General features: G+C 73.5%; 52 protein-coding genes, 2 tRNA genes and 1 riboswitch (2 of these 55 running past the window's edge). Of the genes, 35 read left to right on the forward strand and 19 right to left on the reverse strand.

Annotation, left to right across the window (positions count from 1 at the left end):
• Positions 1 to 465 carry the 5' portion of a polysaccharide deacetylase family protein gene (locus tag FB554_RS17625; protein ID WP_142006453.1) on the reverse strand. Its footprint begins 438 nt before the window's first position, so the window shows 465 of its 903 coding nt (coding positions 1-465); its start codon is at positions 463 to 465; its stop codon lies off the left edge, out of view.
• A gap of 182 nt (positions 466 to 647) precedes the next feature.
• On the opposite strand from FB554_RS17625, the gene FB554_RS12225 reads away from it, so the two are divergent.
• From FB554_RS12225 to FB554_RS12265, 9 genes are all read left to right on the forward strand, one after another.
• On the forward strand, positions 648 to 1,250 hold the full coding sequence (locus tag FB554_RS12225; RefSeq protein WP_142006455.1) for a DUF4126 domain-containing protein: 603 nt from the start codon (positions 648 to 650) through the stop codon (positions 1,248 to 1,250).
• An 82-nt stretch (positions 1,251 to 1,332) separates the two neighbouring features.
• On the forward strand, positions 1,333 to 4,218 hold the full coding sequence (locus FB554_RS12230) for a Na+/H+ antiporter subunit A (RefSeq protein ID WP_142006457.1): 2,886 nt from the start codon (positions 1,333 to 1,335) through the stop codon (positions 4,216 to 4,218).
• On the forward strand, positions 4,215 to 4,772 hold the full coding sequence (locus FB554_RS12235) for a Na(+)/H(+) antiporter subunit C (protein WP_142006459.1): 558 nt from the start codon (positions 4,215 to 4,217) through the stop codon (positions 4,770 to 4,772). The genes FB554_RS12230 and FB554_RS12235 overlap by 4 nt, the downstream gene beginning before the upstream one ends.
• Positions 4,769 to 6,319 (forward strand): Na+/H+ antiporter subunit D, encoded by a 1,551-nt coding sequence (locus tag FB554_RS12240; protein ID WP_142006461.1) that lies wholly within the window; start codon positions 4,769 to 4,771, stop codon positions 6,317 to 6,319. Before FB554_RS12235 ends, FB554_RS12240 begins: the two co-directional genes overlap by 4 nt.
• A complete protein-coding gene (locus FB554_RS12245) occupies positions 6,316 to 6,840 on the forward strand; it encodes a Na+/H+ antiporter subunit E (protein WP_142006463.1) in 525 nt (174 codons plus the stop codon). The genes FB554_RS12240 and FB554_RS12245 overlap by 4 nt, the downstream gene beginning before the upstream one ends.
• Positions 6,837 to 7,259: an MrpF/PhaF family protein gene (locus FB554_RS12250; protein ID WP_142006465.1), complete on the forward strand. Its 423-nt coding sequence runs from the start codon at positions 6,837 to 6,839 to the stop codon at positions 7,257 to 7,259. Before FB554_RS12245 ends, FB554_RS12250 begins: the two co-directional genes overlap by 4 nt.
• Entirely contained in the window at positions 7,256 to 7,597 is a 342-nt protein-coding gene (gene mnhG / locus FB554_RS12255) for a monovalent cation/H(+) antiporter subunit G (RefSeq protein WP_142006467.1), read from the forward strand. Before FB554_RS12250 ends, mnhG begins: the two co-directional genes overlap by 4 nt.
• A gap of 271 nt (positions 7,598 to 7,868) precedes the next feature.
• Positions 7,869 to 9,188, forward strand: a complete 1,320-nt coding sequence (locus FB554_RS12260) for a VOC family protein (RefSeq protein ID WP_142006469.1) — start codon at positions 7,869 to 7,871, stop codon at positions 9,186 to 9,188.
• A 1,089-nt stretch (positions 9,189 to 10,277) separates the two neighbouring features.
• Complete coding sequence (locus FB554_RS12265; protein ID WP_142006471.1) at positions 10,278 to 12,509, forward strand: HNH endonuclease signature motif containing protein; 2,232 nt, start codon at positions 10,278 to 10,280, stop codon at positions 12,507 to 12,509.
• A 146-nt stretch (positions 12,510 to 12,655) separates the two neighbouring features.
• On the opposite strand, the gene rsmI is transcribed toward FB554_RS12265, so the two are convergent.
• Positions 12,656 to 13,504: a 16S rRNA (cytidine(1402)-2'-O)-methyltransferase gene (gene rsmI / locus FB554_RS12270; RefSeq protein ID WP_142006473.1), complete on the reverse strand. Its 849-nt coding sequence runs from the start codon at positions 13,502 to 13,504 to the stop codon at positions 12,656 to 12,658.
• Positions 13,505 to 13,609: 105 nt separating this feature from the next.
• Between rsmI and FB554_RS12275 the strand changes: the two genes are divergently transcribed.
• Entirely contained in the window at positions 13,610 to 15,283 is a 1,674-nt protein-coding gene (locus tag FB554_RS12275) for a dolichyl-phosphate-mannose--protein mannosyltransferase (protein WP_142006475.1), read from the forward strand.
• 116 nt (positions 15,284 to 15,399) lie between these two features.
• Here the strand turns inward: FB554_RS12275 and FB554_RS17820 are convergent, their stop codons facing one another.
• The gene (locus FB554_RS17820; protein WP_142006477.1) at positions 15,400 to 17,154 is read right to left on the reverse strand and encodes a PH domain-containing protein; all 1,755 of its coding nucleotides are present in this window, start codon (positions 17,152 to 17,154) and stop codon (positions 15,400 to 15,402) included.
• Positions 17,151 to 17,633 (reverse strand): PH domain-containing protein, encoded by a 483-nt coding sequence (locus FB554_RS12285; protein WP_142006479.1) that lies wholly within the window; start codon positions 17,631 to 17,633, stop codon positions 17,151 to 17,153. Before FB554_RS12285 ends, FB554_RS17820 begins: the two co-directional genes overlap by 4 nt.
• A gap of 64 nt (positions 17,634 to 17,697) precedes the next feature.
• Here FB554_RS12285 and FB554_RS12290 point away from each other — a divergent pair.
• Positions 17,698 to 17,773: transfer RNA gene (locus FB554_RS12290), tRNA-Ala, on the forward strand.
• Positions 17,774 to 17,907: 134 nt separating this feature from the next.
• Positions 17,908 to 18,660, forward strand: coding sequence for a hypothetical protein (locus FB554_RS12295; RefSeq protein WP_142006481.1), 753 nt, complete (start codon positions 17,908 to 17,910; stop codon positions 18,658 to 18,660).
• A gap of 66 nt (positions 18,661 to 18,726) precedes the next feature.
• Here the strand turns inward: FB554_RS12295 and FB554_RS12300 are convergent, their stop codons facing one another.
• On the reverse strand, positions 18,727 to 19,188 hold the full coding sequence (locus tag FB554_RS12300; RefSeq protein ID WP_142006483.1) for a hypothetical protein: 462 nt from the start codon (positions 19,186 to 19,188) through the stop codon (positions 18,727 to 18,729).
• On the reverse strand, positions 19,185 to 20,132 hold the full coding sequence (locus tag FB554_RS12305) for a DMT family transporter (RefSeq protein ID WP_170206871.1): 948 nt from the start codon (positions 20,130 to 20,132) through the stop codon (positions 19,185 to 19,187). Before FB554_RS12305 ends, FB554_RS12300 begins: the two co-directional genes overlap by 4 nt.
• 173 nt (positions 20,133 to 20,305) lie before the next feature.
• Here FB554_RS12305 and FB554_RS12310 point away from each other — a divergent pair, with 173 nt between their 5' ends.
• From FB554_RS12310 to FB554_RS12320, 3 genes are all read left to right on the forward strand, one after another.
• The gene (locus FB554_RS12310) at positions 20,306 to 21,844 is read left to right on the forward strand and encodes a CehA/McbA family metallohydrolase domain-containing protein (protein WP_211344597.1); all 1,539 of its coding nucleotides are present in this window, start codon (positions 20,306 to 20,308) and stop codon (positions 21,842 to 21,844) included.
• 81 nt (positions 21,845 to 21,925) lie between these two features.
• Positions 21,926 to 22,294, forward strand: a complete 369-nt coding sequence (locus tag FB554_RS12315) for a UBP-type zinc finger domain-containing protein (protein ID WP_142006487.1) — start codon at positions 21,926 to 21,928, stop codon at positions 22,292 to 22,294.
• A 5-nt stretch (positions 22,295 to 22,299) separates the two neighbouring features.
• On the forward strand, positions 22,300 to 24,147 hold the full coding sequence (locus FB554_RS12320; protein ID WP_142006489.1) for a GMC family oxidoreductase: 1,848 nt from the start codon (positions 22,300 to 22,302) through the stop codon (positions 24,145 to 24,147).
• Positions 24,148 to 24,237: 90 nt separating this feature from the next.
• Here the strand turns inward: FB554_RS12320 and FB554_RS12325 are convergent, their stop codons facing one another.
• The 7 genes from FB554_RS12325 to galU all read right to left on the reverse strand — a co-directional run bounded on the left by FB554_RS12325 (position 24,238) and on the right by galU (position 29,949).
• Positions 24,238 to 24,924 (reverse strand): hypothetical protein, encoded by a 687-nt coding sequence (locus FB554_RS12325; protein WP_142006491.1) that lies wholly within the window; start codon positions 24,922 to 24,924, stop codon positions 24,238 to 24,240.
• Positions 24,881 to 25,999: a hypothetical protein gene (locus FB554_RS12330; protein ID WP_142006493.1), complete on the reverse strand. Its 1,119-nt coding sequence runs from the start codon at positions 25,997 to 25,999 to the stop codon at positions 24,881 to 24,883. Before FB554_RS12330 ends, FB554_RS12325 begins: the two co-directional genes overlap by 44 nt.
• Before the next feature lie 56 nt (positions 26,000 to 26,055).
• Positions 26,056 to 26,673 (reverse strand): GNAT family N-acetyltransferase, encoded by a 618-nt coding sequence (locus FB554_RS12335; RefSeq protein WP_236022385.1) that lies wholly within the window; start codon positions 26,671 to 26,673, stop codon positions 26,056 to 26,058.
• Between the two features lie 16 nt (positions 26,674 to 26,689).
• Positions 26,690 to 27,163, reverse strand: a complete 474-nt coding sequence (locus tag FB554_RS12340; protein WP_338070567.1) for a MogA/MoaB family molybdenum cofactor biosynthesis protein — start codon at positions 27,161 to 27,163, stop codon at positions 26,690 to 26,692.
• On the reverse strand, positions 27,160 to 27,639 hold the full coding sequence (gene moaC / locus FB554_RS12345) for a cyclic pyranopterin monophosphate synthase MoaC (protein ID WP_142006495.1): 480 nt from the start codon (positions 27,637 to 27,639) through the stop codon (positions 27,160 to 27,162). Before moaC ends, FB554_RS12340 begins: the two co-directional genes overlap by 4 nt.
• Before the next feature lie 73 nt (positions 27,640 to 27,712).
• On the reverse strand, positions 27,713 to 28,987 hold the full coding sequence (locus FB554_RS12350; protein WP_142006497.1) for a molybdopterin molybdotransferase MoeA: 1,275 nt from the start codon (positions 28,985 to 28,987) through the stop codon (positions 27,713 to 27,715).
• Positions 28,988 to 28,992: 5 nt separating this feature from the next.
• On the reverse strand, positions 28,993 to 29,949 hold the full coding sequence (gene galU / locus FB554_RS12355) for a UTP--glucose-1-phosphate uridylyltransferase GalU (RefSeq protein ID WP_142006499.1): 957 nt from the start codon (positions 29,947 to 29,949) through the stop codon (positions 28,993 to 28,995).
• A gap of 57 nt (positions 29,950 to 30,006) precedes the next feature.
• On the opposite strand from galU, the gene FB554_RS12360 reads away from it, so the two are divergent.
• The 6 genes from FB554_RS12360 to mscL all read left to right on the forward strand — a co-directional run bounded on the left by FB554_RS12360 (position 30,007) and on the right by mscL (position 34,766).
• Positions 30,007 to 30,615 (forward strand): 5-formyltetrahydrofolate cyclo-ligase, encoded by a 609-nt coding sequence (locus FB554_RS12360; RefSeq protein WP_211344598.1) that lies wholly within the window; start codon positions 30,007 to 30,009, stop codon positions 30,613 to 30,615.
• A gap of 33 nt (positions 30,616 to 30,648) precedes the next feature.
• Complete coding sequence (locus tag FB554_RS12365; RefSeq protein WP_142006501.1) at positions 30,649 to 32,181, forward strand: potassium/proton antiporter; 1,533 nt, start codon at positions 30,649 to 30,651, stop codon at positions 32,179 to 32,181.
• Positions 32,182 to 32,271: 90 nt separating this feature from the next.
• Positions 32,272 to 32,643 (forward strand): FmdB family zinc ribbon protein, encoded by a 372-nt coding sequence (locus FB554_RS12370; protein ID WP_142006504.1) that lies wholly within the window; start codon positions 32,272 to 32,274, stop codon positions 32,641 to 32,643.
• Between the two features lie 101 nt (positions 32,644 to 32,744).
• The gene (locus FB554_RS12375; protein WP_142006506.1) at positions 32,745 to 33,593 is read left to right on the forward strand and encodes an S-methyl-5'-thioadenosine phosphorylase; all 849 of its coding nucleotides are present in this window, start codon (positions 32,745 to 32,747) and stop codon (positions 33,591 to 33,593) included.
• 95 nt (positions 33,594 to 33,688) lie between these two features.
• Entirely contained in the window at positions 33,689 to 34,267 is a 579-nt protein-coding gene (locus FB554_RS12380; RefSeq protein WP_170206872.1) for an SAF domain-containing protein, read from the forward strand.
• A gap of 115 nt (positions 34,268 to 34,382) precedes the next feature.
• Positions 34,383 to 34,766 (forward strand): large conductance mechanosensitive channel protein MscL, encoded by a 384-nt coding sequence (mscL, locus tag FB554_RS12385; protein WP_142006510.1) that lies wholly within the window; start codon positions 34,383 to 34,385, stop codon positions 34,764 to 34,766.
• A 72-nt stretch (positions 34,767 to 34,838) separates the two neighbouring features.
• On the opposite strand, the gene FB554_RS12390 is transcribed toward mscL, so the two are convergent.
• Positions 34,839 to 35,024 carry a hypothetical protein gene (locus tag FB554_RS12390; protein ID WP_142006512.1) on the reverse strand — a complete coding sequence of 62 codons (186 nt, stop codon included), beginning with the start codon at positions 35,022 to 35,024 and terminating at the stop codon, positions 34,839 to 34,841.
• Positions 35,021 to 38,833 (reverse strand): AAA domain-containing protein, encoded by a 3,813-nt coding sequence (locus FB554_RS12395; protein WP_142006514.1) that lies wholly within the window; start codon positions 38,831 to 38,833, stop codon positions 35,021 to 35,023. The genes FB554_RS12390 and FB554_RS12395 overlap by 4 nt, the downstream gene beginning before the upstream one ends.
• A gap of 161 nt (positions 38,834 to 38,994) precedes the next feature.
• Here FB554_RS12395 and FB554_RS12400 point away from each other — a divergent pair, with 161 nt between their 5' ends.
• Positions 38,995 to 40,185, forward strand: coding sequence for an AI-2E family transporter (locus tag FB554_RS12400; RefSeq protein ID WP_142006516.1), 1,191 nt, complete (start codon positions 38,995 to 38,997; stop codon positions 40,183 to 40,185).
• 258 nt (positions 40,186 to 40,443) lie between these two features.
• Positions 40,444 to 40,519 (forward strand) — tRNA-Arg (locus FB554_RS12405).
• 26 nt (positions 40,520 to 40,545) lie between these two features.
• Here FB554_RS12405 and FB554_RS12410 read toward each other — a convergent pair.
• The gene (locus FB554_RS12410) at positions 40,546 to 41,085 is read right to left on the reverse strand and encodes a hypothetical protein (protein WP_142006518.1); all 540 of its coding nucleotides are present in this window, start codon (positions 41,083 to 41,085) and stop codon (positions 40,546 to 40,548) included.
• 330 nt (positions 41,086 to 41,415) lie between these two features.
• Here FB554_RS12410 and FB554_RS12415 point away from each other — a divergent pair, with 330 nt between their 5' ends.
• The 10 genes from FB554_RS12415 to FB554_RS12455 all read left to right on the forward strand — a co-directional run bounded on the left by FB554_RS12415 (position 41,416) and on the right by FB554_RS12455 (position 52,776).
• Positions 41,416 to 42,792, forward strand: coding sequence for an MFS transporter (locus FB554_RS12415; protein WP_142006520.1), 1,377 nt, complete (start codon positions 41,416 to 41,418; stop codon positions 42,790 to 42,792).
• Complete coding sequence (locus FB554_RS12420; RefSeq protein WP_142006522.1) at positions 42,792 to 44,915, forward strand: molybdopterin oxidoreductase family protein; 2,124 nt, start codon at positions 42,792 to 42,794, stop codon at positions 44,913 to 44,915. Before FB554_RS12415 ends, FB554_RS12420 begins: the two co-directional genes overlap by 1 nt.
• Complete coding sequence (locus FB554_RS17645) at positions 44,912 to 45,508, forward strand: FAD-dependent oxidoreductase (RefSeq protein WP_268885495.1); 597 nt, start codon at positions 44,912 to 44,914, stop codon at positions 45,506 to 45,508. Before FB554_RS12420 ends, FB554_RS17645 begins: the two co-directional genes overlap by 4 nt.
• Positions 45,423 to 46,475: an FAD-dependent oxidoreductase gene (locus FB554_RS17825; RefSeq protein ID WP_268885496.1), complete on the forward strand. Its 1,053-nt coding sequence runs from the start codon at positions 45,423 to 45,425 to the stop codon at positions 46,473 to 46,475. The genes FB554_RS17645 and FB554_RS17825 overlap by 86 nt, the downstream gene beginning before the upstream one ends.
• Positions 46,472 to 49,090 (forward strand): nitrite reductase large subunit NirB, encoded by a 2,619-nt coding sequence (nirB, locus tag FB554_RS12430; protein WP_142006524.1) that lies wholly within the window; start codon positions 46,472 to 46,474, stop codon positions 49,088 to 49,090. The genes FB554_RS17825 and nirB overlap by 4 nt, the downstream gene beginning before the upstream one ends.
• Positions 49,087 to 49,458 carry a nitrite reductase small subunit NirD gene (gene nirD / locus FB554_RS12435; RefSeq protein ID WP_142006526.1) on the forward strand — a complete coding sequence of 124 codons (372 nt, stop codon included), beginning with the start codon at positions 49,087 to 49,089 and terminating at the stop codon, positions 49,456 to 49,458. Before nirB ends, nirD begins: the two co-directional genes overlap by 4 nt.
• A complete protein-coding gene (gene cobA, locus FB554_RS12440; protein WP_236022386.1) occupies positions 49,455 to 50,252 on the forward strand; it encodes a uroporphyrinogen-III C-methyltransferase in 798 nt (265 codons plus the stop codon). Before nirD ends, cobA begins: the two co-directional genes overlap by 4 nt.
• Before the next feature lie 6 nt (positions 50,253 to 50,258).
• The gene (locus tag FB554_RS12445) at positions 50,259 to 51,380 is read left to right on the forward strand and encodes a uroporphyrinogen-III synthase (RefSeq protein WP_142006528.1); all 1,122 of its coding nucleotides are present in this window, start codon (positions 50,259 to 50,261) and stop codon (positions 51,378 to 51,380) included.
• A gap of 28 nt (positions 51,381 to 51,408) precedes the next feature.
• Positions 51,409 to 52,101 (forward strand): sirohydrochlorin chelatase, encoded by a 693-nt coding sequence (locus FB554_RS12450; RefSeq protein WP_142006530.1) that lies wholly within the window; start codon positions 51,409 to 51,411, stop codon positions 52,099 to 52,101.
• Between the two features lie 168 nt (positions 52,102 to 52,269).
• Positions 52,270 to 52,776: a DUF2505 domain-containing protein gene (locus tag FB554_RS12455; RefSeq protein WP_142006532.1), complete on the forward strand. Its 507-nt coding sequence runs from the start codon at positions 52,270 to 52,272 to the stop codon at positions 52,774 to 52,776.
• A gap of 2 nt (positions 52,777 to 52,778) precedes the next feature.
• Here the strand turns inward: FB554_RS12455 and FB554_RS12460 are convergent, their stop codons facing one another.
• The gene (locus tag FB554_RS12460; RefSeq protein ID WP_142006534.1) at positions 52,779 to 53,552 is read right to left on the reverse strand and encodes a DNA alkylation repair protein; all 774 of its coding nucleotides are present in this window, start codon (positions 53,550 to 53,552) and stop codon (positions 52,779 to 52,781) included.
• A 41-nt stretch (positions 53,553 to 53,593) separates the two neighbouring features.
• Between FB554_RS12460 and FB554_RS12465 the strand changes: the two genes are divergently transcribed.
• Positions 53,594 to 54,340: an SDR family NAD(P)-dependent oxidoreductase gene (locus FB554_RS12465; protein WP_142006536.1), complete on the forward strand. Its 747-nt coding sequence runs from the start codon at positions 53,594 to 53,596 to the stop codon at positions 54,338 to 54,340.
• A gap of 122 nt (positions 54,341 to 54,462) precedes the next feature.
• Here the strand turns inward: FB554_RS12465 and FB554_RS12470 are convergent, their stop codons facing one another.
• Both FB554_RS12470 and FB554_RS12475 read right to left on the reverse strand, forming a co-directional pair.
• Positions 54,463 to 55,368, reverse strand: a complete 906-nt coding sequence (locus tag FB554_RS12470) for a C40 family peptidase (protein WP_142006538.1) — start codon at positions 55,366 to 55,368, stop codon at positions 54,463 to 54,465.
• A 3-nt stretch (positions 55,369 to 55,371) separates the two neighbouring features.
• Positions 55,372 to 55,548, reverse strand: a riboswitch (cyclic di-AMP (ydaO/yuaA leader).
• 201 nt (positions 55,549 to 55,749) lie between these two features.
• Positions 55,750 to 56,448 (reverse strand): iron-dependent transcriptional repressor DtxR, encoded by a 699-nt coding sequence (locus FB554_RS12475; protein ID WP_142006540.1) that lies wholly within the window; start codon positions 56,446 to 56,448, stop codon positions 55,750 to 55,752.
• A 123-nt stretch (positions 56,449 to 56,571) separates the two neighbouring features.
• Here FB554_RS12475 and FB554_RS12480 point away from each other — a divergent pair, with 123 nt between their 5' ends.
• Positions 56,572 to 56,709: the 5' portion of a DUF3105 domain-containing protein gene (locus FB554_RS12480; protein ID WP_142006542.1), read on the forward strand. The gene runs 564 nt beyond the window's last position; the window shows 138 of its 702 coding nt (coding positions 1-138); its start codon is at positions 56,572 to 56,574; the stop codon falls past the right edge of the window.

Raw genomic sequence — 56,709 nt, forward strand, 5'->3', positions numbered from 1 at the left:
CTGCCCGAGCATGAAGAACGTCGCCTTCACGTTGTGCTTGCGCAGCACGGACAGCACCTGCGGGGTGTACGTCGGGTTCGGCCCGTCGTCGAACGTCAGGTAGATCGTTCCTGCGGATCCGCCGGTGCCGCCGGGGAACCCGCCGAGCGCCTTCCAGGTCAGCGGGCCGACCAGACCGTCGGGCTGCAGCCCCTTGCGCGACTGGAAGGCCTTCACCGCGGCCAGCGTCTGCTTGCCGAAGCTGCCGTCCTGGGTGATGCCGAGCCGCCGCTGCAACTCCTTCACCAGCGGTCCGGTGCTGCCGTAGCGCAGCACCACCACCGAGGTCGACGACGACAGCGTCTTCTGCCCCATCCCCAGCGCCTGCGCCGGCGCCCCGGTCGCGGTGACCGCGCCGATGCCGATCATCGCGGTCACCGCCGCGGCGACCCCGATCGAACGTCGCGAGAACTTCTTCGTGGCCATGACCACGTCCCCCTTCTGTGCGCATCGTCCCGCCGGTCCCCACCGGCGGGCCCGGCGCTCCCCTCGGCGCCGGATGTACGGGATAGATGCACCAGGACGCACGCGCGTTGCCGGGCGAGAGGATCCTCGCCTGTGGCACGGTGTGTTCCAGCTCGGGCGCTCGGGGCCCGCGAGGAGGTCACATGTTCGCCGCACTGACGGGGGCGGGGCTGTCGGCGGCAGCCGGGCTCAACGCCTACATCCCCTTCCTCATGGTCGCGCTGGTCGCCCGGTTCAGCGACGTCATCGTGCTGCCCTCGCAGTTCGCCTGGATCGAGTCGCCGTGGGCGATCGGCGGCGCGACGTTCCTGCTGCTCGCCGAGATGGTGCTCGACAAGATCCCCGCGATCGACTCGATGAACGACATGATCGGCACGGCCGTGCGCCCCACCGTCGGCGGCGTCGTCTTCGCCGCGACCCAGGCCGCCGACCAGCAGCTGGACCAGGCGAGCTGGATGCAGCAGTACCCCTGGGTCGGGGCCATCGGCGGGGTGATCATCGCCGGGATCGTGCACACCACCAAGGCCGCCACCCGCCCCGCCGTCAACGTCACGACGGCCGGCATGGGGGCGCCCGTGCTCTCCGGGGTGGAGGACGCCACCTCCCTCGGGATGAGCGTGCTCGCGATCTTCACACCCCTTCTGGTGATCATCGGCCTGATCGCGATGGGGGTCGGCATCTTCTGGCTCTGGCGGCGCATCGCGCGCTACCGCAAGCGGCGAAGGGCGACGGGCGCGTACGCCTGAGCCGGACCGTAGAATGTTCCACGAGCCCCCGCACGGCTCTCCCTCTTGACGCCGCCCGACCCCTGATTGGAGCCGAGCTCGCGTGATCGCGTTGCTGGTCGTCCACCTGGTAGCGGCCTGTGGCGCCCCCTGGCTCGTTCGCCGGCTGGGGACGCGAGCGTTCTGGCTCCTCGCGCTGCCACCGGCCGCGACCTTCGCGTGGGCGCTCGCCAAGAGCGGCGAGGTGCACGACGGCGTCAACCCGACCGAGCGCCTCACCTGGGTGCCCTCGCTCGGCATGGACCTCACCTTCCGGCTCGACACGCTCAGCTGGTTGCTCACCCTCGTGGTCGGCGGCGTCGGCGCGCTCGTGCTGGCCTACTGCGCCCGCTACTTCGACGACGCCAGCAAGGGGCTCGGGCGCTTCGCCGGGTCGCTCACCGCGTTCGCCGGGGCGATGCTCGGTCTGGTCACGACCGACAACCTCCTCGTGCTGTACGTGTTCTGGGAGGCCACGACCGTCCTGTCGTTCCTGCTGATCGGGCACCGCACCACCAGCCGCACCAGCCGCGCCGCGGCGATGCAGGCGCTCGTGGTCACCACCGCCGGCGGGCTGGCCATGCTCGTCGGGATCGTGATCATCGGTCAGGCCGCGGGGACGTACGCCATCAGCGGGGTCCTCGCGGCTCCGCCCACCGGCCTCGCGATCGACGTCGCGGTCGTCCTGGTGCTGGTCGGCGCGATCTCGAAGTCGGCGCTCGTGCCGTTCCACTTCTGGCTGCCCGGCGCGATGGCCGCGCCCACCCCGGTCAGCGCCTACCTGCACGCCGCCGCGATGGTCAAGGCCGGGATCTACCTGCTCGCCCGCCTGGCCCCCGCGTTCGCCGAGACCACCATGTGGCGCCCGACCGTGCTGGTCCTCGGCGGCGCCACGATGATCCACGGCGCGCTGCGCGCGCTGCGCCAGACCGACCTGAAGCTGGTGCTGGCGTACGGCACGGTCAGCCAGCTGGGCTTCCTCACCATGCTCGTCGGCACCGGCAGCCGGGCCGCCGCGCTCGCCGGCGTGGGCCTGCTGCTGTCGCACGCGCTGTTCAAGTCCTCGCTGTTCCTCACCGTCGGCACCATCGACCACGCCACCGGCACCCGCGACCTGCGCGAGCTCAGCGGCGTCGGCAAGCAGGCGCCCGTGCTCATGGCCGGCGCGGTGGTCGCCGGGATGAGCATGGCCGGCCTGCCCCCGATGCTCGGCTTCTTCGGCAAGGAGGCCGCGCTCGGCGCGTTCCTGCTCGGGCCGCAGGACGGGCAGGGGCCGCTCGGCTCGACCACCGCCGAGATCGCGGTGCTCGCGGTGATCGTGCTCGGGTCGGCGCTGACCGTCGCCTACACCGCGCGCTTCCTGTGGGGCGCCTTCGCGACCGTGCCCAGCCGCCCGCGCACCGAGGTGAAGCCGCAGGGCGCGGTGCTCGTGGGCATCCCGGCCCTGCTGGGCTTCCTGGGTCTCGCCTTCGGCCTGGTCGCCACCTGGCTCGCGCCCTACCTCCAGCCGTACGTCGACGCCTGGCCGGCGACCCTGACCACCGTCCACCTCGGCGGCTGGCACGGGTTCAGCCTCGCGCTGCTGCTGTCGGTCACCTCGTGGGCGCTCGGTGCCGCGCTGTTCGCGGCGCGCACCTGGGTCGAGGCCACCCAGCAGCGGGCGCCGCACGTGCCCAGCGCGCAGCAGGCGTACCGCTTCGTCATGGGGCAGCTGGACCGCGCGTCGCTGGAGATCACCGGTGCGCTGCAGCGCGGCTCGCTGCCGATGACGCTCGGGCTGATCATCACGATCCTGGTGCTCGTGCCCGGCGGCATCCTGCTGTTCGGCGGGGTCACCTGGCCCGACCAGATCCGCCTGGTCGACACCCCGGCCCAGCTGGCCGTCGCGCTGGTGCTGATCCCCGCGGCGTTCGCCGCCACCCGCGCGCGGCGCCGCATGCGCGCGGTGCTGCTCGTCGGCGTCACCGGCTACGGCACGGCCCTGCTCTTCCTGCTGCACGGCGCGCCCGACCTGGCGCTCACCCAGACGCTCGTCGAGACCGTGTCGCTGGTCGTGTTCATCCTGGTGCTGCGCCGGTTCACCGGGCGCTTCCCCGACGACGCGCCCCGGTTCGTACGTCGGTGGCGGGCGCTGCTCGGCACCCTCGCCGGACTGACCATGGCCGGCCTGGCGCTCACCGCCGCGACCGTGCGCAGCACCGCGCCGGCCGGGCAGGGGCTCTACGAGAGCGCCAAGGAGTTCGGCGGCGGCAACAACATCGTCAACGTGATCCTGGTCGACACCCGCGCCTGGGACACCATGGGCGAGCTGTCGGTCGTGCTCGTCGCGGCCACGGGCGTCGCGTCGCTGATCTTCGTCAACAGCGGCAACGTCGACCAGGCGCTGATGGTCATCCGCGACACGCTGCAGCGCCGCTCGGTGCGCCAGTCGCCGGTGCGCCTCGACGGCTCGCAGCGCTGGCTCAGCTCCAGCGTGCGGCCCGACCGCCGCTCGACGATCTTCGAGGTCGTCACCCGGCTGATCTTCCACGTGATGATGATCTGGTCGCTCTACCTGCTCTTCTCCGGGCACAACCACCCCGGCGGCGGCTTCGCGGCCGGGCTGATGGCCGGCCTCGCCCTGGCCGTGCGCTACCTCGCCGGGTCGCGCCGTGAGCTGATGGCCGCCGCGCCCGTCATGCCCGGTCTGCTGATGGGCGTCGGCCTGTTCCTGTCGGCCGGGTTCGGCCTGGCGTCGATGCTGTTCGGCGGCGCGCCGCTGCAGAGCTGGGTCTTCGACCTCGACGTGCCGCTGCTCGGTGCCGTGCACCTGGTCACCTCGGTGATCTTCGACGTCGGCGTCTACCTCGTCGTCATCGGGCTGATGCTCGACCTGCTGCGCAGCCTCGGGGCGCGCATCGACCTGCAGATCGAGGCCGGCCAGTCGGTCCAGCGGGAGGAGTCACGATGAGCGCCACCTTCCTGCTCGTGATCGTCTGCGGCGTGATGTTCGGCTGCGGCGTCTACCTGCTGCTGGCCCGGTCGGTCGTGCGCGCGCTGCTGGGCTTCCTGCTCATGAGCAACGGCGTGAACCTCATGTTCATGATCGCCAGCGGCCCCGCCGGCCGCGCGCCGATCCTCGGCGACTCCGACCCCGCCGAGCAGTCCGACCCGGTGCCGCAGGCGATGGTGCTGACCGCCATCGTCATCGGCCTGTGCCTCACGGCGTTCATGCTCGCGCTCGCCCACCGCGCCTGGCAGGTCTCGCGCACCGACGTGCTCGCCGACGACGCCGAGACCGCGCGCATCGGCCAGCTGGCGCTGGAGAACGACATGTCCGCCAGCGACTTCCACGACGAGTCCCAGCACGACGAGCTCGAGGACGACGCGCTCGCCCGCACCACCGACGACGACAGCGTCGACGACGCTGACGAGGCGCACGAGGCGCACGACAGCGACGGCGACGGGCCGAGCCACGGCCCGCACGGCCCGGCCGCGCCCACGCCGGGAGGTGACGAGCGATGAACGGGGCGGTGCTCGTACCCCTTCCCGTCCTGCTGCCCCTCGTCGGCGCCGGCGTCACGCTCGCCGCGGCCCGGCACACGCTGGTGCAGCGAGGAGTCAGCCTCACCGTGCTCATCAGCAACCTGGTGATCAGCGCGATGCTGCTCGGCGCGGCCGACCGGGGCGGCCCGCAGGTCGTGCAGTCCGGCGGCTGGGGCCCGACCGAGGGCATCTCGCTGGTCGTCGACCGGCTGTCGGCGCTGATGCTGATCGTCTCGTCGGTCGTGATCCTCGGCGTGCTGCTGTACTCCATCGGCCAGGGCCGGTCCTCGTTCGACACCGAGGACGACGGCGAGGCGCCGCTGCCGATCTTCCACCCGACGCTGCTGGTGCTCGCCGCCGGCGTGAGCACGACGTTCATCTCCGGCGACCTGTTCCACATGTACGTCGGCTTCGAGATGCTCCTCGCCGCGAGCTTCGTGCTGCTCACCCTCGGTGGCACCGCCGAGCGGGTGCGCGCGGGCATCAGCTATGCGTACGTCTCGCTGCTGTCGTCGCTGCTGTTCCTCGCCTCGATCGCGTTCGCGTACGCCGCCACGGGCACGGTCAACCTGGCGCTGCTGTCCGAGCGCATCCCCGACCTGCCCGAGGGCACCCGACTGGCGCTGCACGCGAGCCTGATCCTGGCGTTCTGCATCAAGGCGGCCGTCTTCCCGATGTCGGGCTGGCTGCCGGACTCCTACCCCACCGCGCCCGCGCCGGTCACCGCCGTGTTCGCCGGGCTGCTCACCAAGGTCGGCATCTACGCGATCATCCGCACCAACACGCTGCTGTTCACCGACGGGCGGCTCAACACCGTGCTGCTGTGGGCGGCCCTGCTCACGATGCTCGTCGGCATCCTCGGGGCGATCGCGCAGGACGACATCAAGCGGATGCTCTCCTTCACGCTCGTCAGCCACATCGGCTACATGGTGTTCGGGATCGGCGTCGGCTCGGTCGCGGGATACTCCGCCGCGATCTTCTACGTCATCCACCACATCGCGATCCAGACGACGCTGTTCCTCGTGACCGGTCTGATCGAGCGGTACGGCGGGTCCACCTCGCTGGCCAGGCTCGGCGGGCTCGGCGCGGCGGCCCCGCTGCTCGGCATCCTGTACTTCATCCCCGCCCTCAACCTGGCCGGGATCCCGCCGTTCTCCGGGTTCATCGGCAAGGTCGGGCTGATGCAGGCCGGTGCCGACCTCGGCACCCCGCTGGCCTACCTGCTGATCGCTGGCGCGGCCGCGACGTCGCTGCTCACGCTGTACCCCATGAGCCGGGTCTGGACCCGCGCGTTCTGGCGCAGCGAGCCCGAGGAGGTGGCCGCCCACCACGCCGCCGCCGAGCAGGGCTCGGACAAGCCGCTGTCCATCGGCGTCGTCGCGCCGACCATGGGCCTGGTCATCATCGGGTGCCTGATCACCGTGGTCGCCGGGCCGCTGTTCGCGATCACCGACCGGGCGGCCACCGACCTCGTCTCGACCGTGCCGTACGTCGGTGCCGTGCTCAGTCAGCAGGCGACGCCATGATCCGCGAACGCATCCACCTGGTGCCCCTGGCCACCCTCACGCTGGTGTGGGTGATGCTCTGGGGCAACCTGTCCTGGGCCAACGTGCTGGGCGGGATGGCGCTGGGATCGCTGGTGCTGCTGGCCTTCCCGCTCCCCCGGCTCGTCACCGGCGTGCGGGTACGGCCGTGGCCGCTCGTCGTGCTCGTCGCGCAGTTCACGGTGCACCTGGTGCGCGCCAGCGTGCAGGTCGCCTGGCAGGCCGTCACCCGCGGCCGCTCCACCAGCGGTGTGCTGGTGTCGGTGCAGCTGCGCTGCGCCAACGAGTTCCTGCAGACGCTCACCGCCGAGATGGTGGCGCTCGTGCCCGGCACGGTCGTGATCGACCTCGACACGAGCGAGCGGACCCTGCTGGTGCACGCGCTCGACGTGCACGACGCGGGTGGCGCCGAGGACGTACGTCGGACGATCCTCGCCCAGGAGACGCGGGTGCTGAACGCGCTCGCCGAGGACCCCAGCTGCGGCCAGGAGGTGCGCGCATGAGTGGCTTCGAGGAGGGTGTGCTGTGGGTGATCGGCACGATCCTCGTGCTGTCGGCGCTGCTCACCCTGGTGCGCATCGTGCGCGGGCCGAGCGTGCTCGACCGGGTCGTGGCCTCGGACGTACTGGTCTCGATCATCGTGTGCGTGCTGGCCGTCGAGGCCGCCGCGACCGACCACAGCACGACGCTGCCCATCCTGATCTCGCTGTCGCTGGTCGGGTTCACCGGCTCGGTCGCCGTGGCCCGGTTCGTCGCACGCGACCGGGACGTCCCGATGGGACCTGGGCAGCCGCCCGCCGGGGTGGATGCGTCCGGGCAGGTGGACATGCCGGGGCAGGCTGCGTCGGGCGCGGCGGGCGCGCCGGGGCGAGGTAGGTCGGACGAGCCCGGCGAGGACGTACGGCGGGGAGGGGCGTCATGAGCTGGACCGCGATCTTCGACGGGGTCGGCCTGCTGATGCTGCTCGCCGGGGCGCTGCTGTGCCTGGCCGCGTCGATCGGGCTGCTGACCTTCCCCGACCTGCTCAGTCGGATGCACGCGGGCACGAAGCCGCAGGTGCTCGGCGTCCTGCTGGTGCTGCTCGGGCTCGCGCTGCGGCTGCGGGACCCGCTGAGCATCGGAATGATCATCCTGATCAGCCTGTTCCAGCTGCTCACGATCCCGGTGGGCAGTCACATGGTCGGCCGCGCCGCCTACCGCACCGGTCAGACCGAGCCGCTCGAGATCGACGCGTCGAAGCGGGACGACGAGACCGGTTGACGCGGGCCGCGCAGGCTGGATCACGGTGGTCGAGTAGCCGGAACCACGCTGGTCGAGTAGCGGCGAGGTACGAGCCGCGTATCGAGACCACGCCCCGCGCCGCTGGATCACGCTGGTCGAGTAGCGGCGAGGGACGAGCCGCGTATCGAGACCACGCCCCGCGCCGCTGGATCACGCTGGTCGAGTAGCGGCGAGGTACGAGCCGCGTATCGAGACCCCCTGTTGTCCGATCAGGTCGGACAGGCATCCCGCGACCCATACCGTTCCCGGTATGGCGCACCCCTTGCCGGACTGGCGCGGCGTTGACGGATCACGGTCGGCCTGGTTCGACGCACCGTCGCTGGGCGCGGGCGCCGACCTCGTCGGGCGACTGCTCGACCTGGACGGGCTGGTCTCGGTCGACGTGCGTACGACGGGGGTGCGGGTCCGGTTCGCGGCTGCGGCACCCAACAGGGCGCTGGACGCTGCGTCGGCGGCCGCGCGGGAGCTGGGGCTGGCGTCCCGACCATCCCTGCTGCAGCAGCTGAGCGTCGTGATCGAGAGCGCCGACCCCGAGTCGGTGCGGCCGTTCTGGCAGCGCGCGCTCGACTACGCGCCGGCCGCGGGCGGTGACCTGGCGGACCCGCTGAGCCGCGACCCCGCGGTGCGGATCAGGCCGTCGCCCGAGCTGCGGCCGTTGCGGAACCGCGTCCACCTCGACGTGGTCCGCCCGCCCGACCAGATCGACCGAGCAGGACTCGGGGAGGCGACGGGGGCGTACGGCGTGCGGCACAGCGACCGCGACGGCAACGAGGTCGATCTGGTGCCGGGCGAGCAGCTCGGTGACCTGGGCGCGGCGGACGGGCCGGAGCGCGCGGACGGGTCGGACGGTTCGGGCGGGTCGGGCGAGGCGGCCGAGCCAGGCGACCCGGGCGGGCCGGACGACATAGGTGGGCCGGACGACGTGGCCAGGGTGAGCGGGACCACCGACTGGCAGGTCGTGTTCAGCGCGATGGCGTGCTACCGCGTGCGGTCCACCGCGCAGCAGCGTGACCTGATGACCGCCGCGGCCGCGCTGGCCGGCGAGGCGGGATTCCCGCTGCTGATCGACGTACGCCACTGCCTGGTCGTCCTCGACAGCGGCAAGGACCAGTGGCTCGGCGACGCGCACGGGCTCGCCGTCGACTTCACCGCGCTGGCCGGAGCGCTGCAACGGGCCGCCCGTGCGATCGGCGCCACGCCGGAGCCGGGGTTGGCGCGGTTCGTCCAGGTGTTCTTCGACGCCGCGGACGTGGGGGCGGTGCGCGGCTTCTGGGCGGCGGCGCTGGGGTACGTCCCCGACCGCCGGCCCGAGGTCACCGATATCCACGACCCGCGGCGGCTGACGCCGGAGCTGGTGTTCCAGCAGCTCGACGTGTCGGACGCAGCCCGGCGGCGGCAGCGCAACCGCCTCCACCTCGAGCTCGCCCTGCCGTCAGACGTCGCCGCGCGGCGGGTGGACGAGACGCAGACCGCCGGTGGCCGGCTGCTGGAGACGTCGCAGGAGCGTTGGCGCCTCTGTGACCCGGAGGGCAACGAGCTCGTGGTCCGGGCGGACTCGCCGGTCGAGTAGCTATGCGCATGAGTTGTGTATCGAGACCCCTCGCTCCGCGCAGCAGATCCATGATGGTCGAGTAGCGGCGAGGTACGAGCCGCGTATCGAGACCCCTCGCTCGCCCAGTGTCCGGTCTCTGCGGAGCCCGCCCCTGCCGCCGCACGATCGGGTGTCTGATCCATTCGGACACATCCTGGGGCTGAGCCTCATGAGGACGATTCCCCGTGCGCCAGGTGCAGCTCGTGGTCCGCCTGAGACGGACACCCCTAACCGCCGAGCCTGGGTCGCTGGTCGTTGATCGGGGTGACTTGGGCCCGCCCGCCTACCGACGCTGTCCGCCCTGTCCGGGCACGGCCGCTGACCCTGCAACGGTCCGCTCCCTGGGTACCCGCGCACTGAGCGCTGTCTGCTCCGCCCGGACAGCCACCGCCGGCCAACCGTCCACAGCGGCGCCGGGCACCCTGGCGCCGGGCGTCCCGACTTGTCCGATCCAGGCGGACACGCCGTGACCGGTGCCCAGCAGCTCATAAGCCATCTCGGCACCCACGCACCGACGTTGTCTGCCCTATGCGGACAAGCCGGGTAGTCAGCGGCCGCCGGGTTGCCCCTGCGCACCCTGTCCGATCTATCCGGACAAGACCCGCCAACCCTCCTGTCGGCGCCGAGCCCCTGACGCCGGCAGTCCCACGCGGTCCGATCTACACGGACAAGCCCCCGGTCGCCGGGCCGCCCCACGCGCCCCGGTCTCCAGGCCCCCTGGCGCCCGCGCATCGACGTCGCCCGCCCCGTTCGGACAGGCCGGCTGGTCGCTGTCCGCCGCGCCCGTGGCCCTGTGTCCGATCTATCCGGACAAGCCCCACCTCCCTATGCGACGCCGCGCACCGTGTCCGACCTACCCGGACAAACGCCGACCGGCGGCCCATGTCGACTGGGGTCGGCGCGACGAGGTGCGGAGGGCGTACTCCGGACTGGCTCGACCGGTCCGAGCCGACAGCCGCGCCAGCACTGGGATCGAGAGGCCTGTCAGTGGCGACCCCTATGGTTCGAACAAACGTCGGAACGAGCCGCAGTCAGGCGGATCGGACCGCGACCAGGGGGAGGATCCAGATGACAGCTCGAACCAGCGCACGGCACGGGCCGGACGAAGACGGTCGGAGTGACGAGGAGCGGCACGACACCCCCGCGTCTGGCGAGGGGTGCGACCTCGTCTCGCTGCTCGCCACCTTGCCGGAGCACGTCGCCGACTGGCTGATCGAGACGATCGAGGCGGTCGCCGTCGACCCGGCCGGTCCGGCGTCGGTCGGCACCAGCCGGCTCACCGGTCCGACGACCGTCGTGGCCGGCGGGCCCGACCCGGTCGACGACCCAGCCCTCGCACGCGCGGTGGCGGGCGACCTGATCCGGGCGGCGCGGGGCATCCAGGCATGGGCCGAGTCGGCCGAGATCGAGGGCGTACGGCGGCTGCTGGCGGCAGTCGAGGCCGACCACAACCTCGACCTTGGCCAGCACGATCCCCCGTCAAGACGCACGACCCGCTGCGGCCTGGCGCGCACCGCCGTGGCCACCGAGCTGCAGGTGCTCACCGGACTGCCCCTGACACAGTGCCGTGACCGCGTCGCGCTCGCGTCCGCGCCGGAGTCCCGAGCCGGCTACCTCCGCGCGCGGATCGCGAGCGGCACGACGTCGATCTACCGCGCGACCACGGTCCTGAAGGAGACCGAGCATCTCGACCCGTTCACCGCCGACGAGATCGCGCGGCGCGCGCTGCGGCCGATCGACGGGAAGGCCACCAAGTCCTCCGACCCGCAGGCCGGTGGTCACCGCAGCTTCCCGCGGTACGCCCCCGCCCCCGCCGCGGACCAGTCACCGCCGGGCGGGGTCGGCTCGGACGGCGCCCAGCCTGTCCCCCGATCGCCCGGTGCTGGGCCTCCGGCTGAGGTGCCCGCGGACGGCGCTACCAGGAGCCGGTCGTCTGGCGCAGCCCCGGAGGCCGGCGCGGCGGGAACGGCGACGGATGCCGACGTGGCGGGTCAGTGCCTGGCAGGAGACGGTCGGGCGGGCGACGTTGCTCCCCCTGCTATCGACGAACCCGGCCTTGCCGCCACGTCCGGCCTGGGCTCCGGGACGGGGCCTCTCGGTCAGTTCCCGGGCGCCGAGCCCGACGGCCAGCCCGTCGCAACCGAGCCCGTCGCGACCGAGCCCGACGGTCAGCACCCCGCGACCGAGCCCAGCGGTCAGCTCCCCGGGATGGCGTCGGACAGCCTGCTCGCCGGCACCGGGCCGCTCCTGCATTGCGGTCCGCAGCCCGACAGCCACGAGATCGCCCGCGTGCCAGACGGATTCGCGTCCGAGACCGCTGCCCTGATCGAGCTGGGCAACGTCTCGCAGCAGACGTTCCGACGTCGGCTCGCCCGCGACATCGGGTCGGCGGCGTCTCCCGAGGTCGACGCCGAACGGGTCCGCGCCCGGGCGCGCGCCGGACGTGAGCTGCATGCCGAACCCGCCGACCACGGCATGGCCCGCCTCGATCTCTCCGCCGAGGCTGATCGCGTGTTCGCCGCGCACGAGCGCATCGACCGGCTGGCCCGCAAGGCTCGTGCCGAGGGTGATCCGCGCAACCTGGCCCAGCTGCGCAGCGACGTCGCGACCGACCTGCTCGTCCACGGCACCGTGCCCGACGACCAGCTGCTCGGCGACGCGCCGCCGGGTCGGGTCCATGTGGTGGTGTGCCTCTCCACGCTGCTCGGTCTGGACCAGCTCCCCGCCGAGATCCCCGGGTCCGGGCTGCTGACGGCCGCCCAGGCGCGGCGGGTCGCCCTGCGAGCGGGATCGACCTGGCGGCGGATCGTCACCGACTCGACGACCGGGGCCGCGATCGACAGCAGCCGCACCTACCGGCCGACCCAGGCGATGCGCGAGCACGTGCTGGCCCGTGACCGCACGTGCCGGGCGCCCGGCTGCGAGATCGTCGGGACCGGGGTCGACCTCGACCACGTGCGTGAGTGGTGCCGCGACGCGCGACGTCCCGCGGACGGGGCCACCCATCCGGACAACCTCGTCCTCCTGCACCGCGGCCACCACAACCCCAAGACCCGCCGCTGGTGGAAGGTCCAGCCCGGCGCGTCCGGGACGCTCCGTTGGAAGACGCTCACCGGGCGGGAGATCACGACCCGTCCCGGGAGCTACCGAGACCTCACCGAACGTGCTGCCGGGGAGGACGTGTCCTTCCTGGAGGCGCGCGGCGCGCGGCGCCTGGAGGAACTCGGTAACCCCCGACCCCTCACCCCTGAGGAAGCCGCGCTGCACGATCACCTGGCCGAAGGCCGGAGGCCGAGGTGATGCGCGGCCGGGGTCTGGATGCGCGCTCCGCACCACTCGACCAGCCTGAGCGCGGCGCGGGTCTCGACACGCGCTGCGCACGCTCCGCACCACCCGGCCCGCCCGAGCGCGCGACCGCGCGGCTGAACCAGCGCGAGCGCAGCGGCCTAGTCCGAGGGGTTCGGGGCCGAGCGGGCCTCGAGGGCGGCGGCATAGAGCTGCTTCGCGGGTACGCCCGTCGCGGCCGAGACCTCGCGCGTCGCGTCCTTGAGCCGGGTGCCGTCCGCGACACGGCCCAGCACCTGCTGCAGCGCGGCGTCCGGGTCGGCCGCGCGGCGCGTGGCACCCGAGACCACGACGGTGATCTCTCCGCGGACCCCCTCACCCGCCCAGTCGGCGAGCTCGGCGAGGCCGCCCCGGCGTACCTCCTCGTAGGTCTTGGTCAGCTCGCGGCAGACCGCCGCAGGCCGCTCCGGCCCGAACGCCTCGGCCATCGCGGCAAGAGTGTCGGCGAGACGGTGCGGCGACTCGAAGAAGACCATCGTCCGGCGCTCGTCGGCGAGCTCGGCCAGCGCGCGGGTCCGCTCCCCGGCCTTGCGCGGCGGGAAGCCCTCGAAGCAGAACCGGTCGACCGGCAGCCCGGAGACCGCGAGCGCCGCCAGCACCGCGCTCGGCCCGGGGATGCAGGTGAGCGGCTGGTCGGCCTCGACGCACGCGGCGACCAACCGATAACCGGGGTCGCTGACCGACGGCATGCCGGCGTCGGTGACGAGCAGCACCTGTTCGCCTGACGCGATCCGCCGCACGAGATCCGCCGTGCGCGACGCCTCGTTGTGCTCGTGATAACTCAGCACCTGACCGCGCGGGACGACCCCGAGCGCGTCGCACAACCGACGCAGCCGGCGGGTGTCCTCGGCGGCCACCACGTCCGCGTCGGCGAGCGCACGCACCAGCCGGGGCGGGGCGTCGTGACTGTCGCCGATGGGGGTCGCGGCGAGGATGAGCTGTCCGGCCATGCGGGACAGCGTACGAATGTCGCCGCCGGAGGCTCAGCACCCTCGACTACCCTCCGACGAGGCAGCGCCGACGACCGATGCGAGACGACCAAGGGGGACCCATCCGTGCCAGCCACGCTCGACCGGTCCGACGCGCAGCCGTCGCCGACCTCGCCCGCGGGTGAGAGCGACACCGAGACCCGGCTGCTCCGCCGACTCCTCGGACGACCCCGCTCGGCCAAGGAGAAGCTGTGGGCCTGGCTCGGCCCGGCGATCATCACGGTCATCGGCGGCGTGCTGCGGCTGTGGGACGTCGGCCGGCCGCACCAGCTGATCTTCGACGAGACCTACTACGTCAAGCAGGGCTGGTCGACCGTCCAGAACGGCTACGAGCTGCGCATCCCCGAGGGGTACGAAGGCGCCGACGCCGACAAGCTGTTCACGAACAACGCCTGGCCACAGGCGTACGGCACCGACGCCGACATGGTCGTGCACCCGCCGGTCGGCAAGTGGCTGATCGGCTGGGGCGAGCAGCTGTTCGGCATCAATGACTCGTTCGGCTGGCGGTTCGCCGTCGCAATCTGCGGCACGCTGACGATCTTCCTGGTCGGCCGCGCCGCCTGGCACCTGTTCCGCTCGGCGCTGCTCGCCAACGTCGCGGCGCTGCTGATCGCGGTCGAGGGGATGTCGTTCGTCCACTCCCGCGTCGGCATCCTCGACGGGATCCTCGCCTTCTGGGTCGTGGCGGCGTTCGTCGCGCTGCTCGCCGACCGCGACTGGGCCCGGCGACGGCTCGCCGCCAAGGTCGCCGCCGCCAAGGACTCCGGTCAGTTCGTCGGCGCGATGCAGCTCGGTGGTCCCTGGCTCGGGCTGCGGCCGTGGCGCTGGGTCGCCGGCATCTGCCTCGGCCTCGCGATCGGCACCAAGTGGTCCGGCGGCTTCTTCCTCGTCGCGTTCGGGCTGATGTCGGTCTGGTGGGACCTCGGCGCGCGGCGCGCGGTGGGCGTACGCCGGTACTACTCCGCCACGTTCGTCAAGGACGCCCTCCCCGCCCTGGTGTCGATGGTCGTGACCTCCGTCGTCGTCTACGTCGCCAGCTGGTGGGGCTGGTTCCGCAGCACCGCCGGGTACCAGCGCGACTGGGGCGCGCAGAACCCGGCCGTCAAGGACACCGGTCTGCAACCGGACAGCTCGCTGTTCGCGTGGCTGCCCGACTCGCTGCGGTCGCTGTGGAAATACCACCTCGACATGTTCAACTCGGCGGCCAGCATCACCTCGCCGCACACGTACGAGTCGAACCCCTGGTCGTGGATGATCCAGGCCCGCCCGGTGCTGTTCTTCGCCGAGTACCCCAAGCGGGGCGAGGAGGGCTGCGGCAGCAACGAGTGCGCCAAGATCATCACCTCGCTCGGCAACGTCTCGATCTGGTGGGTCGCCACCGTCGGCATCGCGGTGCTGCTGTTCATGTGGCTGCTGCGGCGCGACTGGCGGGCCGGCGCGATCCTTGCGGGCCTGGCGGCGGGGTGGCTGCCCTGGTTCGCCTACCAGGAGCGCACGATCTTCACGTTCTACGCCGTCGTCATGGCGCCGTTCGCCGTGCTGATCGTGACCTACCTGTGCGGCATGGCCCTCGGCTCCGAACGAGCATCGGCCGTCCGCAGACGCGTGGGCGCGATCGCCGTCGGCGCCTACGTGACCGTCGCCGTGGCGTTCTTCATCTTCTGGTGGCCGATCTACACCGCCCAGGTGGTCCCGCGCGGCTTCTGGGCGATGCACAACTGGTTCCCCAGCTGGATCTAGGTCTTTCTGCTCCGGCTCCTCCTCCGGCAGCCCGTCGCAAGCTCCGGCCTGCCGGCATCGTCGCCGAAGCGTGCCTGCCGGCGCGGTCGCGGTTGGCACGCCTCACTGGCGGAACCCTAGGCAGACACGGATTCCGTGAGGAGCGGCTGCACGTGCGGGGGCAGCAGCTCCGCGGCCAGCTCGACGGCGCGAGGCTCGGCGACGTCGTAGACGTCGTAGACCTCGTCGCCCGCCGCGGTCGCGACGACGAGCGTGGCGAGGCCCGCGCGCCGCTGGAAGAACGACTCGCGCACGGTCACCGCGACCACCCCGCGCCGCTCGACGACCTCGGTGTCGCGGCTGACGCTGCCGTTGCGAGTGACCAGGAACCGCTCGGTGAGCGCGTGGCCGAGGCTGCGCGCCCGGTCGTATGCCAACCACGGCGTGGCGAGCAGCGGCACCAGCCCGACGAGCCCCAGCCACGGCGCCCACCAGAACGTCAGCGCCACCGCCACCGCCGCGATGAGCACCCCGCTGCTCAGCGCCCGGGTCCAGCGGCGGCGGGTCGCGGCGGGGCCGTGCGGCTGCAACGGGTGGTCGAGCACGCCCGGCGTCTGCAGTACGTCGTCGGTCACCCGCCGCACGACCGCCACCGGGGCGGGCGGCACGAGCATCCCGCCGGACTCGCTGTCGCTGGCGAGCCCGGTCGTGATCGCCGCGAGCGTGGCGCCGCGCGCGGGCCGCATCGGCAGCGTCTCCTTCATGGTGACGCCGCGCAGCCGCTCCTCCTCGATCGTCGTCGCGCGGGTGGTGAACAGGCCGCGCGAGACGTGCAGCGTGCCGCCGCGCACGCTGCGGGTGACGCGGAAGTTCCAGAACATCAGGACGTACCCGAGCACGCTCAGCAGCAGCACGCCGAGCAGTGCCACCAGCACGAGGCTCGCGACCAGCCCGACGATGCCGATCTGGGCGGCGATGTCCTCAGCGCGCTGCTCTGCGCTGCCGCTGACCTCCTCGAACCCGGCCCGCTCGAGGATCTGCCACCCGACGCCGAGGATCGCGGCAGCGCTGATCAGCCCCGTCGAGGTGAGCATGGCGTAGCGGATCCAGCCCGGCTCGAGGCGGACGATCTCCTGCTCCGGCTCGTCGAGGTCGAGCTCGACCCCGGCCCCCGGGCCGATCCCGGCCTCAACCCCAGAACCCACCCGGACCCCAGCCCCAGCGCCGGAAGCCGTTGCGCCGTCGAAGGATTCGACGCCCCCTGAACCTCCCGCACCCGCCGCGCGACCCGCACCCGCCGCGCGCCGCCGGTGGATCAGCTCCTCGCGCAGCGCGGTCGCGCGATGGGCGGACAGCCCGTCGAGCGTGAGGTCGCTGGAGTCGGCGCCCGTGCCGATCTTCACCTCCGCCAGGCCGAGCAGCCGGTGCATCGGTGACGCGGTGACGTCGACGGTGCGCACCCGCGCCGTGGGCGAGGTGATGACCTTGCGGCTGATCAGGCCGGTGCGCAGCTGCACCTGGTCGGGGGTGAAGCGGTACCGCGTCGTGAACCAGCGCAGCACGCCCAGCAGCACGGCACCGACGACCGCGACGAGCCCGAACCACCACGGCTCGCCGTCGCCGGAGGTCGTCCCCGCGATCGCGATGCCGAGGAACGCCGGCAGGAACCGGATCAGCTCGCGCACCGGGTGGATGAGCAGCATCCGGGTGTCGAGCCGGCGCCACCCGTCCGCATCGGCCCCGGGAGAGCCGGCGTCGACCGGCGAGCCGCCACCGGCGTACGTCGGGGGCGGGCTGTCGTCCGTCGCACCACCGGCCGACGTACGCCCACCCTCCCGTGGCGCACGCGTCGACCCGTGCGGCGTGGGCCAGGGGCCGGGCTGCTCGCTCACGTCGCGTCGTCCCGGGACTGCTCGGTGACCACGGTGAGGTGCTCGACCAGCTCGTCGGCGACGGAGGCGTCGAGGCAGTCGATCGTCATCGTGCCGGCCGACGACGCGGTGGTGACCGACACGCTGGACAGGCCGAAGACGCGCTGCAGCCCGCTGCGCGAGGTGTCGACGGTCTGCACCCGCGAGATCGGCGCGACGCGCCGCGCGGTGGAGATCCAGCCGGACTGGGTGTAGACCGCCGTGGGCGTGACCTCCCAGCGGTGGATGCGATAGCGGATCGGCGGCTGCACCAGCACCCCGACGACCAGCCCGACGACCGACAGACCGAGCGCCGTCCACCGCCACCAGGGCGTGTCGTCGATGAAGATCACGAGCGCCAGCTGGATCGCGATGACCGTCAACCAGCCGAGCCCCGACGACAGCGCCCAGTACGGCTTCGCCCGCGGGGACACACGATTCGCGGGTTCGCGCAGCTGCATGCGCCGACCCTCTCACGTCGATTCGGACGCGGCGCGGCCCGGTGTTATGGTTGCTCTCGCTTCTGGGGCTGTGGCGCAGTTGGTAGCGCGTCTCGTTCGCAATGAGAAGGTCAGGGGTTCGAATCCCCTCAGCTCCACCACCGGACCCGCCGGGTGATCGCCGACCGCGACACCCGGCGGGTCTTTTGTCGTCATGCTGGTGGCACGCCCGCCGGGCGGCCGCCACGCGGGAAGCCGCCCGCCCAGCAGCCGCGGGCCCGATCGAGAGGCGCCGATGAGCGACTGGCTTCCCGACACGCCGCCACCCCGGGGTTCGGAGCCCTGCACTCCCGCCGACGTGGGCGCCACCCCCGAGCTCGACGGCATGCGCTGGTCGCGGCGGGTGCTGCTGCTCGCCCTGACCCTCCTGTCGTACGTCCTGCTCGCCTTCGTCATGCTGCGCTCCGACTGGCTGAACTGGCTGTGGAGCCCCGGGTTCCTGCTCGCGCCCGTCGGCATCGTCTGGCTCGGGCTGATGCTCGTGAGCCTGCTGCAGGTGAGTCACCGGTGGAAGGCGTGGGTCCCCGGAGCGCTCCTGATCCTGACCCCGCTGACGCCGGGGCTCTTTGCCTTCTCCGCCCTGGGGCTGTACGCCGACGCCGGCATGAAGCAGGTCAGCGCCCGGGTGACCGAGAACCTGCCGTCGTCCTCGCGCATCGCCGACGATCCGGTGCGGGTCGACTACGGCGACGAGACCGGCGTCGCCTACTGGCGGTCGTACGACACCGGGCGGACATGGAATCCGCGGAGTGGTGTCCCCGGCCCTGGCGCAGACGTCACCGTGCTGCGCGACCCGCGCGGCCTGCTGCCGCCGCTGGCCGGCGCCGAGCGCTGGACCATGTCGGTTCCGGCGAGTCTCGTGGGCCTCGCGGTCAGCCTGGCGCCACTGGCGGTGATCGGCGTCTCCGCCCTGACCCGCAAGAAGTCGGTCATCACGGCCGTCGGCGAGGACCGCTGGCCGCCCCGGCGCGGCACCGACGACGGCTGACCGGCGCCGGCCATCGCTGACCGCCGCCGCGGCGGCCACCGCACCTCGCTCGCGCCGCCTCCCCGCTCACAGCACGAAGACCCCCGCGACCGCGAGCAGCACCGCGAACAACCCGACGAACGACGGGACCCCCGCCCACCACGCGATGCGCCGCCCCAGCTGCTTGTCGGCGCCGGCCTGCTCGAGGTCGGCGCGCCAGTAGGTGTAGGCGCTGAACTGCATCGGTGCCGTGGCCAGCATGAACGGCGCGTACGCCAGCAGCGCCGGGACGTGCACCAGCAGCCCCCACCGTTCGTCGCCGAGCTGCGCGCCCAGCTCCTGGCTCACCGCCACGAGCAGGACGTACGCCAGCAGCACCCCGGCCGACACGAGCAGCGAGCGCGGGCCGGCCGACCGGCCCCACCGCCGCGCGCGTCGCACCCACCACGCCGCTAGCCGGTCGTCGAAGTCGTACCGGGCCCCGACGAAGACCGACCAGGCGAACGCGACGCCGAGCACGAGGGCGGCGCCCCACCATCCGCTGATCACCGGCCCCTCCGGCGCGGCCGTCGACGCGTCACGGTCGCCAACGCCACGGCGACCACCGTGATCACGATGCCCGCCCACTGCGCCGGTGTCGGTCGCTCGTGCAGCGCGACCATGCCGAGCGCCACCGCGCCGAGCGGCTGCAGCAGCATCACCGCCGCCGCGCGCCCGGCGGGAAGCCGGACCAGGCCGTACCCGATCAGCACGAACGACACCGCCTGCCCCAGCACCGCGACCATCGTGAGCAGCACCCACGCCCGCGCGGACAGCGCCAGGTCGATGCCCCCGGCCACGTCGCCCAGGCCGGCGACGGCGCCGATGCCGAGCGCGGCCACGCAGGTCGTCGTGCCGACGGGGGTGAACAGCATCCGGCGGTCGAGGGCGCTCGCGGGCCGGTTGAGGAAGAGGAACGCGGCGTAGCAGACCCCGGCCGCGACCCCGAGCAGCGCTCCGCGCACCGGGTTCGAGGCAGCGGCGTCGGCGTCGACCACCCCGCCGGTGAGCGCGAGCCCGACGAACATCAGCGGCAGCACCACGAGGAACCGCGTCGGCACCGGCTCCTTCTGGAAGAGCCACGCGAGGAACGGGAAGACCACCACCTGCACGCCGATCAGCACCGTCGCGATGCCGGCGCCGATGTCGACGATGCTCTGGGTCCACATCAGGTAGTCCGCCCCGAGGAACACCCCGCCGCCCGCGCTGAGCACGAGCATCCGCCGCGGCGGCAGCCCGAACCGTCGCCACTCCACCGCGAGCAGCGGCGCGAAGACCACCAGCGCGAGCGCGCACCGCAGGAACGCCGCGGTGCCGGCGGTCGCCCCGGACAGCTTGATCAGTGCCGAGGAGGACCCCACGAAGAGGCACCCGAGGATCAGCGCCGCCATGGCGTACGACGGCTCGGGCGCCGGCGACGGCGTGCCGGTGAGCGGTCGGGCGCGTGCGGTCATGCCCTCCATGCTGGGGGTGACCACCGACGAGGCGGCGACCGGGCCCAGCTGCGACACGGTCGCAGTAGGCGCCTGCTGTTCGACCGATCGCCGCCTCGCCGACGCCGCGGTCGCAGGGTTGGCTCCGTTGGATGGTGGCGCCCCCAGCCAGCCACGCGTCAGGAGCCGCAGCCATGGGCCACCACCACGACCACGAGCACGACCACCCGCACGACAGCTGGGACGCGATGGACCCGGCCGACCCGGAAGCCGTCGTGCCCTCGCGCCGCCAGCTGCTGAAGTACGGCGGGGTCGGCGCCACCCTCGCCGCGGCCCCCGCGGTGCTCGCCACACCCGCCGCGTCCGCGAAGGGCAACGGCAAGGGCCCGTCTGGTCGCACCGGCGGTCGCTCCTGGCGCGCCGGCGACCACCACATCCACTCGGAGTACTCCGGCCGGTTCGACACCAGCACCAACCCGCCGACGTTCGCCAAGGGCGCCGACGCGGTCTACCCGATCGTCACCAACGCGATCATGGCCAAGAGCTTCGGCCTGCAGTGGGTGATGTGCACCGACCACGGCGGCCCGACCCACTCCAAGGTCAACCTCGAGCTGGCCTACCCCGACCTGCTGAAGTCGCGCGACCTGGTGCCGGAGGTCCTGCAGTTCTGGGGCATGGAGTTCGACGCGCCCCAGATGGACCACCACACGCTGATGATCCCGCGCCGGTCCGACGAGGCCCAGCTGCTGTACGACCTGGAGTCGCGCTACGCGAAGTACGACGCCTTCCCGACCGACCCGAGCCGCGACACCGAGGCCAAGATGGTCGAGTTCCTGCGCTACACCCAGGGCATGTCCGCCAAGCCGCTGGTGATCGCCCACCACGCGTCGCGCTCGGCGAAGGGCCTCGGCGTGTGGGGCCAGGACACCCCGGGCGAGTTCCGCAACAACCAGGACGCCGCCCCCGACGTCTACATCGGTTTCGAGGGCGCCCCGGGCCACCAGGCCGGGCCGCTGGTCAACGAGGCGCGCGGGTCGTACGGCAACTACCCCACGCACGGCGGCTACGACCAGATGACCGCGGTCGTCGGCGGCCTGTGGGACAGCCTTCTCGGCGAGGGCCGCAAGTGGTGGATCACCGCGACGTCGGACTCGCACGTGCACTGGACCCGCGGCGGCTCCGACTTCTGGCCGGGCGAGTACTCCAAGACCTACGTCAACGCCCGCCAGGACTACGCCGACATCATGGACGGGCTGCGCAACGGCCGGATCTTCGTCACGACCGGTGACCTGATCGACGGCCTCGACTTCTCGGCCGCCAGCGCCGGGCGCGCCGCCACCGTGGGCCAGACGGTCCAGGTCAAGCGCGGCCGCGGCGGCGACGTGACCGTCGAGGTGCGCTTCACCCCGCGCACGACGCCCAACGGCAACGGCGACCGCCCCGTGGTCAACCGCGTCGACATCATCACCGGCGAGGTCACCGGCCCGGTGTCCGACCGCGAGGCCGCGAAGAACCCGACCACCAAGGTCGTCGCGCGCTACGGCAAGAGCGACTTCCGCCGCCAGGGCAAGCAGTACGTCATCCGCCACACCCTGCGCGACGTCACCACCAAGGGCTACATCCGGGTGCGTGGCACGAGCACCGACGAGATGGAGCCGGCCGCCGACGGGCAGGAGTCGCCCTGGGGCGACCTGTGGTTCTACTCCAACCCGATCTTCGTCGACGTGTCCTGACGAGCGTTCGGGTCACGATGCTGGGCGGCGCCTCGCGCCGCCCAGCATCTTTGTCCTCCGACCGCGGGTAGCGTCGAGCCCATGACCTCCACCGGCAACGACGCCACCCCCGAGATCGACCCCGCCGCCGCCCCGAGCGGCGAGGGGTGCCAGGAGTGCCTCGCCACCGCCGACGGCTGGTGGGTGCACCTGCGCCGCTGCGCCGCCTGCGGCCACGTCGGCTGCTGCGACACCTCCCCGAGTCAGCACGCGACGCACCACTACGAGGCGACCGGCCACCCGATCATCGCCAGCTTCGAGCCGGGCGAGGACTGGTTCTTCGACTTCCGCGATGGTGCCGTCGGCACCGGCCCGGAGCTCGCGCCGCCCACGAGTCACCCTGAGGCGCAAGGGGTTCCGGCCCCGGCCGATCGCGTCCCCCGGGACTGGATGAGCAAGATCCACGGCTGAGCGCGATGACCACCGACACCCAGGAGTTCGACTTCGTCGTGGTCGGGTCGGGCGCCGGCGGCGGTCCGCTCGCCGCGAACCTCGCCCTCGCCGGCCACTCGGTGCTGCTGCTCGAGGCCGGAGGCGACCACGGCTGCCCGTACTACTCGATCCCGATCATGCAGGCGTACGCCAGCGAGGACCCCGCGCTGCGGTGGGACTTCTTCGTCCAGCACTACGACGACGAGCGCCAGCAGCGCCGCGACCCCAAGGACGTCCCCGACCGCGGCGGGGTGCTCTATCCGCGCGGCTCGACCCTCGGCGGCAGCACCGCGGTCAGCGCGCTGGTCACCATCTATCCGCACCCGAGCGACTGGGACCGGCTCGCCGAGCTCACCGGTGACCCGAGCTGGGGCGCGGACCCGATGCGCGAGCTGTTCCACCGGCTCGAGGCCTGGCGCGGGGTCGACGCCGAGCCGCTGCCCAGCGACGACGAGGCCGCCCGCGACCGCAAGGCGGCGCACGGCACCGACGGCTGGCTCGGGACCACCCGCGCCAACCCGCAGGTCGGCGGCCGCGAGCCGATGTTCCTCGACATCATCGGCGCGATGGAGCGCACCGCGCGCGACCGCTTCGGCATCCCCGAGGAGGTCCCGCTCCCCCGCGACGCCAACGCCCGCGACACCCCGCAGGACTTCGAGGGCATGTCGTTCATCCCCGTCGCCGTGCGCGACGGCCACCGCAACGGCAGCCGCGAGCGGGTGCAGCAGGCCCAGCGCGAGGCGGGCGACCGGCTGCAGGTGCGTCTCGGCGCGCTGGCGACCCGGGTGGTCTTCGAGGGCGACCGGGCCGTGGGCGTGGAGGTCCTCACCGGCCCGGACCTGTACGCCGCCGCCCCCGGCTCCTCCGACGCACCCGCCGAGCCGGCCCGGTCGGTCGTGCGCGCCCGCAAGGAGGTCGTGCTGGCGGGCGGGGCGTACAACACCCCGCAGCTGCTCATGCTCTCCGGCATAGGGCCCCGCGAGCAGCTGGAGCAGCACGGCATCGACGTGCGCCTGGACGCCCCCGGCGTCGGCGCGAACCTGCACGACCGCTACGAGGTGTCGGTGAACTACGAGCTGGCACAGGACTATCCGCTGTTCGCCGGCTCCGCGCTGGACGTGCCGGCGGACGGCGAGCAGGGCGACGCGCTCTTCCAGGAGTGGGCCGACGACGCGGGCGGGCCCTACTCCACCAACGGGTCGCTGGCCGCGATCATCGCGCGCTCGTCGGTGGCGGGCGAGGCCTCCGACCTCATCGTGTTCTCCCTGCCGATCGACTTCCACGGCTACTACCCCGGCTACGCCCGCGACGCCGTCGCCGCGCACGACCGGCTGTCGCTGCTCGTGCTCAAGGGGCACACGACCAACCGCGCGGGCACGGTCACGCTGCGCTCGGCCGACCCGCGCGAGGTGCCCGACATCCGGTTCCGCTACTTCGAGGAGGGCTCGCCCGGCTGGGAGGCCGACCTCGACGGCGTGGTCGACGGCATCGAGCTGGCCCGCGACGTGGTGCGCCACCTGGAGCAGGTCGAGGTGAGCCGCGAGCTGCTGCCCGGCGACGACGTGCGCGATCGCCGGGCGCTGGGCGAGTTCGTGCGCGACCACGCGTGGGGCCACCACGCGTGCGGCACCGCCAAGATCGGCCGCGACGACGACCCCGGGGCGGTGCTCGACGGCGACTTCCGGGTGCGCGGGGTCGAGGGGCTGCGGGTGGTCGACGCGTCGGTCTTCCCCGACATCCCGGGCTTCTTCATCGCCTCGGCGGTCTACCTGGTCAGCGAGAAGGCCAGCGACGTGCTGCTCGCCGAGCACGGCACCGAGCCGGTCGAGTAGCGCACTCCAAGCCGGTCGAGTAGCGCGAGGAACGAGCGCGTATCGAGACCACCCGCCAGGTCTCGATACGGCCTCCGCCAGCGCTCCGGCCTACTCGACCGGCTTGGCGTCGGCCTGCTCGTCGATGGTCGTCACGACCCGCACGCAGGCGGGCGTCGCCGGGGTGGAGCTGAACCCGAACCGCACCGGTGGCTCGACCGGCGTCAGCACGCCGAGGCTGCGGCCGCGCCAGCTGCCGCGCAGGTCGACGACGCGGTGCAGGTCGAGCGCGCCGTACGCCTCGTGCCGGCCGGCGAGGGCCGTGCCGTAGGTGCGCACGCCGGGGAGCACGAGCCGCGCGACCGGGTCGACGGCGCGGCAGCAGACGGGTGAGGCGGCGGCCGCGAGCGGCAGGAGCCGCAGCGCCTGCCCGAGCAGCGGGCGGCCGGCGACCTGCAGGTCGAGCGCGAGGTCGGGGGTGCGCACCGACCAGCGGCCGGGGCCGGTGACGACCCCGTCGCGGCCGGGTGCGTCGACCTCGACCGGCGCGATCACGACCTCGTCGAACTCATAGGTGCCGCAGACGAACTCGGCGATCTCGTCGGTCGGCGCGAGCAGGGTGCGCCAGCCCTCGTCGTCCTCGACCATCACGTCGGCGAACGGGCCGAACGGGGTCGTCACCCAGTGACCGACGACGCAGCGCACGCCGGACGTGGAACCGGCCCCCAGGATGTGGCCGAAGAAGCGTCGCCGCTCAGCCGGCGCGGTGGACCGGCGGAAGGTCCTCGAGGTCCTCATCCAGCGCCATGCCGTCGAACGGCAGGTCCTCGACCGGGGTGTCGGCGTAGCGCTGGGCAGCCGACTGCTGCGCCGGCGGCTCGGCGTCGACGGTGGCGGCGGGCTCGGGCAGCGGGCGGTCGACCCGCGCCTTGAGCGTGTACGTCGGCGGCGGCACCGCGACCGGCGCCCAGCCACCCGGCTCGACGACCTGCTGGGACTGGTCGGCCTGCTCGGCCACCGGCTGGTCGGCCTGCGTCGCCTGGTCGGCCTGCGTCGCCACGGGCTGCGGGTCGAACGCGGTCACGTCGTAGACGGTCTCCTCGGCGGCCACGGCACCCACGGCGGTCGAGGAGCCCGGAGCGCCGGCGGAGGGCGTCTCGAGGCCAGCCGCAGCAGGCGCCTCGCGACGCGGCTGCGGGCGGTGCTCCTGCGGGCGGCGCTCCTGCGACCGCTGCGCCTGGGGCCGCTGCACGCGACCCGCGGTCGCGGCCTCGCTGCGGCGCACGGCGGCGCGCGGGGCGGCCGGGGCCGGGGCGCCCGCGGCCTGCGCGTCGCGGATCACCGAGCTGCGCAGCCACGCCACGACACCGGCGACGGCGACCAGCGCCAGCAGCGGGGTCCACCAGGGCGTGACGCCGAACGGGGTGAGCAGCACCGAGGCCACGAAGAACACCCCGGCCGCGAGCAGCGCGCCGGCCTTCAGCCGGGCGGGGGTCATCGCACCGGCGGCGCGGAAGAATCGGTTGCCCACCGACACCTTCTGGTCGGAGGCGTGCTCCGAACCACGGCGCCCCGCAAGGGAACTGGGCTCGTCGTACTTCATGGTTGCTCCTGCCCGGAGAGAGGTGCGCGGCGGCTTGACGCTCACCGTCGGCGTGGTCGGACGGTCGTCGCGGTCGTCGGTCATCGCCCGCACGGGGGCGGGAACCGGCCGGGGCTCGGTGCGGCGGCGCTCCAGCACCCGCATCGCCTCGGAGAACCGGTCGACCGAGCGGGCCGTGGCGAGGTTCTCGCGACGGCGCACCCAGTGCTGAAGGAGATAGACAGCCCAGATCGCCACGATCACCAGCAGGATCAGGCCGTTCGACATCACGCGCCCGACGGTAGGCGGAGGCCCTCAGGTGACCGGGGAGGCGTGCCGCGTGTCGCTCAAAGTGGCGCCTGTGAAAGGCGTTTCAGCCGATCGACCACCCGCTCGCCGGCGAGGTCCTCGACGGTCAGCGCGAACGACCGGTGGTCGTGCCAGGCGCCGGCGATGTGCAGGTATCCCCGGCGGGTGCCCTCGTCGCGCATCCCCAGCTTGCTGACCACGCGCAGGCTCGCGGCGTTGTCGGGGCGGATGTTGACCTCGACCCGGTGCAGCTGCATCGGCCCCAGCGCGTGGTCGAGCAGCAGGGCGAGGGCGTACGGCGTGATCCCGTGGCCGGCGAGCGGCCGCGCGATCCAGTACCCCGCCGCCGCGCTCTGCAGCGCGCCCCGGGTGATGCCGAACAGGTGCATCTGACCGGCAAGGCGTCCGTCGACCTCGACCGCGAACGGCAGCAGCCGCTCGGCGCGCGCCTCGCGCTCCTGGTCGCGCACCATCCGGGCGAACGACACCGGCCGCGAGCCGGGGGTCGGCGAGGTGGAGTCCCACGGGCCGGTCCAGGCGGCGTTGTCGCGGCGCAGCCGCAGCCACTCCTCGCGGTCGGCGTACGGCCGCAGCCGGCGCAGCCGCACCGCTCGCCCGCCCACGGCGCCGGCGAGCAGCACCGGCCACTCGGTCACCAGGGGTCGCCGCCCGTCAGTGGTCGCCGCCGGCGACCTGGTCGAGCGCGTGGCCCATGATCGGCTTGAGCACCGACAGCCCGTCGCGCACCCCGGCGGGCGAGCCGGGCAGGTTGACGACGAGGGTGCGCCCGGCGAGTCCGGCGATCCCACGGGAGAGCATCGCGGTGTCGACGCCCTGCGACGCGCCGGCCTGGCGCATCGCGTCGGGGATGCCGGGCACCTCGCGGTCGACCACCGCGCGGGTGGCCTCGGGAGTGAGGTCGGTGGGGCTCAGCCCGGTGCCGCCGGTGGTGATCACCAGGTCGGCCCCGTCGGCCACCGCCGCGCGCAGCGCCTGCTCGACCGGGTCGCCGTCGGGGACGACGACCGGCTCGCCGCAGTCCATGCCCCAGGCGCGCAGGGCCTCGACGATGATCGGACCGCCCCGGTCGGGGTAGGTGCCGGCCGCGGCCCGGTTGGACGCGGTGATCACCACGGCATGCTTCACGATTCGCTCCAATCCCCAGAGCGCCCACCGGATTTCGCGGTGACGCGGATGTCGGTGATGCGCGCGTGCTTGTCGACGGCCTTGATCATGTCGACCAGGGCCAGGGCCGCGACGGAGACACACGTGAGCGCCTCCATCTCGATGCCGGTGCGGTCGGCGGTGCGCACCTGCGCGGTGATGTCGACACCGTCGTCGGCGACCGCCAGGTCGACGGTGACCGCGTGCACCGCGACCGGGTGCGCCAGCGGCACCAGGTCGGGGGTGCGCTTGGCCGCCTGGATGCCGGCGATGCGCGCGACCGCGAGCGCGTCGCCCTTGGGCACGGTGCCGTCGCGCAGCGCGGCGACCGCGGCCGGGGCCAGCAGCACCCGCCCGGCCGCGGAGGCCGCGCGGGCGGTGACCGCCTTGGCGCTGACGTCGACCATCTGGGCCGTGCCGTCCTCGCGCACGTGGGTCAGCCGGGGGACCTCACTCATCACGCCTCACCGCCCATGTGGCGCCGGCCCACGTCTCGCGCACGCCCTCGCCGCACGTCGTCACCGGTCGCCCTCACTCGTCCGGCACGATCTCGCCGGGCAGCATGCGCACCGCCAGCACCTCGCCGGGCTCGACCCGGGTCTGCTCGGCGGGGACGTACGCGATCGCCTGGGCCGACGCGAGCCCGCCGAGGATGTGGCTGCCCGCGCCGCCGCTCGCCGACACCTGCAGCTCGCCGTCGCGGCGCGCGAGGCGCACCCGCGCCAGCTGCAGCCGCCCCGCGGGCGAGCGCCAGCCGTCGACCACCCGGGCGTGCAGCACCGGCAGCTCGGGCGAGCGCCCGGCCAGCTTGCGCAGCGCCGGCAGCACGAACTCCTGGAAGCTCACCAGCGAGGACACCGGGTTGCCCGGCAGCGCGAACAGCGGCACCCCGCGCCCCCCGACCAGGCCGAAGCCCTGCGGCTTGCCCGGCTGCATCGCGACCGACACGAACCGCACGGCGTCGCCCCCGGCGTAGGCGTCCTTGACCGGCTCGTACGCCCCGGCGCTCACCCCGCCCGAGGTCACCACCGCGTCGGCGCTCTCGGCGAGCCGGTCGACGACCGCCCCCAGGTCGTCGTCGTCGCGCACGTGCTCGACCGCCACGACCTCGACGTCGGCGCACAGCGCGAGCGCACGCAGCATCGGGCCGTTGCTGTCGACGATCTGACCCGGGGCGAGCGGCTGCCCGGGCGGGACGAGCTCGTCGCCCGTGGTCAGCACGGCCAGCCGCGGCCGCGGCACCGCCTGCACGGTCTCGACGCCCGCGGCGACGATGGCCGACAGGTGGTGGGCCAGCAGCAGCGACCCGGCCGGCACGAGCGGGTCGCCGACGCGCAGGTCTTCCCCCTGATGGCGTACGGCGTTGCCGGGCTCGACCTGCTCGCGCACCTGGACCTGGGTGGTGCCGCCGTCGGTCAGCTCGACCGGGACGATCGCGTCGGCGCCCGCGGGCACCGGCGCGCCGGTCATGATCCGCCAGCACTCCCCCGCCGCCATCCGCTGCTCGCCGGTCGCGCCCGCGCGGATGTCACCGCGCACCGGCAGGCTGGCGGGCACCTCGGCGAGGTCGGCGGCGACCACGGCATAGCCGTCCATCGCCGAGTTGGTGAACGAGGGGAGGTCGAGCCGGCTCGCCACCGGCTCGGCCAGCACGAGACCGAGCGCGTCGACGGCCGCGACCTCGCGCGCGGGCAGCGGCCGCACCGCGCGCAGGATCGCCGCGCGGTGCTCCTCGAGGGGGACGAGTCCCGAGCCGCCGCGCTCGTCGCTCGCGCGGCTGCTCGACCCGGGTGCTGGCGAGGCCATCTCGATCAGTGCGGGGTGACCGACCAGTCGGTGTCGTCCCCGGGGTGCTTGCCCTCCTCGGTGTCGACCCAGTCGCGCACCCACTGGCGGAAGTCCTCACCGAGGTCGGGGTGGCGCACGGCCAGGCGCACCATGGCCTTGAGGTAGTCGAGCCGGTCACCGGTGTCGTAGCGGCGGCCGCGGAAGATCACGCCGGTGACGCCCTGGCCCGGCTTGTCGAGGCGGGCCGCCTCGGCGAGCGCGTCGGTCAGCTGGATCTCGTTGCCGCGACCGGGCTCGGTCTTCTCGAGCAGGTCGAACATCGAGGGGTCCAGGACGTAGCGGCCGATGATCGCGAGGTTGCTCGGGGCGTCCTCGGCCTTGGGCTTCTCGACCAGACCGGTCACCCGCACCACGTGGTCGACGCCGTCGATCGGCTCGACCGCGGCCGCGCCGTAGAGGTGGATCTGCTCCGGCGGCACCTCCATCAGCGCCACGACGCTGCCGCCGTAGGTCTGCTGCGCGTCCAGCATCTCCTCGAGCAGGTGGTCGCGGTCGTCGATCACGTCGTCGCCGAGCAGCACCGCGAACGGCTCGTTGCCGACGTGCGGGCGGGCGCACAGCACGGCGTGGCCGAGACCGCGCGGCTCGCCCTGGCGCACGAAGTGCACCTCGCCGAGGCCCTGCGACTTCTGCACGCGGCGCAGGCGCAGGTCGTCGCCCTTCTTCTCCAGGGCCTGCTCCAGCTCCCAGTGCCGGTCGAAGTGGTCCTCGAGGGCGGCCTTGTTGCGGCCGGTGATGGTGAGCACGTTGGTGAGACCGGCGCGCGCGGCTTCCTCGACGACGTACTGGATCGCCGGCTTGTCGACGACCGGCAGCATCTCCTTGGGGATGGCCTTGGTCGCCGGGAGGAAACGGGTGCCGAGGCCGGCGGCCGGAATCACGGCCTTGCGGGCTCGGGTTCGCTGCTGCGGTGCGGTCATGGCGGTCAGGCTATCGGCAGCACCCGGGGGCTGGACCGGCACCGGCAGACTGGCAGCGTGCCGCCCACCCCGCACCTGCCCGACGACAAGCCCGCGGCCCGCCGCGAGCTGCGCGCCCGCCGTGCCGCGCGCCGTGCGGCGACCGGCCCCGACGAGCGGGCGGCCCAGGCGGCGGCGATCACCGGCCACCTGGCGCCCGTGCTGGACCGGCTGCCGGCCGGCGCGCGGGTCACGTCGTTCGCGTCGCTGCCGAGCGAGCCGCCGACCGACCACCTCAACCCCGACGTACGCCGTCGCGGGCTCGACCTGCTCCTGCCCCTCCTCCTGCCGGACAAGGACCTGGACTGGCAGCGAGCGCCGGGCGGCGAGCCCGGCGCCGCCGAGCCTCTCGGCGTCGACGCGGTCGCCGCCGCGGCGCTGGTGGTCCTGCCCGCCCTGGCGGTCGACCGCACCGGCATGCGCCTCGGCCAGGGCGGCGGGAGCTACGACCGGGCGCTGGCCCGGGTGCCCGCCGGGACCCCGCTGGTCGCGGTGGTGCACGACGACGAGCTGGTCGGGTCGGTGCCGGCCGACCCGCACGACCGGGCGGTCGACGCGGTGGTGACGCCGGCGTACGGCCTGATCGTGCTGCGCCCCGGACCCGGCGCGGACGTGCTGCGAAGATAGGCCGCACCGCCCGCACGCGAGAGGAGACCGGCCATGCCCACGCTCGCCGCGGCCACCTCCGTGGGCATCACCGACCGGCTCACCACGCTGCTGCTCATCGGTTCGGTGGTGCTGCTGCTCGGCGTGGCGGCGGTGCGGCTGGCCAACCGGTCGGGGCTGCCGACGCTGCTGCTCTACCTCGGCATCGGCATGGCGCTCGGCAGCAGCGGCCTGGGCATCTCCTTCGACGACGAGGCGATGGCGCAGGCGCTCGGCTACGCCGCGCTCGTGCTGATCCTCGCCGAGGGCGGGCTCACCACCGACTGGTCGGCGATCCGCGGGTCGGTGGGGGCCGCGGCGATGCTCTCGACCGTCGGCGTCGTGGTGTCGGTGCTGGTCGTCGGCGTCGCGGCGAACCTGCTGCTCGGGGTGCCGTGGAACGTCGCGCTGCTCGTCGGCGCGGTGCTCAGCTCGACCGACGCCGCCGCGGTGTTCTCGGTGCTGCGCCGGGTGCCGCTGCCGGCCCGGCTGAGCGGCGTGCTCGAGGCCGAGTCGGGCTTCAACGACGCGCCCGTCGTGCTGCTGGTCGTGGCGCTCGCGGCGCAGGCGACCCCCGGGTTCGAGCAGCACAGCTGGGCCTTCGTCGCCGGCGAGGCGATCCTGGAGCTGGCCGGCGGCGCGCTCATCGGGTTCGTGCTCGGCCAGCTCATCGGCCGGCTGCTGCGCTGGGGCGCCCCGGGCTCCTCCGGCCTGTTCTCGATCGCCGTGGTGGGCGTGACCGTGCTGGCGTACGCCGTCGCGGACCTGGTCTCCACCAGCGGCTTCATCGCGACCTACGTCTGTGCGCTGGTGCTCGGCAACCTGCGCCTGCCGCACCGGCAGGCCGTGCGCGGCATCGCCCAGGCGTTCGGCTGGCTGGCCCAGATCGGGCTGTTCGTCATGCTCGGCCTGCTCGCCTTCCCCGAGCGGCTGCTCGCCCAGGTGGTGCCGGCGCTGGTGCTCGGCACGGTGCTGCTGCTGGTCGCGCGGCCGCTGTCGGTCGTCGCGAGCGTCGCGGCCTTCGGCTACTCCTGGCGCGAGCAGGTGTTCCTGTCCTGGGCCGGCCTGCGCGGCGCCGTGCCCATCGTGCTCGCGACCGTCCCGCTGATGCTCGGCACGCCCGGCACCGAGTGGATCTTCGACATGATCTTCGTGCTGGTCATCGTCTTCACGATCGTGCAGGCACCGACGCTGCCGTGGATCACCCGGCGGCTCGGGCTCGCGCAGGCGGCACCGACGTACGACGTCGAGGTCGAGGCCACCCCGCTGGAAGACCTCGACGCCAACCTGCTGCAGGTCACGATCGGGCAGGAGTCGCGGCTGCACGGGGTCGAGGTGTTCGAGCTGCGGCTGCCGCCCGGCGCCGACATGACCCTCGTGGTGCGCGACGGCACCTCGTTCGTGCCGCACCGGCGCACCGTGCTGCGGCACGGCGACCAGGTGCTCGTCGTCGCGACCGCCGAGGCGCGCGGCGCGGTGGTGGAGCGCATCCAGGCGGTCAGTCGCGCGGGGCGCCTGGCCGGCTGGAACGCCGCCGACGCGGGCTGAGCCGCGGGGTAACCTGGGCCCGCGCCGGTGCCGTCGCCCCGGCACCGTTGCTCCTCGAGCGCCTCGCGCGCACGTCCCACGAAGGTCGAGATGCCCACCTACCCCTACGCCTGCACCGAGTGCGGCCACCAGTTCGAGAAGTACCAGTCGTTCCACGACGACCCGCTCACCGAGTGCCCCGAGTGCGGCGGCAAGCTGCGCAAGGTCTGGGGTTCGGTCGGCGTGGTGTTCAAGGGGTCGGGGTTCTACCGCAACGACAGCCGGTCGGGGTCGGGATCCTCGGGCTCGTCGTCGGGGTCGGGGTCGTCGTCCGACGGTGGCTCGGGGTCGGGCGAGAAGTCCGGGTCTGGCGAGAAGTCCGGGTCCGGCGAGAAGTCCGGCGCCAAGAAGACGGAGGGCAAGAGCGACTCCGGGTCGAGCTCGACCACCTCGTCGGGGTCGTCCGGCTCCGGGGCTGCCTGAGCGGGGCCGTCCTTTCCACAGGGCTGCGCGCGCGGCGCGCGGGATGCACAGGGGCGGGGCGCGGCCTGCTGGGCGCGGTGCCGCCTCGGTAGTTTCGCCGCATGAGCGCTGCTGCAGCCCCGACGCGTGAGCCGCTCGCCGACATCGGCGTGATCGGCGGCTCCGGTTTCTACTCCTTCCTGTCCTCCCCCGAGCGGCACCGGGTCGAGACGCCGTTCGGCGACCCCAGCGACGAGATCGCGGTGGGCGAGGTCGACGGGCGGCGGGTGGCCTTCCTCGCGCGGCACGGGCAGGGGCACGTGTTCCCGCCGCACCGGGTCAACTACCGGGCGAACCTGTGGGCGCTGCGCAGCCTCGGGGTGCGCCAGGTGCTCGCGCCGTGCGCGGTGGGGTCGCTGCGGCCCGAGCACGGCCCGGGCACGCTCGTCGTGCCCGACCAGGTCGTCGACCGCACGTGGGGGCGGGCGCACACGGTCTACGACGAGCCGGGGCCGGTGGTGCACGTCGCGTTCGCCGACCCCTACTGCCCGCGCGGGCGCGCGGCGGTGCTGCGGGCGAGCGCGGGGTCGCGGCTCGACGCGGTCGACGGCGGCACCCTGGTCGTGATCAACGGGCCGCGCTTCTCCAGCCGCGCCGAGTCGCAGTGGCACCGGGCCGCCGGCTGGTCGGTCGTCGGCATGACCGCGATGCCCGAGGCGAGCGTCGCCCGCGAGCTGGCGATGTGCTACTCCAACGCCTGCCTGGTCACCGATCACGACGCCGGCGTCGAGGGGCAGGAGGCGGTCACGCACGAGGCGGTGCTGCAGCAGTTCGCGCGCTCGATCGACGACCTGAAGGGCCTGCTGCGCGTGGCGATCGCGCGGCTGCCCGAGCCGGAGCCCGACGACACCGCCCGCTGCGCCTGCCGCCGCTCGCTCGACGGCTTGACCCTGCCGTTCGAGCTGCCATGAGCGCTCGAAGCAGGTCGAGTAGGCCCGCGAGGGACGAGCGGGCCGTATCGAGACCCTCCCGCCGCGAGGCCACCCGCCGCCTCCGGCTGCGCCGCGTGCTCACCGCCGCCCTGGCAGCGCTGGCCGTCACGGCGGGGCTGACGGCGATGCGGCCGGCCCCCGAGCCGACCCGTCCGGTGCCGGTGGCGGCGCGCGACCTCCCGGCCGGTCACCTGCTGCGGGCCGACGACGTCGAGACGGTGCAGTGGCCGGCGCGGCTGGTCGAGCAGGTGGCGGGCGAGGGGCAGCCGACCGCGGCCTCGCTCGCCGGTCGCCGCGTGGTGGGTCCGGTCCGCGACGGCGAGCCGGTCACCACCGCCCGGCTGCTGACACCGGCCACCCTGCCCGGGACGTCCGCCGGCGACGTGGTGCTGAGCCTGCCGTCCGACGACGCCGCCCTCACCGAGATGCTGCGCCCCGGCGACCGGGTCGACGTCTTCGACCAGCAGGGCACCCCGGCCGCGCGCGGCGTGCGGGTGCTGGCCGTGGTGCCCGCCGGCGACGAGGCCGGACCACGGGCCGCGGCGTCGGTGCTGGTGGCGGTGCCGCGGACGTACGTCGGGGCGGTGGCGAGCGCCCGCAGCGGCGGGCCGGGCGGCACCGCGCCGGTCGTCCTGGCGCTGGACGCCGGATGATTGGCCCGCCAATAGCACAGACACGCCGCAGATGCGCAGGGTTTGGTCATACCCGGGGGGCTGAAATATCGCTACAGTCGCGGGCGATCACCCCCTAGACCAAAGGAATCACCCCATGAAGGGCTTCAAGGAGTTCCTCTTCCGCGGCAACGTGGTCGAGCTCGCCGTCGCGGTCGTCATCGGCTCCGCGTTCGCGAACGTCGTCGACAAGTTCGTCAGCTCCATCATCACCCCGCTGCTGAACTCGTTCGGCGGCGCGAACACCCAGGGCTGGGGGTTCGAGATCAAGTCGGGTCAGGCCAACACGCTGGTCAACCTGTCCGCGATCGTCAACGCCCTCATCGTCTTCCTGATGACCGCCGCGGTCGTCTACTTCCTGCTGATCCTGCCGATGAACAAGCTGCAGGAGCGCCGCAAGGCCGGCGTCGAGGACCCGATCGAGCCGACCGAGCTCGAGCTGCTCGCCGAGATCCGCGACGAGCTGCGCGCCCGCCGCTGACCGACCTGCTGCACCGCTGACGAACGGCGGCTCCCTCACCGAGGGGGCCGCCGTTTCGTGGTTGCGGAGGGCCTACCGCCCCCAGTGCGGCGGACGCTGCTCGCGCAGCCAGCGGGTGCGCTCGTCGTCGCGCTCGCCACCCCGCTCGGGCTCCACGTCGTCGCTGGTCTGGTCGGGCCGGCCGCCGCGCTGCTCGACGCCGCCGGTGGCCTCGCGGGTCGCGCGGCGGTGGCGACGTGCGGGGCGCTCGCCGCTCACGACGTACGCCGTCGTCGCCGGGCCTGGGCCCGCTCCAGCGACACCCGCTGCACCGTGTTCTGGATGCGGGCGACGTCGCGGGCCGGGTCGCGGAAGACGTCGACGGTCCAGACCCGCTCGTAGGCCCATCCGAAGCGGCGCAGCAGGTCGGGGCGCAGCCGGTCGCGGTCGCGCACGCCGGAGATCGAGGCATAACCGGGCCCGTCGGTCTCGACGGCCACGATCGGCTCGTCCGGGTGCGCGGGGTCGTGCACGACCAGGTCGATGGGCAGGATCGACCGGCCGTAGCCGGTGCTGACGACGAGTCCCTTGTCGCGCAGGCGTTTCGCGAGGTCGGAGACGACCGGTGACACCGGCCGCTGCGCGGGTCGCGGCGCCACCTGCTGGTCGACCACGCTGCCGGTCGAGGCGACCCGGCGGCGGCGACCGCCGATGCGCGCGACGCCGCGCGGCACCTCCTGGTCCTGCGGCTGCTGGTCGCCGCCGACCGAGGCGAGCAGGCTGCGCAGCAGCTGGGCTCCCTTGGAGCGCAACCGGTTCGGGGCGAGGTCACCGGCCGTCACGGCCGACACGACGGTGAGCCGGCGGCGGGCGCGGGTGGTCGCCACGGCGAGCAACCGTTCGCCGCCGGGCGCACCCAGCCCGGCGACGTCGTACGTCACGGCGCCGTCGGCGCCCCGGCCGAAGCCGACGGTGAGGATCACCGCGTCCCACTCCTCGCCCTGGGCGTCGGTGACGTCGCGCACCGACACCGCGGCGGCGACGGCCGGATCGAGCGCCGCCCGCAGCGCCGCGTCGACCTGCTCGGCGTGCGGGGCGCTGAGCGAGACGACGCCGACCGACTCCTCGGGGTGCTCGCGCAGCTGGGCGAGCACCAGGTCGACGACGCGCTGCACCTCGGCGGGGCTGGTCGTGCCGTCGCCGTGCGCGCCGTCGACGCGCTCGAAGGCTACGACCTCTTCGGCCCCGGGCGAGGGCAGCGTGACGAGGGTGCCGCCGTAGACCTCGGCGTTCGCGAACGAGACCAGCCGCTCGTCGGCGGAGCGGTAGTGCCAGGTCAGCGGCTGCTGCGGCAGCAGCGGGCCGAGCACGTCGATGACCGAGTCGCCGGTGCCGACCGCGGCGGGGCGCTGGTCGTCGGCGGTGACCGTGAACGGCTGCGGCCGCAGCTGCTGCGGGTCGCCGCTGAGCACGACCTGCTCGCCGCGGGCGATGGCCGACACGGCCTGGGCGGGACTCACGAGCGAGGCCTCGTCGATCACGACCACGTCGAACCACAGGCCCGGCGGCACGTGCTCGGCGACGGTCAGCGGGCTCATCGCCCAGCACGGCCGGACCGAGGTCATCAGCTCCGGCGCGGCCGCCAGCAGCTCGCGCCACGGCATCGCCTGGTCGCCGCGCGCCGCCTGCTCGCGCAGCAGCTGCACCTGGTCGGGGAAGTCCTGGGCGACCCGGCGCACCTGGCGGTCGAAGTCGGCGCGCGCCCGCCGCCGCGACCGCTCCAGCTGGGCCTGGTCGTCGTCGGCGAACTGCTCGGCGGCGCGGCGCAGCTCCTCGCCGTCGTGCCGGGCGTACGCCTCGTCGCGGGTCTTGATCTCGTCCAGCACCGAGCTCCACCAGACGAAGTCGAGCTCTTCGGGCACCCGCTCGACCGGCAGGTGGCGCGCCGCGAAGTCGTCGACGAGCGGGCCGAGGTGCTCGCGGCGCAGCTCGTCGACGCGGGTGACGGTCGCGGCCGTGGCGGTCAGCCGGTCGTCGTGGGCGGCCAGGTCGTCGAGCCGGGCCTGCAGGTCGTCCAGGTCGAGCCGGACCAGGTCGCCGCCGTCGCGCGTCGGCTCCAGCCGGGCGCCGAGCCACTCCAGCTCCTCGCGGAAGGTCTCCTGCTCGCGCTCGACCTCGGGCACCTCGACCGGTGCGCTGGGGCGCGAGCCCGGGCCGCTCTGCTCGTTCCACTGCGCCTTCTGCGCGGCGGCGAGCACGAGCACGCCGTGCAGGTCCTTGGGCGGCGGGCCGGGCCGCAGCAGGTCGCGGGCCTGGGTGCGCAGCCGGCGACGCTCGAGCAGACCGACGTCGTCGCCGCGCTCCTGCTCGGCCCGCTCGCGGCGGGAGGCGGTGGCGCGCACGAGCTGGTCGAGCGGCGCCTCGAAGATCTCGGGGCGGAAGATCTCCAGCGTCGAGAAGACCCGGCCCATGAGGTCCAGCTGCTCGTCGGCCTCGAGCACCGTGCGCGGGCGGCGCAGGCCCACCTGGGCGGCGAGATCACCCACGCGAGAGCGATATTCGGCCAGTCCCCCACCCGACAGGCGCTGCACCAGCTCACGCGTGCGCCGGGTCTGGTCCTCGCCGACGACGCGGGCGGCGTACCACGGGTCGGGGCCGGGCTCGCTGGACCAGGCGCCGGCGCGGGCCAGCTCGACCAGCCGCTCCGACACCTCGCCGCGACGCTCGTCGGGGATGCGGTGCAACCGGCTGCCCACGAGGCGTACGCGCGAGTGCGGCGGGTGCTCCAGCGCGGCCAGCTCGGCGATGCGGGTCTGCGCCTCGTCGGCCGACACGCCCCACGGCTCGCGGGCCTCGTGCATGGCGCGGCGGTGCTCGGCCAGGCGGTCGCGGGCGGCGCTCAGCGTGGAGCCGGAGCTCTCCGCGCCCGAGGCGGCGTCGGACGGGGCGGTGTCCGACTCAGCGTCCGCAGCGTCCGGGGCGGTCTCCGGCTGGGCGAGCGCCCGGTCGATGGTGGCGACCAGGTCGGCAGGCGTCGCGCGGTCCACGTCGAGCACGAGCTCGGCGAGGCCGTGCTCCCCCAGGCGGGTCCGGACGTCCTGCAGCGCGATGCGCTTGGGCGAGGTGAGCAGCACGCGGCGGCCGCGCGAGGACAGCGTGGCGATGAGGTCGACGATCGTCTGGGTCTTGCCCGTGCCGGGCGGACCGTTCAGCAGCAGGTGCGAGCCGGCCTCGACGGCGTCGATCGCGGCGCGCTGGCTGGCGTCGGCGTCGACGACGATGCGCTCCTGCTCCAGGTCGGGGTCGGCCTCGGCCGGCGGCGCCGTGGCGCCGACGTGGGCGACGGCCTCGGGGTCGCCGATCATCGCCGCGACGGCCGGGTGCGCCGCGAGGGTCATGCCGTTGTTCGCCAGGTCGCCGATCATCGGGGCCTTGGCGGTGGAGAAGGTCGACAGCACCAGGCTCGGGCGCACGTCGAACCCGGGCAGCCCGGCGCACTGCGAGCGCAGCCAGGCGTAGGCGCCCTCGGGCGAACCGTGTCCTCGACCGGCGGCGGCGACCAACCAGTCGGCGGTGATGTCGACGCCGCGCTCGCTGCGCAGGTAGTCCAGCAGCACCGGGTTGGCGACCAGGGAGGAGGCGACGTCGAGCAGCACGTCGCCGCCGCGGGTGTCGGTGGGGCGCAGCGTGACCCGGCGCAGCAGCACGGGGGCGACCGGCCGGCGGGGATAGCTCGGGGGCACGTCCCACGACGCGAGTCCCATGGCGACGTACGTCGTGCGCAGCCCGTGCTCGCGCTCCAGCCGGTCGGCGTGCCGCCAGATCGCCCGGACCCGGCGCAGCGACTCGGCGAAGGCGTCGGGCGAGCGCACCAGCTCGGAGAGCCGGACGGGGTTGCCGGCGAGCAGCTTGGCGACGCCGGCGGGGTGGGCGGTGGTCAGGTCGAGCGAGCCCGACGGGGTCGGCTCGAACCACAGCAGCGGGTTGCGCCCGCCGAGCTCGACCAGCTCGCGGCGCCAACCGTCGAGGACGGCGGCGAACCCGTCCTGGGTCTGCGGGCGCATGCCGTCGCTCGAGGGGCTGGTCACGCCGCCGAGGTTAGTCGGCCGGGGTCGGCGGGCGGTGCAGGACCGGTTCCCACCCGATCGCAGGTGTGCCGCGAAGGCGACACGGGGTGAACGAGCACCTCCTCGAGCGCGCGGAGGGCGTACTCCTGGAAGATGGGCGCAACCTGATCGGGAGGTCCCGCATGCCACGCCGCACCGTCGCGCAGCAGACCGACTCGCCGCCCACCCGCGCCGCCGTCATCGGCGACGGCGTGAAGTGGACTGCGAGCTGGGCGCTGCGCATCGCCGTCATCCTGCTCTCGCTGTGGGTGCTCATGAAGGCGCTCGCCCCGCTGTGGATCGCGATCCTGCCGATCCTGCTCGGACTGGTGATCGCCACCGTGCTGTGGCCGCCGGTGCGCTGGCTACGCAGCAAGGGGGTGCCCCCGGCGCTCGCCGCGGCGCTGTCGCTGCTGCTGGGCTTCCTCATCATCTTCACGACCGGCGCCATGATCGGCCGCTCGGTCGCCTCGCAGGCCCCGGAGCTGGCGAGCCAGGCGAGCGCCGGTGTGACGCGCGTGCAGGACTGGCTTGAGGGCCCCCCGCTGAACATCCGCCCGCAGGACATCGACTCCGGCGTGCAGGCCGTCACCGGCAAGCTGACCGAGAGCGGCAGCCAGATCGCGAGCGGCGTGCTCGGCGGGGTCTCCTCGACCGTGTCGGTGCTGGTGAGCCTGGTGCTGGCGCTGATCCTGGCGTTCTTCATGGTCAAGGACGGCCCGAAGTTCCTGCCGTGGACCCGCCGGGTGTGCGGCGAGCGCGCCGGCGGCCACCTCACCGAGCTGCTGTCGCGCATGTGGAAGACCCTCGGTGGCTTCATCCGCGCGCAGGCGCTGGTGTCTCTGGTCGACGCGGTCTTCATCGGCCTGGGGCTGTTCTTCCTCGGCATCCCGCTGTGGCTGCCGCTGGCCGTGATCACCTTCTTCGGCGGGTTCATCCCGATCGTCGGTGCCACGGTCGCCGGCGCCCTGGCCGTGCTGGTGGCACTGGTCTCGACCTCGCTGACCAAGGCGCTGCTGGTGCTGCTGCTGGTGCTCGCGGTGCAGCAGATCGAGGGCAACGTGCTGCAGCCGATCCTGCAGTCGCGCACCATGTCGCTGCACCCCGGCCTGGTGATCCTCAGCGTGACCGTCGGCTCGAGCATGCGCGGCGTCATCGGCGCCTTCCTCGCGGTGCCGGCCGCGGCGCTGCTGGTCGTGCTGCTGCGCTACCTGCAGGAGCAGATCGACCTGCGCAGCGGCGAGAAACGCGCCGACGAGCTGGACTACCTGACCGAGGAGGGCCAACAGGTCGCCCAGGTGCAGCAGTCGAACGCGGTGGCGTCGCAGGGTTGAGGCCACGGCGCCCGCGCGGGCGGTCGAGCGCACGGGCGGTCGAGCGCGCTGCCGGTCCTCGGCGGCGGCTTTACTCTGGGGCGCCTGGTGCGCCACCGCCCGCCCGGCCAGGCGACGGGCTGCATCGGTGACTCGGATCGGTGACGAACCGTGCGCTCTGCCGCACGTTTCCTCACCGATGCAGGTCACCGATCCGGCCGGCGAGGGCGTACGTCGGCGCAGCCACTCCCCCGCCCTCACCTAGACTCGTGCCGCCCCGCCCTCGTAGCTCAGGGGATAGAGCACCGCTCTCCTAAAGCGGGTGTCGCGCGTTCGAATCGCGCCGAGGGCACCACCAGGACTCCCCCGGCCCACGGACCCTCAACCAGCCTCGGACGGCGCCCCGTTCCTGCGCTGCCACCAGTGACGAACGGCGTCGGGGACGAACCAGAACATCAGCGCCGCGGCGGCCGTGATCGCCCCCACCATGACGGCGAAGGGGAGGAGGTCACCGCCGCTCGGAGGGTCCACCGCCACGTCTGTCCCGCCATCTCCCTGCCGCGCCAGGAGCACCGACTCCCCGCGGACGTAGTTGTCAGGACAGCTGCGGACCTCCACGGTCGATGGCAGACCGGGGCGAGGAGATTCCACCCGCAGCGTGGCGACCTCCTCGTCAGTGCTGTCGAACAGATCGCGCCCGCATGACGTTTGCCTACCGCTGAGCTCCACCGCGACGACCTCGGCGCGTTCCCGCGGGACGTCCCGCGCGGCGGCGTAGTCGATCCCGATGAGGACCAGACCGAGCAACGCCCCGAAGACGAAGAAACCGGCGCTCTTGAGCAGGCCACTGAACCACCAGGGTTCTTCGTCGTCCGAGTTCGGCTCCGCGTCGCGCGGGACCCAGCGTTGCGCCTCCTCCACGCGCTGACTGTATGCGTGTGTCGACGGGAGAGCGCTGAGCAGACCTCGGAACTGCTGCACTAGGTGTCGACAGTTCGAATCTGCCCGAGGGCACCACTTCCCCATCGCCCCATCACGCACGCGGTGTGACGCACGCCTCACGAGCCGGCGAGGGGCCACCACGGACCACGAACCCGCAGGTCAGAGGCCCTTCTCACCGCCCGCCCACACCGCCTGTGAGCACCCCGTCACCTCGGTGAAACACGAGGCGGCGGCGGGCGAAACACGGCGTTCCTAACGTCCCCGCATCCGCTCACCGCACGGGTGGGCCGAAGCGGAAGGCGCCACGCCATGACCTCTGAGCTGGCAGCGCGCAGCGCGATCACGCTCGACCACCCCGTCGAGACCCCGACCGGCATCGCCGAACGACCGGGCCGCTGGATCGACGGGTGGAACCCCGAGGACCGCGAGCAGTGGACGACGTACGGCTCGCGGGTCGCCCGGCGCAACCTCGTCGTCTCCGTCTTCGCCGAGTTCCTCGGCTTCGGCGTCTTCGCGCTGTGGAGCATCGTGGTGCCGCAGCTCAATGCGGCCGGGTTCTCCCTCACCCTGAACCAGCAGTTCTGGCTCGTCTCGATCCCGGTGCTGGTGGGCGCGACGCTGCGCGTGCCGTACAGCCTGGCCGTGCCGCGCTTCGGCGGGCGCAACTTCACCATCGCCTCGGCCCTGCTCCTCCTGCTCCCCGCGCTCGGTCTCGCATGGGCGGTCTCCGACCCGCAGACACCCTTCGGCGTGCTGCTGCTGGTCGCCTCGCTCGCCGGGCTCGGCGGGGGCAACTTCGCCTCGTCGATGACCAACATCTCCTTCTTCTACCCCAACGCGGAGAAGGGAAAAGCGTTGGGGCTCAACGCTGCTGGCGGCAACCTCGGCACCGCCGCCGTGCAGCTCGCCGTGCCGCTGGTCATCACCGCAGGTGCCGGCCTCGCCCTCGACCGCGCCGGTCTGATGTTCGTCCCGCTCGTCGTCCTCGCCGCCGTGCTGGCCTGGCGGCTGATGGACAACCTGTCGGCCGCAACCAGCAACCGCGAGAGCTTCACCGCCGCTCTGCGGATGCGCCACACGTGGGTGCTCTCGTTCGTCTACCTCGGCACGTTCGGCTCGTTCATCGGATTCAGCGGCGCCTTCCCGACCCTGCTGAAGTCGCAGTTTCCCGACGTCTCGCTGTCCCTGGCCTTCCTCGGCGCCCTGGTCGGCTCGCTCAGTCGTCCCGCCGGCGGCTGGTTCGCCGACCGCGTCGGCGGCGCCCGCGTCACGGTCGTGGCGCTCGGCGCGATGGCGGCCGGCGCGCTCGGGGCGATCGCCGGGCTGCAGCAGGGCAGCCTGCCGATCTTCTTCGGCTCGTTCCTGCTGCTGTTCGTGTTCACCGGCGTCGGCAACGGCTCGGTCTATCGGATGATCCCCGTCGTCTTCCACCTCACGGCCGCTGACCGCAGCCCCGCCGGCATCGCAGCGGCGCGTGCCGTCGCGGGTGGCGCCATCGGCATCGTCGGCGCGATCGGGGCGTACGGCGGCTTCCTCATCCCCCGCGGTTTTGCCGTCTCGCAGAGCGCGACCGGCGGGCTGGCCGCCGCCCTGCTCGTCATCGTGGGTGCGTACGTCGTCATGGCCGGCGTCACCTGGCTCGCCTACGGCCGCAGCAGCACCGAGCTCGGACGGGCCCGGGTCTGATGAGCGAGCGCACCGAGACGCACTGCCCCTACTGCGCGCTGCAGTGCGGCATGCAGCTCACCCCTGCCGACGGCACCGTCTCGGCGGAGCCCCGCGACTTCCCGACCAACCGGGGCGGCCTCTGCCAGAAGGGATGGACCTCCCCCGCGCTGCTGCGCGCGACCGACCGGATCACCACCCCGTTGGTGCGCGACGCGTCCGGTGAGCTGCGCCCCACGAGCTGGGAGCAGGCGTACGGCCGGATCGTCGACGGGGTCCGGGCCGCCCAGGCCCGGCGTGGTCCGGACGCTGTTGCGGTGTTCGGAGGCGGCGGCCTGACCAACGAAAAGGCTTACAGCTTGGGCAAGTTCGCTCGCATCGCGCTCGGCACCCGGCTCATCGACTACAACGGCAGATTCTGTATGTCGTCGGCGGCTGCAGCCGGCAACCGCGCCTTCGGGCTCGACCGCGGTCTGCCGTTCCCGCTCACCGACCTCGACGGGGCCGACGCCGTGCTGCTCGTCGGGAGCAACCTCGCCGAGACGATGCCGCCGTCCGTGCAGCACCTGTCCGGGCCGCGCTCCCGCGGCGGTCTCGTCGTCATCGACCCGCGGCACACACCCACCGCCGCGCTGACCGACGACGGCGCCGGGCTGCACCTGCAGGCCCTCCCCGGCACCGACCTGGTCGTGCTCCTGGGCCTGCTGCACCTGGCGATCCAGCGCGAGGCCGTCGACGCCCGCTATCTCCGGGATCGCGTCACCGGCTGGGACGGGGTCGCCCGGGCCGCCGTGCAGTGGTGGCCCGAGCGCGTCGAGCGGGCCACCGGCGTGCCGGTCGAGCGGCTTCGGCGGGCCGCCGAGATCCTTTGCGCCGCAACGCCGTCAGCCGGAGGACGCGGTGCCTACGTGCTGACGGGACGCGGCGCCGAGCAGCACGCCCACGGGACCGACACGGTCACCGCTGCCATCAACCTCTCGCTGGCGCTCGGCCTCTGCGGACGCGAGGGCAGCGGATACGGCTGCATCACCGGGCAGGGCAACGGCCAGGGCGGTCGCGAGCACGGGCAGAAGGCCGACCAGCTTCCGGGGTACCGCCGCATCGACGACCCCGCCGCGCGGGAGCACGTCGCGCAGGTGTGGGGCGTCGACGCCGGCTCGATCCCCGGCCCCGGCGTCCCCGCCGTCGAGCTGCTGCGCAGCCTCGGCACCACGAGCGGGCCCAGCGTCCTGCTCGTCCACGGCGCCAACCCCGCCGTGAGCGCACCCGACCTCACCGCGGTGCAGGAGCGGCTGCGGTCGCTCGACCTGCTCGTCGTCTGCGACTTCGTCCCGTCGGAGACCGCACAGCTCGCGGACGTGGTGCTCCCCACCACCCAGTGGGCCGAGGAGAGCGGCACGATGACCAACCTCGAGGGCCGGATCCTGATGCGGCGCAAAGCAGTTCGACCACCTGACGGTGCCCGCGACGAGCTGCGCATCTGGCACGACCTGGCGGCCCTGCTCGGCTGCGCGGCCACCTTCGCGACCGACCCGGCTCAGGTGCTCGACGAGCTCGCCCGCGCCAGCGCCGGCGGCATCGCGGACTACGGCGGCGTCAGCTGGGAGCGGCTGCAGTCCGGCGAGGCGATCCACTGGCCCTGCCCCCGCCCGGACCACCCCGGCACCCCGCGCCTGTTCCTCGACTCCTTCGCCACGGCGGACGGCCGCGCCCGGATGGTCCCGGTCGACGCCGCGCCCGTCGATGACGACCTGCGCCCCGGGGCCCCGCTCTACCTGATCACCGGCCGGCTGCTGCAGCACTACCAGTCCGGCGCCCAGACTCGCAGGATCGGCGGGCTCACCCGTGGCGCGCCCCAGGCGTTCGTCCAGCTCCACCCGATCACCGCCCAACGGCTCGGTGTCGAGGAAGGCACCGACGTCACCGTGACGTCCGCCCGCGGCTCGGCCACCGCGCCGGCGCGGCTGTCGCGGACCCTGCGACCCGAGGTGGTGTTCATGCCGTTCCACTTCGCCGGGACCCAGGCGGCCAACAACCTGACCAACCCGGCCACCGACCCGATCAGCGGCATGCCCGAGTTCAAGGTGTGCGCCGTGGATGTCGTTGCCGCTCGGTCGATCCCGCTGACGGAGGAGGCGTCGTGACCGCCGCGCACCGCGTCGTCGTCGTCGGCCACGGGATGGTCGCCGCGCGGTTCGTCGACCTGCTCCTGACGTACGCCGACCGCACCGGCACTGCCGTCTGCGCCACCGTGCTCGGGGACGAACCGCACGAGCCCTACAACCGCCTGATGCTGTCCGAGGTGATCGCCGGGCGGGCCTCGCTCGGCGGGCTCGCCCTCCCCCGTCACGACGAGCGGGTCACCGTGCTCACCGGTGTGACAGGCACCGTGCTGCACCGCGCCCGGCGTCGCCTCACGACCGACCAGGGTCACGAGATCCCTTACGACACAGTGGTGCTCGCCACGGGCGCCGAGCCGGCCTTCCCCGGTCCGGCACTGACTCCCGGTGGTGGTGTCCGCTCGCTGCGCACGCTCGACGACTGCCGCGACCTGCTGGCCGTCGTCAGCCGACGGGCGCACGTGACGGTGGTCGGCGGGGGGGCTGCTGGGCCTGGAGCTCGCGTGCGGCCTGCGCACGCGAAGGGCCGAGGTGGCGCTGGTGCACCTGGCCCCCACCGTCCTCGAGCGCCAGCTCGACACGAACGCCGGCCACACCGCCGGGCAGGTCGTGCGTGACCTCGGCATCGCGCTGCACACCGGCACCCAGGTCGAGCAGGTGCACCACCGCGACGGGCACGTCGCCGGCCTCACGCTCGCCGACGGCACGACGCTGGCGACCGACCTGGTCGTCGTCTGCGCGGGCGTACGCCCTCGTGCCGGGATCGCCGCCGCCGCAGGCCTTCTCGTCGACAGAGGGGTCGTGGTGGGCGACGACCTGCGCAGCCCGTCCGACGCGACCGTGGCCGCGATCGGCGACTGCGCGCAGCCCCCCGAGGGCTGGACCGGCCTGCTCGCCCCCGGTTGGGCGCAGGCGGACCGCCTCGCCCGCGACCTCGCCGGCCTGCCGGCCGCCGAAGCACCGACGGCCGGCGAGGTCGTCAAGCTCAAGGCCGTCGGGCTCGAGGTCACCACCATGGGTCAGGCAGCGCCGGCGGATCCCTACGCCGACCCGGCGCTGCGTGTGCTGACCCTCCACGATCCCGCCCGGCGTCGACACGTCCAGGCAGTGCTCCGCGAGGGTCGGGTCGTCGGGGCCTCCTGCGTCGGCGCCGGGCGGACCGCCGCAGACCTGACCCAGGCCTTCGAGCGCGAGACCCCGGTGCCGGCCGACCCGGCGGCACTGCTCCTGCCCTATCCCGACCACACCCCCGCGGCCGGCGCCGACGACCCGACCAGGCTGCCCGACGCGACCACGGTCTGCCGCTGCAACGGGGTGACGAAACGCGACGTCGTGCAGGCCCATCTGGACGGCGACCGCACGGTCGAGCAGGTCGCCGCTCGCACCCGCGCGACCACCGGCTGCGGCGGCTGCCGCGGCCAGGTCCTGGGGCTCCTGGAGTGGATGTCGCGGTCCGAGCCTGCCGCCGACGACACCGCCCCCGCAGAGCGCAGAAGTTTTCACGCCCGAAACACGGCGGCGCAGCCGGAGAAACACGCGCTGCCTAGCGTCACGTCCACCGAAGCCCGAGGAGCAGTGTCATGAGCGAGCCCCAGCACGTCGTCGTCGTGGGAGGCGGCATGGTCGCGCACCGCTTCGTGGAGGCCCTGCGCGAGCGCGACACCGACGGCCGGTGGCGGGTCACCGTGCTCGCCGAGGAGCCGCGCCCGCCGTACGACCGGGTCGCCCTGACGACGTACTTCACCGGCCGCGACCCCGAGGACCTCAACCTCGGCGAGGCCCACCTGTGGGCCGACCCGCTGGTGCGGCTGCGCAAGGGCGTGGCCGCGACGTCGATCAACAAGGACAGCAAGCAGATTCGGCTGTCCACCGGCGAGACGCTCGACTACGACCACCTGGTGCTCGCAACCGGTTCGTTCGCCGCCGTGCCGCCCGTGCGCGGCACCGACCACCGCGGCTGCTTCGTCTATCGCACCATCGACGACGTCGCCGACCTGCGCGGCTACGTCGAGCAGCTGCGCGCGGACCGGCCCGACCGCGTCGTCCGCGGCCTCGTCGTCGGGGGCGGACTGCTCGGGCTCGAGGCCGCTGGCGCCCTTCAGGCGCTCGGTGCCGAGTCGACCGTCGTGGAGTTCGCGCCGCGCCTCATGCCGCTGCAGGTCGACCCGGCCGGCGGCGAGGCGCTCGCCCGGCTCATCGGACGGCTCGGGGTGGACGTGCGCGTCGGCGCCGCCACCGAGGCCGTGCTGGCCAAGCAGGGGGCCGTCAGCGGCGTACGGCTGGCCGGCGGGGAGCGGATCGCGACCGACGTGGTCGTCTTCGCCACCGGCGTACGCCCTCGCGACGAGCTCGCGAGGGAGGCCGGTCTGCCGGTGGGCGAGCGCGGCGGTGTCGTCGTCGACGGCGCCTGTGCCACAGACGATCCCGCGATCTCGGCCATCGGTGAGGTCGCCTGCGTCGAGGGTGCGGTCTGGGGGCTCGTCGCACCCGGTTATGCCATGGCCGAGGTCACCGTCGACCGGCTGCTGGGCGGGTCGGGCACCTTCCCCGGCGCCGACGCCTCGACCAAGCTCAAGCTGCTCGGGGTCGACGTCGCGAGCTTCGGCGACGCCTTCGCCACGGCTCCGGGGGCGCTGGAGGTCGTGTGGTCCGACTCTGTCGCCGGCGTCTACAAGAAGCTCGTCGTGTCCGACGACGCCCAGACCCTGCTCGGCGGCATCCTCGTCGGCGACGCGGCGGCGTATGCGGCCCTGCGCCCGAGGGTGGGGCGCCTCCTGCCGGGCGACCCGTCGTCGTACATCGCTCCGGAAAGCACCGGCGCACAGGTCGATTCGGCCGACCTGCCCGACGACGTCGGCGTGTGCTCGTGCAACAACGTCACCGCCGGTGCCGTGCGCGCCGCGGTCGCCGAGCAGGGCTGCTGCAGCCTCACGGAGGTCAAGGCGTGCACGAAGGCCGGCACCAGCTGCGGCTCGTGCCTGCCCCTGGTCAAGAAGCTCGTCGAGACCGAGCAGCGCAGGGCCGGCATCGAGGTCAGCACCGCGCTCTGCGAGCACTTCGCGCTGAGCCGCGCCGAGCTGTTCGACGCCGTACGGGTGACCGGCCTGACCTCGTTCACCGACATCGTGGATCGGCACGGCGTCGGCGGAAACGGTTGCGACATCTGCAAACCCGTCGTCGCCTCGATCCTCGCGAGCCTCGGCTCGGGGCACATCCTCGCCGGCGAGCAGGCTGCGCTGCAGGACACCAACGACCACCTGCTCGCCAACCTGCAGAAGGACGGCACCTACTCCGTCGTGCCACGGGTGCCCGGCGGGGAAATCACCCCCGACGGGCTCATCGTCATCGGCGAGGTCGCGCGCGACTTCGGCCTCTACACCAAGATCACCGGCGGCCAGCGCATCGACATGTTCGGTGCCCGCGTCGACCAGCTCCCGCTGATCTGGCGCCGCCTCGTCGACGCCGGCTTCGAGTCCGGCCACGCCTACGGCAAGTCGCTGCGCACCGTGAAGTCGTGCGTCGGCCAGACCTGGTGCCGTTACGGCGTGCAGGACTCGGTCGCCATGGCGGTGCTGCTGGAGCTGCGCTATCGCGGTCTGCGCTCGCCGCACAAGCTCAAGCTCGGCGTCTCCGGCTGTGCCCGCGAGTGCGCCGAGGCGCGCGGCAAGGACGTCGGGGTGATCGCGACCGAGAACGGCTGGAACCTGTACGTCGGTGGCAACGGCGGATTCACCCCTCGTCACGCCGACCTGCTGGCCGAGGACCTCGACGACGAGACCTTGGTGCGCACGATCGACCGGTTCTTCATGTACTACGTGCGCACCGCCGACCGCCTGCAGCGCACCGCGGCCTGGCTGGCCGACCTCGACGGCGGTGTCGAGCAGCTGCGCCGGGTGGTGCTCGACGACGCGCTCGGCATCGCGGCCGACCTCGACGCGGCGATGGAGGCCCACGTGTCCACCTATTCCGACGAGTGGCGCGACGTGCTCGAGGACCCCGAGAAGCTCGCTCGCTTCAGCTCGTTCGTCAACGCGCAGGAGACGAGCGACCCCTCGTTGCAGTACGTCCTCGAGCGCGGTCAGGCGCGCCCGGCCACGGCCGACGAGCGGGTCGCGGCTGCCCGCGGCGAGGTCGAGCTGGTCGACTCCGAGCGACGGCCCGTGGTCATCGCCGGCGACCGGATCCCGGTGCGGTCATGAGCTTCTCGCGCGTCTGCGCGCTGACGCAGCTGACCCCCGGCCGGGCCGTCGCAGCGCTCGTGCACGGCGCCCAGGTGGCGGTCGTGCGGGTGGCGGCCGACGAGGTCTACGCCGTCGGCCACCACGACCCGTTCAGCGGCGCCAACGTGATGGCCCGCGGGATCGTCGGCAGCACCACCGTCGACGGCGAGCCCGTGCCGACCATCACCTCCCCGATGTTCAAGCAGGCCTTCGACCTGCGCACCGGGGTCTGCCTCAGCGACCCCACGGTCTCGCTCGGCTCCTGGCCGGTGCGCGTCGTCGACGGGCAGGTCGAGATCGGGCCGGCGCACGAGGTCCCCAGGACCACCGACGAGGAGGCATCGTGAGCCACCCGACGTCCACCACCCCACCGCGCCCCCGCGGCGAAGGCGCCTCCACCGGCCGGGTCGTCCTGGTCGGCGGCGGCCCCGGGGCCGAGGACCTGCTCACCGTCCGCGCCCACCGCCACCTCGCGCGGGCCACCGTCGTCGTCACCGACCGGCTGGCCCCGCGCGGCGTGCTGCGCGACCTCGGCCCCCACGTCGAGATCGTCGACGTGGGCAAGACGCCCTATCACCACCCCGTCCCGCAGCACGAGATCAACCGGCTCCTGGTGGAGCGGGCACGGGCAGGTGACTACGTCGTACGTCTGAAGGGCGGTGACCCCTACGTCTTCGGCCGCGGCGGGGAGGAGCTGGCCCACTGCCGCGCAGCGGGCATCGAGTGCGAGGTGGTGCCCGGGGTCACCAGCGCGTTCGCGGCTCCCGCAGCCGCCGACATCCCGGTGACCCACCGCGGGGTCTCCACGGGCGTGCTGCTGGTCAGCGGGCACGACGAGCTGTCGCCGCAGGTGCTCGCGGACTGGCCGCACACCGTCGTGGTACTCATGGGCATGGGCAGGTTGCGAGAGCTGTGCGCCGCGCTGGTCGCCGCGGGACGCCCCGCCAGCACGCGGGTCGCCGTGGTGCAGCAGGCCTGGACACCCGACGAGCGCACCGTGCGCGGAGACCTCGCGAGCATCGCCGATCTCGTTCTCGCAGAACGGATCACGAATCCCGCGACGATCGTCGTCGGCCCCGTGGTCGACGCCCTCCCGCTGGGCGACGCGCACGCCGCCCACGCCGTCCCGGTGAGCGTCTGAGCCCCCATGGCTGGTTCGCAGGAGCTCTCCGGTTGCCACATCGTCCTGACCGCTCAGCGCCGCGCGGCGGAGCTCGGTGCGGCCCTGGAGCGGCGCGGCGCCGAGGTGACCCACGCCCCGACCCTGTCGATCGTCCCGCACGTCGACGACCCCGAGCTCGTCGCGCGCACCGAGCTGCTGATCGCCGACCCGCCCGACACCGTCGTGGTCACGACCGGTGTCGGGCTCACCGGCTGGCTCGAGGCCGCCGACGCCGCGGGGCTCGCGGTCGACCTGCTCGACCTGCTCCGCGACGCGCGCGTGGTCGCCCGCGGCCCCAAGGCGCGCGGGGCGCTGCAGGCGGCCGGGCTCACCGCCGACTGGGTCGCCGAGTCCGAGACCAACGCCGAGATCCGCGACCTGCTGCTGCGCGAGGGCGTGGCGGGCCGTCGGATCGCGGTGCAGCACCACGGCGCCGGGTCGGACGGGCTGGACGAGGCGTTCCGCGCCGCCGGGGCTCAGGTGGACTCCCTGGTCGTCTACCGCTGGGGCCCGGCACCCGACCCCGAGGCCGTCGCCGCGAGCGTGCGCGCGGTCGCCGACCGGGCCTGCGACGCGGTGGTGTTCACCTCGGCACCCGGCGCGGCCGCCTTCCTCGACGCCTGCCGCTCGGCCGACCTGCTGACCAAGGTCGTCGACGCCTGCTCCGACACCGACCACGGGGTGCTGGCGGCCGCGGTCGGCGACACCACCGCCGCTCCCCTGCGCGACCTGGGCATCGAACCGCTGGTGCCCGACCGGTTCCGCCTCGGGGCCCTCGTGCGCGCGCTGGTGCGCGAGCTGGCCGAGCGGCGCGGTCTGCGGGTCGAGCTGGCCGACGGCGAGCTGCGCGTGCTGCGCTCGGCCGCGGTGCTCGACGGAAGGATCCTCGCGCTGTCCCCCGCCAGCCTCGCGGTGCTGCGGCGCCTCGCGGTGGCCGCCGGCGACGTCGTCTCGCGCGAGGAGATCCTGCAGGTGCTGCCCGGTGCGTCCACCGACCTGCACGCTGCGGAGGTCGCGGTCGCACGGCTGCGCGAGGGCATCGGTCGACCGGGCGTGGTGGTCACCGTCGTCAAGCGCGGATATCGCCTCGCGGTCACCTCAGCCTGATCCCAGCCGCCCCCGGCAGGATCGCCCCATGGAAGACACCACCGCCCTCGTGCTGTGCGCGCACGGGACCGCCGACCCCCGGGGCCAGCAGACGGTGCTCGACCTCGCCGACGCCGTACGCCAGCAGCGGCCCACCACGACCGTCGCCGTGGCCTACGTCGACGTGCAGGAACCCTCCGTCGACGAGGTCGTGGAATCCCTTGTCACGCAAGGCTGTTCGGTCACCGTCGTCCCCCTGCTGCTGTCCGGCGGCTACCACGTGCAGGTCGACATCGCCCGCGCGGTCGCGCCGCACCCAGGCCGCGCGTCGGCGACCGCGGCGCTCGGCCCGCACCCCGACCTCGGCGAGCTGCTGCTCACCCGCCTGCGCGAGGCGGGGGCCGCGCCCGACGCGGGGGTGGTGGTGGCCGCCGCCGGCTCCAGCCGTCCCGACGCGTCGCGCGACGTCGAGGAGGTGACCGATGTCGTACGCCAGGGCTGGGCCGGTCCGGTCGTCACCGGCTACGGCTCGGCCGCTGCCCCGGACGTCCCGACCGCGGTCGCTCAGCTGCGCGAGCAGGGCGCGCGCGAGGTCGCGATCGCGGCCTACCTGCTCGGCCAGGGTCACTTCCACACCCGGCTCGAGGCCGCCGGCGCCGACCTGGTGACCGCGCCGCTCGGCGCCGACCCGGTCGTGGTGCGCCGCATCCTCGACCGCGCCGAGACCCCCCACCCCGCCTGAGCACGCCGAGCCCCCACCCCGGGCATGAAACCGGGTTACGTTCGTCTGACCTCAATGCATCAGGGTCAAACGCACGTAACCCGGTTTCATGCGTGGGAGCGGGGCCGGGACCGACCAATGTGACGAACCTCTCGCGCATCCGCTTACGACACAGTAAGTTGGCTCGGCATGAAGATCGAGCTGAGCTGGTCCCTGAAGTCCACCCCCGAGCAGGTCTACGAGGACGCGATCGACACCGACTACCAGGACGACAAGTGCCGGGCGGCCGGTGCGTTGGAGTTCTCCAGCCGCGTCGAGCCCACGGCTGAGGGTCACAAGGTCGTCGTCCAGCGGCTCATGCCGTCAGGGTCGGTGCCCGAGCTGGTCAAGAAGGTCGTCGGCGACAAGGTCGACGTCACCGAGACGATCGACTGGGGTCCCGCGCAGGCCGACGGCTCGCGCACCGGGCAGCTCGACGTCGCGATGAAGGGTCAGCCCATCACGATGAAGGGCATCACCTACATCCGGCCCGAGGGCGGCGGCACCCGCGTCGGCGTCGAGGCCGACCTCAAGGCCAAGATCCCGGTCGTCGGCGGCAAGATCGAGAAGCTCGGCTCGCCCGAGATCATCAAGGCCATCGAGGCCGAGGAGCGCACCGCCCACGAGTGGGACGACCGCCGCCAGGCCGGCGGCTGACCTCACCGCCTCCGCGGCGACGAGCCAGCAGCTGCCGGAGGAGGAGCCGCGGCAGAAGGACCGATCCGCTTCAACGCCTCCCGTCGCGACAGGGATGACAACCGCCCCTCGCGCTCGGCCACGAACGCCCGCACCCAGTCCGGTGCGGTGGTCGACAGGTCGCGCAGCGCCCACCCGATCGCCTTGCGCACGAAGAAGTCCGGGTCGTCCAGGTTGGCGTCGACGACGTCGCGCAGCAGGTCGGTGTCGGTGCGGTCCTTGGCCCGCAGCTGACCGATGATCGCCGCCCGGCGCAGCCACCGGTCGGGGTCGCGCGCCCACTCCCGCAGCCGGGCCGCCTCCCCGACCGGGTCGCGCAGCCGCACCTCGGCGACCACGTGCGCGGCGTCGTCGACCAGGTCCCACCAGGCGCCCGTCACCACCAGGTGGCGCACCAGCGGCATCACGCCGGGGTCGCGCCAGGCGCGGTACGCCCGGTGCCGCAGCAGACCCAGCGCGGCGTAACGCTCCTCGCGGAACCGGGCACCGTCGTACAGCAGCCGCACCGCGCGCTCCCACTCCGCCCGGTCCCCGACCGGCACCGCGAGCGCCGGCCGCAGCAGGGTGCGCAGCTGCGGGGAGGTGATCCCCCGGAACGGCATCGACGAGCGCATGTACGCCTGCTGCGCCGCCGCGCGCTCGGCGTCGCCGGCGGCGCGCACGAGCCCGCGCACCTGCGCCACGACCTGCGGATCGCCCACCACCCCACGGTAGGTGCGCGCGACCTCGCGCAGCATCACGACTAGCGTGACGACCGAGGCCGAGCGGAAGGAATCGTATGGACCTGCAGCACCAGGTGGTCTGGGTCGTCGGCGCCTCCACCGGCATCGGCGCGGCGCTCGCCCGCGAACTGCAGGCGCGCGGCGCGAAGGTCGCCATCACCGCCCGCTCCGAGCAGCGGCTGCAGGAGGTGTCCGGCGGCGCGATGCTCAGCCTCGCGGCCGACGTCACCGATCCGGCCGCCCTCGACCGAGTGGCCGAGCGGATCACCGCCGAGCTCGGTCCGGTCGACATCCTGCTGATGACCGCCGCCGACCCGCGCCCGATGGACGTCACCCGCTGGGACCGCGACGCGTTCGCCGAGGTGGTGAACGTGTCGCTGGTCGGCGCGAGCAACGCGATCGGGGCGGTGCTGCCCGACATGCTGCGCCGCCGCGCGGGCACGATCGTGGGGTTCATCGCGCCGGTGGCCTATCGCGGCTTCCCGGCGCAGGAGGCCTACGGCGCGGCCAAGGCCGGGCTGCGCAACCTGCTCGAGGCGCTGGACGTCGACGCCCGCCCGCACGGCATCCGGGTCACGACCGTCTCGCCGGTGGGGGTGCGCTCGTTCGCCGGGCGCAGCCTGCCCGGCATCCCGCAGACCATCGACCCCGACACCGCGGCCCGTGCGGTCTGCGACGGGCTCGAGCGCGAGCGCGGCGAGATCGCCTTCCCCGGCCGCCTCGCGACCCCGGTCAAGCTCACCCGGCTGGCGCCGCGGGCGTTGTGGCCGGTGCTGGCGCAGCGGATCAGCCGCCGCCCCTGACCCCGGGGCCCGCCCCCGCGCCCGACGTACGCCCACCCCACCCGACCCACGACACCTCACCCGACGCACGAGGGCCACCGACCCAGCGGTGGGTCGGTGGCCCTCGGTGGCCTACGGCTGGATCACATGACCCGGCCGTAGCTGATGTTCGAACCCCACATCTTGTGCACCTGGACCGTCTTGCCGGGGCTCGGCGAGTCGATCACGAGGCCGTTGCCCACGTAGATCATCACGTGGGTCGCGGGGTAGTTGTAGAACACCAGGTCGCCCGGACGGGGGCTCGAGGTGCGGGTCGCGAACGCCTGCTGGGCGCGCGCGGTGCGGGGCAGCTCGATGCCGATCTGGCGGTAGACGTAGCTGGTGAAGCCCGAGCAGTCGAAGCCGCTCGGGGTCGAGCCGCCGTAGACGTACGGCGTGCCGATGTAGCGCTTGGCGATCTCGACGACCTGCGCGCCCTTGGACGAGGCCGGAGCGGTCGGCGCGGGCGCCGGCTCGGTCTTCGGCGCCTCCGGACGCTCGGTGGAGCGGCTCGTCGTGCGGGTCGGAGCCTCGTCGCGGTCGGTCGTGGTGCGCCGCTCGGGGGTGCTGGTCGCGTGCGAGTGCTCGGTGCGCTCGCGCTTCTTGCGCTCGGTGCGCTGCGGCTGGGCCGAGCGCTCGGAGCGGAACTCGCGCTTGGGCTCGCTCTTGGTCTCGCTCTTGCGCGCCTTCTTGACGATGATCAGGTCGTCAGCGAACTCGATGCGGGGCAGCGTGACGCGGCCGTGAGCGATCGCGCCGGACGCGGCGACGGAGCCGACGGGCGGGGCGGCGACGGGAGCAACCGGGGCAGCCGGAGCGGCGACGGGAGCGGCCGGGGCGGCGCCCGGGACGACGGTGCCGACCGCGGTGGCGGCGTCGGCAGGTGCGGCGACCGCAGCCACCAGACCGCCGGAGACGGCCACGGCCGCCGAGACGCGCGCGGTCGAGGAGACGGCGGATGACAGACGGCTGGGAGCGCGGTGACGACCGCGCGGGGTGTGCTGAGACACGGGTGAACCTCTCGGGCGCCTACGAGGTGAGCTGTCGGGTTCGGGTGGGAGGAAATCACCCGGCCAGCGCTGCTGGCTTCACCCCGAGGACGACCGTGGTCGACCAGAAGTGGGTCCCCCGCTCCTGCCTTGCGGATCTCTCACTCCCGGGCGGCTGGCAGGACTCGGCGATGCCACCCAGGGGCCCTCCCTTTGAGAGCCGTGACCACGGTACACACCGGGTTGGGGTATGTCACACGAAGGTCACAAATGCCCGTGACCGGGAACTTCCGCGCGCTGCCGGGCCTCGCGCCAGCCGCGGAAACGGCGTGCGCGGAACGGCATGGGCGCACTCGCGTACGCCCGCACCGGCCGTCCCCGCTCGACCCGGCCCGGTCCGGCTCAGCCCTGGGCCACGAACACGTGCGCCGCCATGTCCTTGGGCAGCGACGCGCCGTCGGCCTCGGGCCGGTCCTTGGCGACCACGAGCACCCGCTCGCCGTCGGTGCGCAGCAGCACGGTGACCCCCGGGCGCACCCCGGCGCCGGTGAGCACCGCGAGCGCGTCGGAGTCGGCCTGGGCCGGCTCGCCGATGCGACGCACCAGCGCCTCGCGCGGCTCGGCGGTGGCGATCTCGGTGAGCGCCACGACCCCGGCGCGGAAGTCCTCGGGCTCCTCGTCGTCACCCAGCTCGTCGAGGCCGGGGATCGGGTTGCCGTACGGCGAGAGCTTGTGCTCCTCCAGCAGGCCCAGGATCTTGCGCTCGACCCGCTCGCTCATGACGTGCTCCCAGCGGCACGCCTCGTCGTGGACGAACTGCAGCTCCAGCCCGATGACGTCGACCAGCAGCCGCTCGGCCAGGCGGTGCTTGCGCATCACCCGGGTCGCGAGCGAGCGCCCCTTCTCGCTGAGCTCGATGTGCCGGTCGCCGGCGAGGGTGAGCAGGCCGTCGCGCTCCATGCGGGCGACCGTCTGGCTGACCGTGGGCCCGGAGTGCCCCAGACGCTCCGCGATGCGCGCGCGCAGCGGCACGATGCCCTCTTCCTCGAGGTCGTAGATCGTGCGGAGGTACATCTCGGTGGTGTCGATCAGGTCGCTCACAGGCACCAGCCTGCCACCTCACCCCGACACCGCGCCGACCAGTGCCAGGTAACCCTCACCCCGCTTGCCAGGTCGGCGCGTCATAATGCGGCTGCCCGACAGCCTCAGCGATCAGGGACCTTCATGACTGACGACGACAGCACCACCACGCGCGACCACGAGCGCGACGACGAGGTGGTCTCCTCCCGGGCGAGCGCCCAGGACCGGCTCGCCAAGGTGCAGCGCCAGCAGCGCCGCAGCTCCCACAAGGGCACGGTCATC

The sequence above is a fragment of the Barrientosiimonas humi genome (genome assembly GCF_006716095.1).
GTDB lineage: Bacteria > Actinomycetota > Actinomycetes > Actinomycetales > Dermatophilaceae > Barrientosiimonas > Barrientosiimonas humi.

Coding starts and splice junctions, on each gene's coding strand:
- nirD (WP_142006526.1), top strand. CDS start 49,087: ATGAGCTTCTCGCGCGTCTGCGCGCTGACGCAGCTGACCCCCGGCCGG.
- FB554_RS12320 (WP_142006489.1), top strand. CDS start 22,300: ATGACCACCGACACCCAGGAGTTCGACTTCGTCGTGGTCGGGTCGGGC.
- FB554_RS12250 (WP_142006465.1), top strand. CDS start 6,837: ATGAGTGGCTTCGAGGAGGGTGTGCTGTGGGTGATCGGCACGATCCTC.
- FB554_RS12310 (WP_211344597.1), top strand. CDS start 20,306: ATGGGCCACCACCACGACCACGAGCACGACCACCCGCACGACAGCTGG.
- FB554_RS12460 (WP_142006534.1), bottom strand. CDS start 53,552: ATGCTGCGCGAGGTCGCGCGCACCTACCGTGGGGTGGTGGGCGATCCG.
- FB554_RS12445 (WP_142006528.1), top strand. CDS start 50,259: ATGGCTGGTTCGCAGGAGCTCTCCGGTTGCCACATCGTCCTGACCGCT.
- FB554_RS12235 (WP_142006459.1), top strand. CDS start 4,215: ATGAGCGCCACCTTCCTGCTCGTGATCGTCTGCGGCGTGATGTTCGGC.
- FB554_RS12295 (WP_142006481.1), top strand. CDS start 17,908: ATGAGCGACTGGCTTCCCGACACGCCGCCACCCCGGGGTTCGGAGCCC.
- FB554_RS12260 (WP_142006469.1), top strand. CDS start 7,869: ATGGCGCACCCCTTGCCGGACTGGCGCGGCGTTGACGGATCACGGTCG.
- FB554_RS12350 (WP_142006497.1), bottom strand. CDS start 28,987: ATGGCCTCGCCAGCACCCGGGTCGAGCAGCCGCGCGAGCGACGAGCGC.
- FB554_RS12325 (WP_142006491.1), bottom strand. CDS start 24,924: ATGAGGACCTCGAGGACCTTCCGCCGGTCCACCGCGCCGGCTGAGCGG.
- FB554_RS12450 (WP_142006530.1), top strand. CDS start 51,409: ATGGAAGACACCACCGCCCTCGTGCTGTGCGCGCACGGGACCGCCGAC.
- FB554_RS12240 (WP_142006461.1), top strand. CDS start 4,769: ATGAACGGGGCGGTGCTCGTACCCCTTCCCGTCCTGCTGCCCCTCGTC.
- rsmI (WP_142006473.1), bottom strand. CDS start 13,504: ATGGCCGGACAGCTCATCCTCGCCGCGACCCCCATCGGCGACAGTCAC.
- FB554_RS12225 (WP_142006455.1), top strand. CDS start 648: ATGTTCGCCGCACTGACGGGGGCGGGGCTGTCGGCGGCAGCCGGGCTC.
- FB554_RS12265 (WP_142006471.1), top strand. CDS start 10,278: ATGACAGCTCGAACCAGCGCACGGCACGGGCCGGACGAAGACGGTCGG.
- FB554_RS12285 (WP_142006479.1), bottom strand. CDS start 17,633: ATGCAGCTGCGCGAACCCGCGAATCGTGTGTCCCCGCGGGCGAAGCCG.
- mnhG (WP_142006467.1), top strand. CDS start 7,256: ATGAGCTGGACCGCGATCTTCGACGGGGTCGGCCTGCTGATGCTGCTC.
- FB554_RS12415 (WP_142006520.1), top strand. CDS start 41,416: ATGACCTCTGAGCTGGCAGCGCGCAGCGCGATCACGCTCGACCACCCC.
- galU (WP_142006499.1), bottom strand. CDS start 29,949: ATGACCGCACCGCAGCAGCGAACCCGAGCCCGCAAGGCCGTGATTCCG.
- nirB (WP_142006524.1), top strand. CDS start 46,472: ATGAGCGAGCCCCAGCACGTCGTCGTCGTGGGAGGCGGCATGGTCGCG.
- FB554_RS12400 (WP_142006516.1), top strand. CDS start 38,995: ATGCCACGCCGCACCGTCGCGCAGCAGACCGACTCGCCGCCCACCCGC.
- FB554_RS12365 (WP_142006501.1), top strand. CDS start 30,649: ATGCCCACGCTCGCCGCGGCCACCTCCGTGGGCATCACCGACCGGCTC.
- FB554_RS12465 (WP_142006536.1), top strand. CDS start 53,594: ATGGACCTGCAGCACCAGGTGGTCTGGGTCGTCGGCGCCTCCACCGGC.
- mscL (WP_142006510.1), top strand. CDS start 34,383: ATGAAGGGCTTCAAGGAGTTCCTCTTCCGCGGCAACGTGGTCGAGCTC.
- FB554_RS12370 (WP_142006504.1), top strand. CDS start 32,272: ATGCCCACCTACCCCTACGCCTGCACCGAGTGCGGCCACCAGTTCGAG.
- FB554_RS12375 (WP_142006506.1), top strand. CDS start 32,745: ATGAGCGCTGCTGCAGCCCCGACGCGTGAGCCGCTCGCCGACATCGGC.
- moaC (WP_142006495.1), bottom strand. CDS start 27,639: ATGAGTGAGGTCCCCCGGCTGACCCACGTGCGCGAGGACGGCACGGCC.
- FB554_RS12305 (WP_170206871.1), bottom strand. CDS start 20,132: ATGACCGCACGCGCCCGACCGCTCACCGGCACGCCGTCGCCGGCGCCC.
- FB554_RS12455 (WP_142006532.1), top strand. CDS start 52,270: ATGAAGATCGAGCTGAGCTGGTCCCTGAAGTCCACCCCCGAGCAGGTC.
- FB554_RS12420 (WP_142006522.1), top strand. CDS start 42,792: ATGAGCGAGCGCACCGAGACGCACTGCCCCTACTGCGCGCTGCAGTGC.
- FB554_RS12315 (WP_142006487.1), top strand. CDS start 21,926: ATGACCTCCACCGGCAACGACGCCACCCCCGAGATCGACCCCGCCGCC.
- FB554_RS12245 (WP_142006463.1), top strand. CDS start 6,316: ATGATCCGCGAACGCATCCACCTGGTGCCCCTGGCCACCCTCACGCTG.